The sequence below is a fragment of the Psychrobacter jeotgali genome (genome assembly GCF_904846315.1).
Taxonomy (GTDB): Bacteria; Pseudomonadota; Gammaproteobacteria; order Pseudomonadales; family Moraxellaceae; genus Psychrobacter; species Psychrobacter jeotgali.
The window spans coordinates 1-57,671 of record NZ_CAJHAF010000001.1; the positions used below are offsets into that span (position 1 = coordinate 1).

Annotated in this window: 36 protein-coding genes, 4 tRNA genes and 3 rRNA genes (1 of these 43 running past the window's edge); 23 read left to right on the forward strand and 20 right to left on the reverse strand. The window is 44.1% G+C overall.

Going from position 1 to position 57,671, the window contains the following annotated elements; genetic code table 11:
* The 10 genes from JMX18_RS00005 to JMX18_RS00050 form a co-directional block, all read left to right on the forward strand.
* Positions 1-2,314: Calx-beta domain-containing protein (locus JMX18_RS00005; RefSeq protein ID WP_227674504.1), on the forward strand; the 2,314-nt coding region annotated here is incomplete at its 5' end.
* Between the two features lie 807 nt (positions 2,315-3,121).
* A 16S ribosomal RNA gene (locus JMX18_RS00010) occupies positions 3,122-4,660 on the forward strand.
* Positions 4,661-4,818: 158 nt separating this feature from the next.
* Positions 4,819-4,895, forward strand: a tRNA-Ile gene (locus tag JMX18_RS00015).
* Between the two features lie 134 nt (positions 4,896-5,029).
* Positions 5,030-5,105 (forward strand) — tRNA-Ala (locus JMX18_RS00020).
* A gap of 307 nt (positions 5,106-5,412) precedes the next feature.
* Positions 5,413-8,268 (forward strand): 23S ribosomal RNA (locus JMX18_RS00025).
* A 124-nt stretch (positions 8,269-8,392) separates the two neighbouring features.
* Positions 8,393-8,507 (forward strand): 5S ribosomal RNA (rrf, locus tag JMX18_RS00030).
* Together the 16S, 23S and 5S rRNA genes with 2 tRNA genes alongside form the textbook arrangement of a ribosomal RNA operon.
* Positions 8,508-8,737: 230 nt before the next feature.
* On the forward strand, positions 8,738-9,418 hold the full coding sequence (locus tag JMX18_RS00035) for a hypothetical protein (RefSeq protein ID WP_201582506.1): 681 nt from the start codon (positions 8,738-8,740) through the stop codon (positions 9,416-9,418).
* Between the two features lie 17 nt (positions 9,419-9,435).
* Positions 9,436-9,837, forward strand: a complete 402-nt coding sequence (locus JMX18_RS00040; protein WP_201582507.1) for an OsmC family protein — start codon at positions 9,436-9,438, stop codon at positions 9,835-9,837.
* 30 nt (positions 9,838-9,867) lie between these two features.
* The gene (locus tag JMX18_RS00045) at positions 9,868-10,332 is read left to right on the forward strand and encodes a flavodoxin family protein (RefSeq protein ID WP_201582508.1); all 465 of its coding nucleotides are present in this window, start codon (positions 9,868-9,870) and stop codon (positions 10,330-10,332) included.
* 48 nt (positions 10,333-10,380) lie between these two features.
* The gene (locus JMX18_RS00050; protein ID WP_201582509.1) at positions 10,381-11,025 is read left to right on the forward strand and encodes a DUF938 domain-containing protein; all 645 of its coding nucleotides are present in this window, start codon (positions 10,381-10,383) and stop codon (positions 11,023-11,025) included.
* A gap of 41 nt (positions 11,026-11,066) precedes the next feature.
* Here the strand turns inward: JMX18_RS00050 and ppc are convergent, their stop codons facing one another.
* Positions 11,067-13,835 (reverse strand): phosphoenolpyruvate carboxylase, encoded by a 2,769-nt coding sequence (gene ppc / locus JMX18_RS00055; protein ID WP_201582510.1) that lies wholly within the window; start codon positions 13,833-13,835, stop codon positions 11,067-11,069.
* A gap of 69 nt (positions 13,836-13,904) precedes the next feature.
* Positions 13,905-14,699 carry a dienelactone hydrolase family protein gene (locus JMX18_RS00060; RefSeq protein WP_201582511.1) on the reverse strand — a complete coding sequence of 265 codons (795 nt, stop codon included), beginning with the start codon at positions 14,697-14,699 and terminating at the stop codon, positions 13,905-13,907.
* Positions 14,700-15,106: 407 nt separating this feature from the next.
* Between JMX18_RS00060 and JMX18_RS00065 the strand changes: the two genes are divergently transcribed.
* Both JMX18_RS00065 and JMX18_RS00070 read left to right on the forward strand, forming a co-directional pair.
* The gene (locus JMX18_RS00065; protein ID WP_201582512.1) at positions 15,107-17,194 is read left to right on the forward strand and encodes a catalase; all 2,088 of its coding nucleotides are present in this window, start codon (positions 15,107-15,109) and stop codon (positions 17,192-17,194) included.
* 234 nt (positions 17,195-17,428) lie between these two features.
* Positions 17,429-18,196, forward strand: coding sequence for an MBL fold metallo-hydrolase (locus JMX18_RS00070; RefSeq protein ID WP_201582514.1), 768 nt, complete (start codon positions 17,429-17,431; stop codon positions 18,194-18,196).
* Positions 18,197-18,291: 95 nt separating this feature from the next.
* On the opposite strand, the gene JMX18_RS00075 is transcribed toward JMX18_RS00070, so the two are convergent.
* The 7 genes from JMX18_RS00075 to leuS all read right to left on the reverse strand — a co-directional run bounded on the left by JMX18_RS00075 (position 18,292) and on the right by leuS (position 27,377).
* A tRNA-Lys gene (locus JMX18_RS00075) sits at positions 18,292-18,367 on the reverse strand.
* Between the two features lie 227 nt (positions 18,368-18,594).
* Positions 18,595-18,670: transfer RNA gene (locus tag JMX18_RS00080), tRNA-Lys, on the reverse strand.
* A gap of 464 nt (positions 18,671-19,134) precedes the next feature.
* Positions 19,135-21,144: a MacB family efflux pump subunit gene (locus tag JMX18_RS00085; RefSeq protein ID WP_201582516.1), complete on the reverse strand. Its 2,010-nt coding sequence runs from the start codon at positions 21,142-21,144 to the stop codon at positions 19,135-19,137.
* A gap of 191 nt (positions 21,145-21,335) precedes the next feature.
* Positions 21,336-22,682 carry an efflux RND transporter periplasmic adaptor subunit gene (locus JMX18_RS00090; RefSeq protein ID WP_201582518.1) on the reverse strand — a complete coding sequence of 449 codons (1,347 nt, stop codon included), beginning with the start codon at positions 22,680-22,682 and terminating at the stop codon, positions 21,336-21,338.
* Between the two features lie 114 nt (positions 22,683-22,796).
* Entirely contained in the window at positions 22,797-23,846 is a 1,050-nt protein-coding gene (gene holA, locus JMX18_RS00095; RefSeq protein ID WP_201582520.1) for a DNA polymerase III subunit delta, read from the reverse strand.
* 66 nt (positions 23,847-23,912) lie between these two features.
* Positions 23,913-24,599, reverse strand: coding sequence for an LPS-assembly lipoprotein LptE (locus tag JMX18_RS00100; protein WP_201582522.1), 687 nt, complete (start codon positions 24,597-24,599; stop codon positions 23,913-23,915).
* A 51-nt stretch (positions 24,600-24,650) separates the two neighbouring features.
* Entirely contained in the window at positions 24,651-27,377 is a 2,727-nt protein-coding gene (gene leuS, locus JMX18_RS00105) for a leucine--tRNA ligase (protein WP_201582530.1), read from the reverse strand.
* A gap of 189 nt (positions 27,378-27,566) precedes the next feature.
* On the opposite strand from leuS, the gene JMX18_RS00110 reads away from it, so the two are divergent.
* Complete coding sequence (locus tag JMX18_RS00110) at positions 27,567-27,932, forward strand: Spx/MgsR family RNA polymerase-binding regulatory protein (protein ID WP_201582531.1); 366 nt, start codon at positions 27,567-27,569, stop codon at positions 27,930-27,932.
* Positions 27,933-27,958: 26 nt separating this feature from the next.
* On the opposite strand, the gene JMX18_RS00115 is transcribed toward JMX18_RS00110, so the two are convergent.
* From JMX18_RS00115 to JMX18_RS00165, 11 genes are all read right to left on the reverse strand, one after another.
* Positions 27,959-28,189, reverse strand: a complete 231-nt coding sequence (locus JMX18_RS00115) for a hypothetical protein (protein WP_201582532.1) — start codon at positions 28,187-28,189, stop codon at positions 27,959-27,961.
* A gap of 9 nt (positions 28,190-28,198) precedes the next feature.
* Positions 28,199-29,110: an acetylglutamate kinase gene (gene argB / locus JMX18_RS00120; protein WP_201582533.1), complete on the reverse strand. Its 912-nt coding sequence runs from the start codon at positions 29,108-29,110 to the stop codon at positions 28,199-28,201.
* Positions 29,111-29,229: 119 nt separating this feature from the next.
* Positions 29,230-31,161: a phosphohexomutase domain-containing protein gene (locus tag JMX18_RS13170; protein ID WP_227674505.1), complete on the reverse strand. Its 1,932-nt coding sequence runs from the start codon at positions 31,159-31,161 to the stop codon at positions 29,230-29,232.
* A gap of 106 nt (positions 31,162-31,267) precedes the next feature.
* The gene (gene dut / locus JMX18_RS00130) at positions 31,268-31,732 is read right to left on the reverse strand and encodes a dUTP diphosphatase (RefSeq protein WP_201582534.1); all 465 of its coding nucleotides are present in this window, start codon (positions 31,730-31,732) and stop codon (positions 31,268-31,270) included.
* A 78-nt stretch (positions 31,733-31,810) separates the two neighbouring features.
* On the reverse strand, positions 31,811-33,214 hold the full coding sequence (gene mgtE / locus JMX18_RS00135; protein WP_201582535.1) for a magnesium transporter: 1,404 nt from the start codon (positions 33,212-33,214) through the stop codon (positions 31,811-31,813).
* A 159-nt stretch (positions 33,215-33,373) separates the two neighbouring features.
* On the reverse strand, positions 33,374-35,407 hold the full coding sequence (locus JMX18_RS00140; RefSeq protein ID WP_201582536.1) for a UvrD-helicase domain-containing protein: 2,034 nt from the start codon (positions 35,405-35,407) through the stop codon (positions 33,374-33,376).
* A 386-nt stretch (positions 35,408-35,793) separates the two neighbouring features.
* Positions 35,794-36,801, reverse strand: coding sequence for a porphobilinogen synthase (hemB, locus tag JMX18_RS00145; RefSeq protein ID WP_201582538.1), 1,008 nt, complete (start codon positions 36,799-36,801; stop codon positions 35,794-35,796).
* 174 nt (positions 36,802-36,975) lie between these two features.
* Positions 36,976-38,847, reverse strand: a complete 1,872-nt coding sequence (locus JMX18_RS00150; RefSeq protein ID WP_201582540.1) for an efflux transporter outer membrane subunit — start codon at positions 38,845-38,847, stop codon at positions 36,976-36,978.
* Positions 38,844-42,137 carry an efflux RND transporter permease subunit gene (locus tag JMX18_RS00155; protein WP_201582546.1) on the reverse strand — a complete coding sequence of 1,098 codons (3,294 nt, stop codon included), beginning with the start codon at positions 42,135-42,137 and terminating at the stop codon, positions 38,844-38,846. Before JMX18_RS00155 ends, JMX18_RS00150 begins: the two co-directional genes overlap by 4 nt.
* Positions 42,138-42,172: 35 nt before the next feature.
* The gene (locus JMX18_RS00160; RefSeq protein ID WP_201582547.1) at positions 42,173-43,588 is read right to left on the reverse strand and encodes an efflux RND transporter periplasmic adaptor subunit; all 1,416 of its coding nucleotides are present in this window, start codon (positions 43,586-43,588) and stop codon (positions 42,173-42,175) included.
* Between the two features lie 676 nt (positions 43,589-44,264).
* Positions 44,265-45,194, reverse strand: coding sequence for a polyprenyl synthetase family protein (locus JMX18_RS00165; protein WP_201588152.1), 930 nt, complete (start codon positions 45,192-45,194; stop codon positions 44,265-44,267).
* Positions 45,195-45,844: 650 nt separating this feature from the next.
* Between JMX18_RS00165 and rplU the strand changes: the two genes are divergently transcribed.
* The 10 genes from rplU to nuoH form a co-directional block, all read left to right on the forward strand.
* Positions 45,845-46,156, forward strand: coding sequence for a 50S ribosomal protein L21 (rplU, locus tag JMX18_RS00170; RefSeq protein ID WP_201582548.1), 312 nt, complete (start codon positions 45,845-45,847; stop codon positions 46,154-46,156).
* Between the two features lie 107 nt (positions 46,157-46,263).
* Entirely contained in the window at positions 46,264-46,521 is a 258-nt protein-coding gene (rpmA, locus tag JMX18_RS00175; protein WP_201582549.1) for a 50S ribosomal protein L27, read from the forward strand.
* Between the two features lie 486 nt (positions 46,522-47,007).
* A complete protein-coding gene (gene lolA / locus JMX18_RS00180; RefSeq protein ID WP_201582552.1) occupies positions 47,008-47,715 on the forward strand; it encodes an outer membrane lipoprotein chaperone LolA in 708 nt (235 codons plus the stop codon).
* Positions 47,716-48,578: 863 nt separating this feature from the next.
* Entirely contained in the window at positions 48,579-49,211 is a 633-nt protein-coding gene (gene ndhC / locus JMX18_RS00185; protein WP_201582554.1) for an NADH-quinone oxidoreductase subunit A, read from the forward strand.
* 98 nt (positions 49,212-49,309) lie between these two features.
* Positions 49,310-49,978, forward strand: a complete 669-nt coding sequence (locus JMX18_RS00190) for a NuoB/complex I 20 kDa subunit family protein (protein ID WP_201582556.1) — start codon at positions 49,310-49,312, stop codon at positions 49,976-49,978.
* A gap of 111 nt (positions 49,979-50,089) precedes the next feature.
* Positions 50,090-51,865, forward strand: a complete 1,776-nt coding sequence (gene nuoC, locus JMX18_RS00195; protein ID WP_201582558.1) for an NADH-quinone oxidoreductase subunit C/D — start codon at positions 50,090-50,092, stop codon at positions 51,863-51,865.
* 129 nt (positions 51,866-51,994) lie between these two features.
* On the forward strand, positions 51,995-52,504 hold the full coding sequence (gene nuoE / locus JMX18_RS00200; RefSeq protein ID WP_201582560.1) for an NADH-quinone oxidoreductase subunit NuoE: 510 nt from the start codon (positions 51,995-51,997) through the stop codon (positions 52,502-52,504).
* Positions 52,501-53,925, forward strand: a complete 1,425-nt coding sequence (nuoF, locus tag JMX18_RS00205; protein WP_201582562.1) for an NADH-quinone oxidoreductase subunit NuoF — start codon at positions 52,501-52,503, stop codon at positions 53,923-53,925. Before nuoE ends, nuoF begins: the two co-directional genes overlap by 4 nt.
* 10 nt (positions 53,926-53,935) lie before the next feature.
* Complete coding sequence (gene nuoG / locus JMX18_RS00210) at positions 53,936-57,034, forward strand: NADH-quinone oxidoreductase subunit NuoG (protein WP_201582564.1); 3,099 nt, start codon at positions 53,936-53,938, stop codon at positions 57,032-57,034.
* 49 nt (positions 57,035-57,083) lie between these two features.
* Positions 57,084-57,671 carry the 5' portion of an NADH-quinone oxidoreductase subunit NuoH gene (nuoH, locus tag JMX18_RS00215; RefSeq protein WP_201588153.1) on the forward strand. Its footprint extends 408 nt past the window's final position, so the window shows 588 of its 996 coding nt (coding positions 1-588); the start codon lies at positions 57,084-57,086; its stop codon lies beyond the right edge, outside the window.

The following is a 57,671-nucleotide window of genomic DNA, read 5'->3' on the forward strand; positions in this document are numbered from 1 at the left end:
GAGCATTACAGGCCCAATTATTGTGGATGAAAGCGCTGGTACAGTGACCTACAACATAACGCTTACTAACCCTTCTGTTGATACGGTTACCGTCGATTACACCACAGCCGATGGCTCTGCCAATGCTGGCTTAGATTATGCAGCGACCGCAGGAACTGTAACTTTTGCACCGAACGAGATCAGCAAAACGGTCACCGTTGCCATCATCGATGACAATGTAGCGGAGAATAATGAAGACTACTCAATTACCTTGTCAAATCCAAGCAATGCTGGTATTGATGCTACGCAAAATAGTGTAATTACAACTATCGTCGATAATGATACGGCACCGATGATCGATAGCATCACCTCTACTACCGTTTCTGAAGAAGGTTTGCCAGGAGGCTTAGCTGATAATGACGCGCTTGCAGGGTTTGATGATACTACCAATGTAACAGTACAAACGGGTGTTATTACTGTATTCGACCCAGATTCGATGTCTGCTAGCGATTTTAGTGTGATATTGAATGGACCTGCTGGAATTACTACTAGTGGCGCTCTGGTCTCGTGGACACCTTCTGCTAATGGCTTAATAGGCTCAGCGATTATTGAGGGCAATTTAGTAGAAGTTATCACCATGACCGTTGATGCCTTTACTGATAACGGTAATGGTAATTACTCAGCTAACTATACTGCAACTTTACTACAGCCAATAGACCATCCTGATATGAGAGGGGAGGATCATCTTGACTTAAGCTTTACAGCTACCGTTAGCGATGGCACTAATATCTCAAATTCACAATCATTTGATCTCAGAGTTGAAGATGATGCGCCAGTAGCTATCGATGTCGATGTTGATGTCGTAGTACAGCCGGTGAATACCAACTTACTATTAGTGGTTGATGTTTCTGGAAGTATGAATGGTAGTGTCAACAGTACAACGAGATTGGCGTTGGCAAAACAAGCCTTGATAGAAGCTATTAATAAGTATGATGAGTATGGTGAAGTTAAGGTAAGACTAGTGACGTTCGATGGCGGTAACGATATTATTGGACCGAACTGGGTATCCGCTGCCGATGCTCTCGTTCAGATTAATAGCCTGACAGCAGGGGGACAGACTAACTATGACGCTGCGTTGGCTGGAGCTATGTCCGCCTTTGGTGATCCTGGCAAAATCGTTACTACCATCGGCCAAGATGGTCAAGGCAACCCAGTTAATAATGTGCCTTTAAACAAAGCAATCTTTATTACTGATGGTGAGCCTACGGTTGGTTCTGGAGGCCCTGGTATCTTAACAGGTGGTACAACCACTGGTAGCGCTGATAGAGGTATTCAACCAGCAGAAGAAGCCATTTGGACCAACTTCTTATCCACTAACAAAATAGATATGACTGCGTTTTCAATCGTTACTTTAGGATCAAATACCGAGCTTGACCCTATCGCTTTCGACGGTAGCACAGGTATAGATACAGATGGTCTAACAGTCACCCCTCAAACCTTAGAGCAGAGCATCTTAGATAGTATAGATATTAGTACTACCACAGGTAACCTGATTAACTCAAGTGGTGGGCCTGCTGTAGAGTTTGGTGCAGATGGCAATAGGTTTAATGTTACTAAAATCAACATTGATGGTGGACTCTATACCTTTGATAAGTCGAATAATCAACTTACTACAACTGTTAGCAGCTCTGTCTTTAGTTATGATCAAGCAACGACTACCGTTACCGTGAATACTACCGCTGGTGGTGTAATCGCTGTAGACTTTGTTAGTGCTGATTATAGTTATCAGGCCCCGCAGCAAGTACAGCCAGATTATCTAGAGACCATATCTTATACTGCTGTCGATAGTGATGGTGACGAAGATACTACTACCTTAACTCTAGATATCACTTATCTTGCCACTAGTAATAGTAATATAGTTGCTAGCTCAATGAGTAGAGTGGCCGACTCTGACGATATGTTAGAAGCATCGGATGCATCAATAGCCGCTGGATTAAGTGTTCAAGCCTACACTATTGAAGATGTGCATACCCTGTATCTCGATAGTGATTCGATTGACTTAGCGACTGCTAGTAATATTGGGGTTATAGAGATGACCAACGGACACTCACAGAGTCTAAATATCTCATTGCAGGATGTTATCGATATTACCGATGATAATAATACTTTATTTATCAATGGTGACAGTGCTAATGACACAGGAGGAGATGCCGATACCGTAGTATTAGCGAACTTTGCTAAGGCACCAGCTTCTAATGAGATGGGTTATGATCTTTATCAAAACCATTCAAGCAACACCGAGCTGTATATAGATACAGACATCACAGTTCTATAGTGATCTAATTATAACTTCAACTATAAACGTCTCTTAGTTAGAGGCGTTTTTTAGTTTAAAGGTTTAAATGAAATAGCATAAGAATGCTAACCCCTTGAAAACACGCAACAAATCAGAACAGCTTATATAAATTCGAAATAAACCCCAATAACCGCTTGACGCCCAATTAAAACCACGTATAATGCCACCCAGTCGAGAGGGAAGGCGGTATGGAAAGTGGTTTTACCACTGACTAATTATTAAATAGCGAAGCTATTGATAACCAGCCACAGTTTGAGTTCAAATCTTTTAAGATAAAAACTTTCAAACTAACTTAAAATACTTCTTGACTTCATAAATAAAGCGTCTATAATACGCACCTCATTAAGGGATAGGACGAGATACAGGCTAACATTATTAGCCAAATCAACTTCTTAACTTACTGAAACAAATTATAAAAAAGCTTGACAAACCAAATCGTTATGATATGATAGTCGGCTCGCTAGATAGAACAACCCGCAAGGGATTAAGACTATCTTAGCAAACAGAATACAGTATTACTTACTTACTGGACGACAGAAGTAAGACACTATTTAAAAGCGAAACTAAAGAACAACTTGTGTGGATTTTTGCTGACACAGAATGCTAAAAATAAAGTTGGTTTTCTTCTCTTTTCGGGAGGAACTCTAACTATAAAAATTATCATTTAATCAGCAAGAAAACTCAAAGTTAATTCATTACGAACATAATTTAGAGCGACATGCCAGATTAGATGAGCCAAGATTAGAAGTCATCTTACTATTTATAGTGAAGACTTCAAGCAAGATTAAACTGAAGAGTTTGATCATGGCTCAGATTGAACGCTGGCGGCAGGCTTAACACATGCAAGTCGAGCGGTAACAGATCTAGCTTGCTAGATGCTGACGAGCGGCGGACGGGTGAGTAATACTTAGGAATCTACCTAGTAGTGGGGGATAGCTCGGGGAAACTCGAATTAATACCGCATACGACCTACGGGAGAAAGGGGGCTGTTTACAGCTCTCGCTATTAGATGAGCCTAAGTCGGATTAGCTAGTTGGTGGGGTAAAGGCCTACCAAGGCGACGATCTGTAGCTGGTCTGAGAGGATGATCAGCCACACCGGGACTGAGACACGGCCCGGACTCCTACGGGAGGCAGCAGTGGGGAATATTGGACAATGGGGGCAACCCTGATCCAGCCATGCCGCGTGTGTGAAGAAGGCCTTTTGGTTGTAAAGCACTTTAAGCAGTGAAGAAGACCATACGGTTAATACCCGTATGCGATGACATTAGCTGCAGAATAAGCACCGGCTAACTCTGTGCCAGCAGCCGCGGTAATACAGAGGGTGCAAGCGTTAATCGGAATTACTGGGCGTAAAGCGAGCGTAGGTGGCTTGATAAGTCAGATGTGAAATCCCCGGGCTTAACCTGGGAACTGCATCTGATACTGTTGAGCTAGAATAGGTGAGAGGAAGGTAGAATTCCAGGTGTAGCGGTGAAATGCGTAGAGATCTGGAGGAATACCGATGGCGAAGGCAGCCTTCTGGCATCATATTGACACTGAGGTTCGAAAGCGTGGGTAGCAAACAGGATTAGATACCCTGGTAGTCCACGCCGTAAACGATGTCTACTAGTCGTTGGGTCCCTTGAGGACTTAGTGACGCAGCTAACGCAATAAGTAGACCGCCTGGGGAGTACGGCCGCAAGGTTAAAACTCAAATGAATTGACGGGGGCCCGCACAAGCGGTGGAGCATGTGGTTTAATTCGATGCAACGCGAAGAACCTTACCTGGTCTTGACATATCTAGAATCCTGCAGAGATGCGGGAGTGCCTTCGGGAATTAGAATACAGGTGCTGCATGGCTGTCGTCAGCTCGTGTCGTGAGATGTTGGGTTAAGTCCCGCAACGAGCGCAACCCCTATCCTTAGTTACCAGCGGTTTGGCCGGGAACTCTAGGGACACTGCCAGTGACAAACTGGAGGAAGGCGGGGACGACGTCAAGTCATCATGGCCCTTACGACCAGGGCTACACACGTGCTACAATGGTAGGTACAGAGGGCAGCTACACAGCGATGTGATGCGAATCTCTCAAAGCCTATCGTAGTCCAGATTGGAGTCTGCAACTCGACTCCATGAAGTAGGAATCGCTAGTAATCGCGGATCAGAATGCCGCGGTGAATACGTTCCCGGGCCTTGTACACACCGCCCGTCACACCATGGGAGTTGATTGCACCAGAAGTGGATAGCCTAACCTTTTAGGGAGGCGTTCACCACGGTGTGGTTGATAACTGGGGTGAAGTCGTAACAAGGTAGCCGTAGGGGAACCTGCGGCTGGATCACCTCCTTATAGACGGCATTCGGTCAGCAAGAATTCACAACAAGTTGTTCTTTAGTTTAAGCTAGTTTATTAAAGCTTAGTCGTAGTAGGCATAGAGCAGTAAATTCCCTTTAAGGAATTTACTCTTGCGAGCCTAACAGAGCAGTGCTCTGTTTATACGGCTCTCAGGGTCTGTAGCTCAGCTGGTTAGAGCACCGTGTTGATAACGCGGGGGTCATAAGTTCAAGTCTTATCAGACCCACCATACATCTGAGTAAAATGAAGCTTAGAGTTTAAAAGGCTTTCAAGCTTAAGTAGGACTAGAGTTATTGAAAATTCTATTTAAAGAATTTTCCTTGCGCTCGGATCAAAGCAGTGCTTTGATTGTATCCTCGCTCAGGGGCCATAGCTCAGTTGGTAGAGCGCCTGCCTTGCACGCAGGAGGTCAACGGTTCGACTCCGTTTGGCTCCACCATAATAAACAGCAAGCTTTAAATATAATAATACAGAATTAAGTAATCCAATTTTAAGAAGATTATTTACTTCTGTTTTATACAGAACCTAATACCTGACGAAGGATTAGGAACTATTTAAAAACATAGATATGAGTCTGGGTTAGGAATGACGTGTTCACGCGTCGCTCCTAACCTTAATAACTTACCTCTTAACGACATCCGTTGTTATCCCAGGGGTAAGTTATTAAAAAAGTAAAGAGAACTGAATCAAGCGTAAACATAGGTGATATCGTTATAATTGCTGACAAAGACCCTTTGGGGTTGTATGGTCAAGTAATTAAGCGCACATGGTGGATGCCTTGGCAGTCAGAGGCGATGAAAGACGTGACAGCCTGCGATAAGCTTCGGGGAGGCGGCAATATCCTGTGATCCGGAGATTTCTGAATGGGGAAACCCACTTAGCATAAGCTAGGTATCTTGTACTTGTACAAGAAGCGAACGAGGGGAAGTGAAACATCTCAGTACCCTCAGGAAAATACATCAATTGAGATTCCCCTAGTAGCGGCGAGCGAACGGGGAGGAGCCGATTAACTTTAGAATAGAAGAACAGCGTGGGAAAGCTGACCATAGTAGGTGATAGTCCTGTATTTTAAATTCTAGAGTTAACATATTAAGTAGAGCGGGGCACGAGAAATCCTGTTTGAAGATGGGGGGACCATCCTCCAAGGCTAAATACTCCTGACTGACCGATAGTGAACCAGTACCGTGAGGGAAAGGCGAAAAGAACCCCTGTGAGGGGAGTGAAATAGAACCTGAAACCGTGTGCGTACAAGCAGTGGGAGCCACCTTGCGTGGTGACCGCGTACCTTTTGTATAATGGGTCAGCGACTTATATTCTGTAGCAAGGTTAACCGTTAGGGGAGCCGTAGGGAAACCGAGTCTTAATAGGGCGTCTAGTTGCAGGGTATAGACCCGAAACCGAGTGATCTATCCATGAGCAGGTTGAAAGTGCCGTAACAGGCACCGGAGGACCGAACCCACTGTCGTTGAAAAGCCAGGGGATGACTTGTGGATAGGGGTGAAAGGCTAATCAAACTCGGTGATAGCTGGTTCTCCCCGAAAGCTATTTAGGTAGCGCCTCGGACGAACACCATTGGGGGTAGAGCACTGTTTCGGCTAGGGGGTCATACCGACTTACCAAACCGATGCAAACTCCGAATACCGATGAGTGATATCCGGGAGACACACAGTGGGTGCTAACGTCCATTGTGGAGAGGGAAACAACCCAGACCGCCAGCTAAGGCCCCAAATTCCTAGTTAAGTGGGAAACGAGGTGGGAAGGCATAGACAGCTAGGAGGTTGGCTTAGAAGCAGCCATCCTTTAAAGAAAGCGTAATAGCTCACTAGTCGAGTCGGCCCGCGCGGAAGATGTAACGGGGCTCAAACTAGGAGCCGAAGCTGCGGATTTGAATTTGTTTTCAAGTGGTAGGGGAGCGTTGTGTAAGCCTGTGAAGGTGTGTTGTAAAGCATGCTGGAGGTATCACAAGAGCGAATGCTGACGTGAGTAACGATAATGCGAGTGAAAAGCTCGCACGCCGGAAGATCAAGGGTTCCAGTCCAACGTTAATCGGGGCTGGGTGAGTCGACCCCTAAGGCGAGGCCGAAAGGCGTAGTCGATGGGAAATCGGTTAATATTCCGATACTTGTTTATGATGCGATGGAGGGACGGAGAAGGTTATGCCAGCCTGGCGATGGTTGTCCAGGTGGAAGGATGTAGGTAGACGGCTTAGGTAAATCCGGGCTGTTAATACCGAGATCTGATAGCAAGCCGTACTTGTACGGTGAAGTGGCAAATACCATGCTTCCAGGAAAAGCTTCTAAGCAATAGTCATAAACGAATCGTACCCTAAACCGACACAGGTGATCAGGTAGAGAATACCAAGGCGCTTGAGAGAACTCTGCTGAAGGAACTAGGCAAAATGGTACCGTAACTTCGGGAGAAGGTACGCTGTTGATGGTGATAGGACTTGCTCCTTGAGCTGTTGGCAGTCGCAGATACCAGGCTGCTGCAACTGTTTATTAAAAACACAGCACTCTGCAAACACGAAAGTGGACGTATAGGGTGTGATGTCTGCCCGGTGCTGGAAGGTTAATTGATGGGCTTAGCGTAAGCGAAGGTCTTGATCGAAGCCCCAGTAAACGGCGGCCGTAACTATAACGGTCCTAAGGTAGCGAAATTCCTTGTCGGGTAAGTTCCGACCTGCACGAATGACATAATGATGGCAGCGCTGTCTCCAGCAGAGACTCAGTGAAATCGAAATCGCAGTGAAGATGCTGTGTACCCGCGGCTAGACGGAAAGACCCCGTGAACCTTTACTACAGCTTTACATTGAACTTTGACCTGACTTGTGCAGGATAGGTGGGAGGCTTTGAAGCCGAGACGCTAGTCTTGGTGGAGCCAATCTTGAAATACCACCCTGGTCATGTTGGGGTTCTAACTCAGGTATTACAATACCGAGGACAATGTATGGTGGGTAGTTTGACTGGGGCGGTCTCCTCCTAAAGAGTAACGGAGGAGTACGAAGGTGCGCTCAGAACGGTCGGAAATCGTTCAAAGAGTATAAAGGCAAAAGCGCGCTTAACTGCGAGACCCACAAGTCGAGCAGGTACGAAAGTAGGTCTTAGTGATCCGGTGGTTCTGTATGGAAGGGCCATCGCTCAACGGATAAAAGGTACTCTGGGGATAACAGGCTGATACCGCCCAAGAGTTCATATCGACGGCGGTGTTTGGCACCTCGATGTCGGCTCATCTCATCCTAGGGCTGAAGCAGGTCCTAAGGGTATGGCTGTTCGCCATTTAAAGAGGTACGCGAGCTGGGTTTAGAACGTCGTGAGACAGTTCGGTCCCTATCTACCGTGGGCGTTGGAAATTTGAGAGGAGCTGCTCCTAGTACGAGAGGACCAGAGTGGACGAACCACTGGTGTTCGGGTTGTCATGCCAATGGCATTGCCCGGTAGCTACGTTCGGATGGGATAACCGCTGAAAGCATCTAAGCGGGAAGCCCACCTCAAGATAAGATTTCCCTAAAGAGCCGTTCAAGACTAGGACGTTGATAGGCAGGGTGTGGAAGCGCAGCGATGCGTGTAGCTAACCTGTACTAATTGCTCGTTTGGCTTGACCATACAACACCCAAGTGGTTTGTATCAAGCATTATATCGATATCACCTTTATCCTTGATTCAGTTAGGATAAGTGATACTTAGTCAATTAAGTAAAACAAACAACAGACTCATATCTAACCCCCTTTGCTGACGACAATAGCACGATGGCACCACCTGATCCCTTCCCGAACTCAGCAGTGAAACATCGTAGCGCCGATGGTAGTGTGGCTCCGGCCATGTGAGAGTAGGTCATCGTCAGCTCTCTATACCCTAAAAAGCCCCTTAACTTAATTGTTAAGGGGGCTTTTTTTGTTTAAAATAACTAATTACTCATTCTTTTGAGAAGGTATCTTTCAATATCTCAAACAGATATAAGATTTATGGATGAGAAAAATATATGACGTAATTTTATTGCTATATTACTGTAAGATAGCTACCCTGCATCTAAGAAAGAGGAGAGTTTCTAAGAAAAAATATTAAAGGAGTAAATTATGAGAGATGCTTATATAAGGTTTTTTGATAAAGGATATATAACTAAAAAAGAGTTTTTTGAATTTGGTCTGAGTGAAACTATTCACTCTCCTTACAATAAAGCCGAGGTTGAATGGAATCTTTTAAAAAGACGTATCTATAATAACGAGACAGTGTTTATTCGTGGATTTGGTCGTGATGCAAATGGCACTCATTTATTCCAAGAATTTTATAAGAAGTTATTTAGTAATTATAACGTTGAAAAAGATCCTACGAACAATGCAGAGCCAGCTAAGATAATTAGGTCTTTAACTAGATACTCTAAAACTCAAAGTTCGAAATTTGAATTAATTAGAAATTACCAAATTTCACATATTTTTGGTCGTACTAAGAATGTTTTTGCTTTTACTGCACCATGGAATATTGTCTATATGCCTAAAATGCTTGACCCATTTACAGGCCATGAGGCAAAAGGAGACATGATAGATGAGTATATTTTTTTATTTCAAAAACAAGCATATGATATATTTGAAAAACTGATAGACGACTTCAATGAGATAATGATTAGTTCTATCTTTAAGGAAAGAATAGGTGAGAGTTTAAATACTTTGAGTTTAGATATTTCTTATACTGGCGAAGAAATTGAAAAGTTAAAGAAGGCAGTTGATAATGAGTTTCGTCCAATTGAAATACAATTATAATAATTAAAGGATAAAATATGACCACTTCAAAAATAACCTACCAAGGCGATCTACGTACCACTGCCGTTCACTTGCAATCAAATAATGAAATCATTACTGATGCGCCGACTGACAATCAGGGCAAAGGCGAAGCTTTTTCACCAACTGATCTATTAGCGACCAGCTTAGCCAGTTGTATGCTAACCATTATCGGTATCAAAGCTCGTGATATGGAGCTTGATATTGCAGGCACTAGCGCTGAGGTGACCAAAATCATGGCAGCTGACCCAAGAAGGGTTAGCGAGGTACATGTCGTTATTACTTTTCAATCTAAACTAGATGAGAGAACACAAAAGATATTCTATAACACTGCGCTGACTTGTCCGGTTGCTAAAAGTATTCATCCTGATATCATGCAAAAGGTGACTATTTATTCCTAAGAACTAATATACCTTATAATGGTGACTAATATGGCCTCCAAAACCCTACTTATCGTCGCTCATGCGCCATCACCGAATACCGAAAAATTAGCGCAAGCGGCACTCAAAGGCGCTAATCATCCTGACCTAGATGTCAATGTTATTCTAAAATCACCACAAGACACGCAGCCTGAAGACGTGCTGGCAGCTGATGCTTTGCTTTTAGGTACGACTGAGAATTTAGCTTATATGGCAGGTTTGACCAAGGATTTCTTTGATCGCTGTTATTATCCGGTGCTAGAGCATAAGCAAGGTATGCCATTTGCGTTATATATCCGTGCTGGTCATGATGGTACGGGAACTAAACTTGCTATGAAAACCATCATTACGGGTTTGCGCTGGAATCAGATTCAAGACACCCTTATTTTACAAGGCAAATGGCAAGATGAGTTTACCGAGCAAGTAGAAGAGCTGGCGATGACGCTTGCAGCAGGAGTTGAGGCAGGTATTTATTAATATATCAGCTTTGGATAGATAATTTATATCTAAGAGAGCAAGGCAGTTATGAATAAAGACAATCTGGGTAATACTGACATTAGTAGTGCGGATAGACTACCATTTTCACAAGCCTGTGAGAATAATAAACAGCCTATCTTAAACGTGCTACAAAAAGAATTGCAAGATTATACTCATGTATTAGAAATAGGTTCAGGCACCGGCCAGCACAGCGTTTATTTTGCCCCAAGATTGCCGCATTTACAGTGGCAAACCAGCGATGTTATTAATAATCATCAGGTCATTCAAGCTTGGCATAATAGTTATCCTGCGCCGAATTTGCATGCGCCGTTAGCGCTCGATTTAATGAAAGACGCCATACCCATCTCGAAAGACAATAACCCTTATGATGCCGTATTTACCGCAAATACTTTGCATATTATCGCTTGGTCTTTGGTTGAGCGTTTGTTTGAGTTGGTCGGGGAAGCATTACCTTTAGGTGGTAAGCTGATTGTCTACGGACCATTTAATGAAAATGGTTTATACACTAGCGCCAGCAATCAAAGTTTTGATATATCGTTAAGACAGCGCGATCCCAATAGCGGGATTCGCCATAAAGAAGATATTGTTGCCTTGGCAAAGCAGCATCAGTTAACTTTAGAGAATGAATATCAGATGCCAGCAAACAATCAGATATTGGTCTTTAAAAAATAACCGCTACCTTGTTTGGTAAGCGGTTATTTTAAGCTAAAACCTTAGCCTGTATTGCGTAGCCCTGCTGCTAAGGCATTGATACTGCGAATTAATGGATCCGCTACATCAAGTTTATCATCTGCTGTGCTTTTTTGGCGCATGCGCTTTAACAACTCAATTTGAATATAGTTAATTGGATCCAAATAAGCATTACGCCACTCAAGCGAGGCTGCCAATTCTTGCTGACCAGATAACAGCGACTCTTGACTCAGTAACGAGTTAAGACCAGAGTGGGTAAGCTGGTGTTCTTCAATCACCGCTTGCATTATTTGCTCACGTAAACTTTCATCCTCACATAGCTGACTGTAAGCACGGGCGATATCCATCTCAGATTTCGTAAACGCCATTTCAATATTGCTAATAAAAGCGCTGAAAAATGGCCAGTTTTCATTCATCTCCTGCATTAATGTCTCATCTGATTTGACGCTTTTTAAAGCACTGCCCACACCATACCAAGCGGGTAGAGTGAAGCGTGCTAACGACCAGCCAAATACCCAAGGTATCGCTCGAATCGTAGATTTACTTGGTAAGCCTTTTTTGCGGTGAGCGGGACGTGAGCCAATATTAAGTAAGGAGATCTCTTGTACAGGCGTGGCTTCAGAATAAAATTGATAAAAGCCCTCGGTGTTATCCGTTAGGGCGCGATACTGCTGTTCGCCCGCATCCGCCAAGCGCGCAAACAGCGCTTCGTATTCTTCTAACTGTTTTGGTTGTTCAACGAACCTAGAAGAGCTGGCTTTTAGCGCACCCGTGATTCCCATCGTCAATTCAAACACCGCCGTGTCTGGATTGGCATACTTAGCGTACAGCACTTCACCTTGTTCGGTAAACTTAATTTGTCCATTTAACGTACCGGCAGGCTGCGCGGCAATAGCCTGATGGGTCGAGCCGCCACCACGGCTTACTGAGCCGCCACGTCCATGGAATAGGCGGGTTTTTATACCATATTTATTGGCAATATTAGTGATAGTTTGCTGCGCACTATACAACTGCCACGCGGAAGTGATTATGCCGCCATCTTTGGAAGAATCTGAATAGCCAAGCATAATCTCTTGCATATTTCCTGATTGCTCGAGCAGGTTGCGGTATAACGGATTATCTAAAACCGTTGGCATAATCTTATCAATGTTTTTAAGATCTTCGATGGTTTCAAACAGCGGCGCAACCGGCAGCGCTGCAAATAAATGTCCCTCGTCATTAACTCCAGATAAGCCTGCAAAGCGCATTAGCAATAATACTTCTAACAGCTGACTGGCATTATTGGTCATAGAGATGACGTAACTACCAAAAGTATCCACGCCTACTAGTTGACGTAATTTAGCCACGGATTGCATCAAGGCTAGCTGCTCACGGGTTTTGTCACCTAGATTATCAGCATAAATGAGTGGTACGCCAGGCTTTTCTAATAAGCGAGTCAGCCACTGTTGTCGCTCTATCTCATTGAGCGCGTTATAATCAGGCAAGTTGGGAGCATGGGCAAAAATATCGGCAATGACCTCACCGTGATAGCCTGAATCTTGACGAATATCGAGAGACGCTAAATGAAAGCCGCAAGTTTTTACTAAGCGAATGGTATCGAGCAGCAACCCCTCGGCGTGAGCGTTATCATGAGTGTTGACGCTCTTACGAATAAGGCGCAAATCATCTAGCAACTCATGCGGCGATGTATAGGCATCTTTTGCCGCTTTAGGATCCGTGCCTTGGCTTTGAATATGGCGATTGGTCGCTTTGATTTTGGCAATGATTACTGAGAGCAATCTACGATAAGGCTCGTTATTATAATCATCGAGGTTGTAAGAAAATACCTTTTTATCAAGCTCGCTATAATCAGCTATGCGAGCATAGACATCTGCGGCGATATCAACAATGCTATCGCTGTGCACCAGCTCGCGCCGTAATTTTTTTAGCAATACTTGATAGTGACGCAGCACGGTGTTGGCATGCATCAGTACCGCCATTTCTGTGGTCTCAAAGGTTACGAATGGATTACCATCTCTATCGCCGCCAATCCAAGAGCCAAAGTTGACAAAGGCAGGTAAGGGATAATCGGTTAATTCGGGATAAACCTCGATAATAGCGTCTTTGATATTACGATAAACCTTAGGAATAGCGGTAAAAAGACTAGCATCAAAATAGTGCAAACCATTATTTATCTCATCATAAACCAAAGGCTTACGCGTACGTACCTCGTCTGAAGACCATAATAAATCAATAGTTTCAGCGGTTTTTTGTTGAGCCTTATCAAAAGCTTGGCTGCCTTCAGGATAGGCGCTCATAGCCTCCGTATGCTCGTAAAGGGTTTGCAGTATATTCATTGTTGTGCGTCTACGCGCTTCAGTAGGATGAGCGGTAAAGACGGGAATAAATTTCAATTGATCAATGAGCTCTTGTATTTGGGCAGGTTCGATATTGCGCTCACGACACTCTAATAAAGTATGACGAAATGAGCCTTCCCAGCTTTGGTTAGATTGTTCACGCCTAGTGCGGCGCTGCTCACGGAGGTAGTTTTCTTCGGTTAAGTTAGCTAAGAAAAAATAGATAGAAAACGCACGGATGACGTTTTTTAGAGTTTGATTATCTAAAGAAGCGATAAGATCAATGAGTTGTTGTTTATGCTCTTCGCTGTGCTGGCGGCGCTCTTGAATAAAGCCTTTACGTAATTTTTCGATGGTGCGTACCGTCTCTTCTCCAGACTGCCGAGAAATCGCCTTCCCTAAAAATGACCCTAATAACCTAACACGTGTACGTAGTACATCGTTGTTTAATAACATAGCTGGTATCCCTACCGTTAGTTGCTCTACCTATAGAGTGAAAGCGAAAATTAAAGCGAGTGTTAAATCTTATTTATACTCATCTGCCAAAAAACCTAAGAAACGTTTCCAAGAGCGCTCATCGGCGCGGGCATCGTATCTATCAGGATTATTAAAGTCGGTAAAAGCGTGCACGGCACCGCTATAAGTAATCATCTCATGGGGGACTTGACTGGCTTCTAGAGTTTTACCAAGAGCGGTAAAGTCCTCGAATGGCACCGCTTCATCGGCGCTACCATGGAAGACTAATATCTCTCCTTTAGTATTATCGTAGTTCTGGAAGGAGGGAAGCTCGAGTCCACCATGAAAGGGTACAAAAGCTTTTTGCTCAAATCCTGAGCGTGCCAGCTCTAACGCCACGCTACCACCGAAACAGTAACCCATCGTTACCCCTTCGTGGACATTGTTACCTTGCGCTTGTGCGGTATTTAACGCCTCTGCCAGCAGCCGGCGCATCTTGTTACGGTCTTCATAGAGCTCACCCGTAAGGCGCTTTTTGTCCTTTAGTGCAGTAGGACGCACACCAGCGCCAAACATATCAGCCGCTAGTACGTTGTAACCTTCTTTAGCTAACATATCCGCACGCTGACGTTCATAATCGGTCAAGCCATCCCAATCATGAATCAGCAATATAAAAGGCGCATTAGGGCGATCTGCTTTGGCATAGTAGCCTTGGTAGGGCTTATTATCGACGGTATAAATGATGTCTGTAGTAGTGATTGCAGAAGCGGTTTGGCTGGCGGTCAATGTCATTATTGCTAATGAGGCTGCTAATAAAAATGAGCGATAGACGTTTTTTGGGGCTTGAGCACTAGTAGGTAACATAAATATCCTTATAATTTGTTAAAAAATGACTGCTGTCGGCAATTGATAATGAGCTAGAGTCCTCGTTGCTGTTAGCCATTTGTCGGGTCTATTTATTGATGGTCTTCGTTAACATTAGGGTTAGTGGTCTTGATTACTAATTTAGCGAGCTAATAAAATCATATATTAAATAATAGCTACATTACAAGATTTGATTATTAAAAATAAAAGAAGCCAAATAAATATAAGTAAAATAAAAAGTTGATATGAGCTTAGCAAAATGAATGCAAACGTTAACTAAACCTCTACAACGTTAAAGTTTTATTTGTTTACCATTAATTAGGATGTGCTAAAAGCTAAATAGCCGTGCACAAACTCAAATAATAAGTTTAATTAAACCACTATAAAACAATAACATAGGATATGCTATGAAAGATAAAATTGACCATACTGACCCTGCAAAAGATGTTAAAACTGAGCGTGGACACGGCGGTGAAACTCATCAACGTGCAAGCGATGAAGGTAAAGTTTTAACAACTCAACAAGGCGTTGCTATCTCCGATAACCAAAACTCTTTAAAGTCTAGTGAACGTGGGCCAACGTTATTAGAAGATTTTGTATTACGTGAAAAAATTACTCATTTCGACCATGAGCGTATTCCAGAGCGGGTGGTTCATGCTCGTGGTAGTGCTGCCCATGGTTATTTTGAGTTAACCGAGTCGTTAGAAGAATACACCACCGCCAAGATTTTGACTGAAACTGGCAAGCAAACCCCACTATTCACTCGTTTCTCAACCGTCGCTGGTAACAAAGGCTCGAAAGATACCCCACGTGATGTACGTGGTTTTGCCGTCAAGATTTATACCGAAGAAGGCAACTGGGACATCGTTGGTAATAACATGCCGATTTTCTTTATTCAAGATGCCATGAAGTTTCCAGACTTTGTCCATGCGGTCAAACCTGAACCTGATCGCGGTTTTCCACAAGCGGCTTCTGCTCATGATACCTTGTGGGATTTTGTTTCCTTAGCTCCGGAGACTATGCATAACCTGATTTGGCTGATGAGTGACCGTGCTTTACCACGTAGCTTTGGCATGATGGAAGGCTTTGGTATTCATACTTTCCGTCTGATTAACGCTGAGGGCAAAAGCACCTTTGTACGTTTCCACTGGAAGCCGGTATTGGGCGTGCAGTCACTCACTTGGGATGAGGCGGTCAAGATATCGGGCGCTGATCCTGACTATAACCGTCGTGATTTATTTGAAAAGATTAACAACGGCGATTATCCAGAATGGGAGTTTGGCGTACAGCTGTTTACCGAAGAGGAAGCGGCTGAGTTTCCGTTTGATCATCTAGACGCTACTAAACTGATTCCAGAAGAAATGGTACCCGTGAGAACGGTGGGTAAAATGGTATTGAACCGTAACCCAGATAATTTCTTCGCCGAAACTGAGCAAGTGGCGTTCTGTCTGTCGCATGTCCCACCAGGTATCGACTTTAGTAATGACCCCTTATTACAAGGTCGTCTATTTAGCTATTTAGATACCCAGCTTAAGCGTTTGGGCTCACCAAACTTTGTGCAAATTCCAATTAACGCACCAAAGTGCCCGTTTGCTAACAATCAGCAAGATGGACACATGCAAATGCAAGTACCGAAGACTCGCGTGCTTTATGACCCACAAAGTCTTGATCCAGCAAGACCCAGTGAGAGTGATAAAAAAGGCTTTAAATCCTTCCCTGAAAAGCTAGATGATGGGGTAAAAGGCCGTATTCGTGCAGAAGGCTTTGCCGATCATTATAGCCAGCCGCGCATGTTCTATCGTAGCCAGAGCGCAACTGAGCAATCACATATTGCTTCAGCCTTTGCGTTTGAGCTGGGTAAAGTAGACACGCCATACATACGTACCCGGATGTTAGGTCACCTGCTTAACATTGATGAAGAGTTGGCAAATCGGGTAGCAAATGCACTGGGTATGGAGCTACCAGAGCCCGCTGAAGCTGCTGCGCCAGTATTAGATATGGCGACCTCTAAAGCGGTACAAACTATTGGTATTTCACCTAAGACTCTGAAGGGTCGCGTGGTCGGTATGCTCATTGCTAAAGGCTCCAAACATAGCGAGATCAAGAAGTTTGAAGACGCCATTAACAAGCAAGGCGGTACGGTTAAAATTGTGGCACCAAGCAAAGAAGTAGAGCTTGATGATGGTACTCGTGTACAAGCCGATGAGCGTTTAGCTGGTGGTCCATCAGTACTTTTTGATGCGGTAGTTAGTATTATTATGCCCGACCAAGCTAAGAAATTGGCAGAGGCTAGTGCGGCGCTGGATTGGTTCAACGATGCTTATGCTCACTGTAAAGCCATTGCTTATTGCGGCGCCACCGATGAGTTTATCTTGAGTAAATTACCGATTGAAAAAGATGAGTTTGTCACGCCGCTGGCTGAGCTTGATAGCTTTGTTGAAAATGCTAAGTCGCGTCTATGGGAGCGTGAGCCTAAGGTTCGTGATTTGGCTTAATTAATATAAAAAAGTTAGCAAAAGCTAATACTGCTAACGTAAAACGATTATTGAAAAAAGACTCGGCCTAAGTGCTGGGTCTTTTTTATATAGACTGCTATTTATAATTATTTATAGTCACAAGCGTTCACTCAAAGTTATTTATTAGCAGGCTATCAACGTTATAATTTAGGGTCTGTTGAACACTCAAATGTGCTGCTGAGATGTCTTAACTATATCAATCAGAGAAGGTTTATGAGTTTAAGTGAAATTGTACATTTAGAAGGCTATATTCAAAGCATTTATCTCGCTGTATATCCAGATAAGCTAATGCTGCTTGACGGTTGTTGCCGTCCTGATGTGGAGCTAGTCATAGATTACATTACCAATACACTCCAGCGGCCGCTTAGTGATCTAAAAGTGGTGATGGTAACTCATATGCATCCCGATCATGCTGGTGGAGCGGTCAAATTTAAAAAGCTCGTCGGTTGCCAGATTATATCTGCTAATAAAAATAAGCAGTGGTATAGCGGAGTAGGTGGTCGTTTGATGCACCTTATTGATAACAGTTTGGCGCACTATGTGGCACGGCGTAAAGGAAATCCTTCCAAGAATCTGTGGTACCCAGCGCATTTGCACCCCGATAAAACAGTTAAAGATGGCGATACTATCCCAGGGTTTGAGGAATGGCAGGTGCTTGAGACGCCCGGGCATACAGATCGAGATTTATCCTTATTTCATACGCCTAGTCGGCAAGTTTATACTGCTGATTTAATTATCAAGCTGCGACATAAATTTGTGGCACCGTTCCCTATTTACGATCCGAAGGTTTATATAAAGTCTTTACAAAAAGTCAAAGATTTAAAGCCCTCTAAGGTAATGATGGCGCATGGCTACGAATTGGCTATTGATGCCGCTACTTTTGATCAGCTCATTAAGCAAGCGCCGAAAAGACCACGTACAGTAAAAGATACCATTAAGCATAAGCTGATGGGTAGAAAAGAAAGTGTTAAGGATTATTAAAATACAATAGCCTTGAACAAAGCGATATGGAGAATTTAAATTGAAGCCATAAAAAAATCCCAGCCATTAGTTATAATGGCTGGGATTTTGGAATATGGTGGACCGACCGCGACTCGAACGCGGGACCAATTGATTAAAAGTCAACTGCTCTACCAACTGAGCTATCGGTCCTGAGAAGCGTATAAAAAAAGCACTGCTTTTTTAGCTTCGCAAGAGAAAATCCCTTAAAGGGGATTTTCTAAAAACTTCGTATCCAAACGATTACTTGACTGAATACTAGAATAACTTCCTTAAAGGGAAATTATGTGAAACTTAACACCTTGACGATGTTTTTAAAACTATTATTATTAAATCACTACCGAATAGGGTAGAGCACCTAACAACAATCTTACTAAATATGGTGGACCGACCGCGACTCGAACGCGGGACCAATTGATTAAAAGTCAACTGCTCTACCAACTGAGCTATCGGTCCTGAGAAGCGTATAAAAAAAGCACTGCTTTTTTAGCTTCGCAAGAATAATTTCCTTAAAGGGAAATTATGTAAAAACTAATAGTTCGGAAGTGTTCATTTACATTTTCGTAAATTCTAAAAGCTACGCATCCAAACTAAGGGTTGCAATTATTTGCAAGAATAATTTCCTTAAAGGGAAATTATGTAAAACTTAACACCTTACGATGTTTATTAAAAAAGAAAAATTCTTTAAACAGAATTTTCCTATTCAGGTTTAGATAATTTGTATCCCTAAACGTGAGAGCACATTATATATAGTATTGAAATAAATACAACCCCGCAGGAAGAAAAAAGTGCAAATCCTGCATAAAATTTAATATTTTTTTGAAATTAGTGTTTTACCCATTAATACTTAAATCTCATATCACCATACAAGAATGGCTTATAGAGCCTTTCTCGTAGTGGTAATTAGTGGCAAGCTAAAGTTAATCTCTAGAAAGCGCTTCTACAGGATCAAGTTTAGCGGCATTACGTGCTGGTAAAAAGCCAAAAACCACACCGATAAGTGTTGAGCAAACGAAAGCGGCAATAATCGATGTTGAGGAATAGATGACCTGAAAGCTCTCTCCGGCCACATTATTGATAAGCTCGCCAATAGCGAACGCCAGACCAATTCCTAGCAGACCGCCCAAGATACAGACTAAAATAGCCTCAATCAAGAATTGCTGCATGATATCATTTTGACGAGCGCCGACCGCCATGCGTACGCCAATCTCATTGGTACGTTCGGTGACTGATACCAGCATGATATTCATGACTCCAATACCGCCCACAATCAAGGAAATAATCGCAATTGATGATATGAGCAAGGTCATAGTGCCCGTTGTAGATTCGATAGTTTGCCGAATAGAATCTGAGTTGCGAATACGAAAGTCATCGGTACCGTGGCGACCTTCTATAAGCGTAGAGATGGCTGACTCTGCGGCTGACGATGAGATACTATCATCAATTAAAGCGACGAAACGCTGGATATTTGGGCTACCTACTAAACGTGACATCATGGTAGTGTAGGGCATGTAGAGGGTAGGCGAATCCACTTGCCCACCGAAACCGCCATCATTGGGCTCAAGGACACCAATAACTCTGCCTGGCACGCTACCGATGAGCACCACTTCACCGATAGGATTGGCATTGTCAGCAAAAAAAGTCTGCTTGGCATTGTCATCGATAATGATATCTTGGGTGCGGCGTAAGATACTTTGTTCATCAAAGCCTTGTCCTTGCGCTAGGGTCTCACCACTCACTGTCAGATAATCTTTACCCACGCCGCTGATGCTTGCCGCTTCTTGAACGTTGCGATAACGCACATTCATATTGGTATCGAGTTGGGGACTGACGCTAACCACATAAGGCTGATCGGCGACTGCCTGCGCATCTTGCGGGGTTAGATTGTCATCGTTATAGCGCCTTCTAGGATCGCCCCACGGATAGCCGTCAATAACGGTGATGGTATTAGTACCCAGCGAGCTGATATTAGCCAATATTTGCTCTTGTGAGCCTTTACCCAGTCCTACAACCGAGACTACTGAGGCGATCCCTATAATGATACCTAGCATAGTCAGTAAAGTACGCATTTTGTGGGCACGCATGGCGAGCAACGACATTTTAAAAGCTTCAAATAAGCGATCTACGAAGCTGCTTAGTTTGCCTTTACGATGCTTAGCAAGAATAGGCTCTGGTAGAACCTTTTCCTGATCTTGGGTTTTCGGATAATGCTCAGTTCGGTAGTCTTCGATGACATAACCATCTTTGAGCTCAATCACACGTTCGGCTTGCTGGGCTAGATTAGGGTCGTGAGTGACCATGATGATAGTATGACCTTGCGCCTTTAGATCGTGCAAGATTTTCATCACATCTTCGCCGGACTTACTATCGAGTGCACCAGTTGGCTCATCAGCTAAGATAACATCGCCACCATTCATCAGCGCCCGTGCAATAGAAACTCGTTGTTGCTGACCGCCTGATAGCTGATTGGGACGGTTGTTAACCTTATCTGCCAATCCTAAATCTGCTAATAATTGCTCTGCACGGGCGCTACGTGCCTGTCCATCCATACCAGCATAGACGGCAGGAACGGCGACGTTATCGCGGGCATTGATATCGCCTAATAGATGGTAACGCTGAAAAATAAAGCCAAAATGCTCGCGGCGTAGCTCTGCTAGCTCATCAGCATCAAGGCGATTTACTGGTTGCCCAAATATCTTATATTCACCCGCTGTAGCTTGATCCAGGCACCCTAAGATATTCATCAAAGTCGACTTACCAGAGCCTGATTGTCCTATGATAGCTACCATCTCGCCTTGATTGATGGTTAGGTCAATATCATGGAGCACACGAATGGTCTGCTCACCAGCCTTAAACTCTTTAATCAAGCCCTTAACTTGCATTAAGGGCACGTCTGCGCTGTTATTAGAAATGGGGTTATTGCTATCCATGAATTCGTGCCTATATCAATATCAAAAGCTTATAGTCAGGTCAATATAAAAAAGATACAGCTAGACTGGGACGAATTTTGCGCAGCCTCTGTGAGCGTAGACACAGCACGCAAGTGAAATTTGTTCCAGTCTGGCGCTATAGTTTAGTGTACCTATTTAATTTAGTATCAACTATACTTAAAAGTTAGCGGTTAAAACGGGCGTCTACCTCTACCACCTTGTCCTTGATTTGACTGCTCTTCACCTAGGATAACTTCATCGCCTGCGCTTAGACCACTTAAAATCTGCGCATTAACACGGTTATTAATACCAACTTCTACGGGTTGCTCAACGATCTGTCCAGCATCGTTTAATACCCTTACCATAGCTTTGGTACGGTTTTGCTCCTCGTTAGTAGCATTAGCCGTTTGTTTGCTACCTTGCCGAGCATTGGTAGCAGGTTGTAAGGCCGCTGAAGGAATGAGTAAGGCGTTTTTAGCTTGATCGACGACAATATAAACTTGTGCGGTCATATCGATACGAAAGCGGCGCTCGGTATTGGGCACCTCAATATAGCCGATATAATAAATGGCCGAATCAGTTGAGCTGGTATCACTGATATTCTCGGGAGCAGGCTCGATAGCTTTAAGGGTAGCATCATACTTTTGATCAGGATTCCCAATAATATTAAAATAAACCGGCATCCCTGCTTCGACATTGATTACATCGGCCTCAGAGATTTGCGCATTGATACGTGCGGTCGATAAGTCCGCTAAAGTAACGATGGTTGGTGCGGTTTGATTGGCGTTTACTGTGGTGCCTTGTTCGGTAGTGATAGAGACTACTGTACCTGCCATCGGTGCACGGATAGTGGTGTAGCTCAAGTCTTCCTCGGCGGTGCTAACGTTAGTTTGCGCTTTACGTAATTCTGCACGTTGGCTATTAATATTGGCCCGAGTAGTGACAATGGCGGCTTTGGCGGTATCGATGGCGGCGCGGGCATTATCAACCGCTGCTCTGGCGGTCTCAACACGAGTGGCCTGCGTATCGTACTCTTGCTGGGAGATGGCATCTATAGCTACCAAGTCTTGTAGTCGATTAAAATCAGCTTGGGCTTGTTTAAGCTCAGATTGGCGACTAGCCAGATCGGCCTGTGCGCTCTTCAAACTGGCTTGGCGACTTAATAGTTCAGCTTCGGCGCTTTGGATAGCGGCCTGACTTTGCTCAAGGCTAGCTTGCTGATTGCTTAGATTATTCTTTTGGGTGACTTGGTCAATTTGGGCGATTAAATCACCTTTTTGCACCTCATCGCCCACTTCTACGTACAGCCGCGTCACTTCACCCGAGACCTGCGCCCCTACATCGACGGTGTTTAGCGCTTTGACTTTACCTGAAGCCATAACGTTATTTTCGATATCACCAATCTCAGCAGTGGCGGTGATGTAGTTGGGAGTCTCATCGGTAGGTTTGAAGAAGTTGTAGGCGAGGGCAGCGAGCACCACGACGACTAGGGCAATGACACCCCATTTGATAGCAGATTTTCTGCTTATTTTGCGCATGACAACAATCCAATCACAGTTATATCAAGTGTAGTTATAATAGAGAGTTTGTGGGTAAAAGGGAATGGGCGTTAGTTTAAGAAAGGTTAAGGAGTAATAATGTAGCAAGATAGTTTATGCAAACAAGCGTCGCCCAGATAATTCAAGTGCGGCTAGCAACAGCAGCTCCCATGCTGGCTGGCGAATAAGTCCTTTGATCGCTTGATCGCAGCGATAGAGCAGTTCAGGCCACTTAGTCGTTTGAGCTGTTGATTGGCGACGACAGGCTTGCTGATATAAACCTTGTTTACTACGCCAAATACCAAGTGCTTGCGGATCCTGACCATCCATCAAGGCTAAAACCAGCCGCATATCTTTACTGATCGCCCATAGTACTAAAGTGGTGGGTTCATCAGTAGCTTTTAGCTGAAATATAATCTTTGCTACTTGGGCGCTATTACCCGCCAGCATCGCATCTGATAAATCAAACACGCTAAATTGGGCGTCACTGACTAAAGCGGCCTGTAGATCACCAATATCTAATGCTAGGTTCTGGTTACTAACTAAGCTATTATCGCTATCGGTCGCTAACTGCGGTGCAAATAAATAGGACAGTCGCCAAAGCGTTTGATAGGCGCTGAGCAGATGATGCTCGGTGTGTGACATGAGTAGCTGCCAAGCATCCTGCGATAGCTTTAAGCCAAATTGCTGCGCTTGAATTTGTAGCAGTTGTTGGCGCTGGCGTTCGTCATAAAAATTGCAATCAATGACCTGACCATATTGTGCAAAGGGCGCAAACCATTTACCACTTTGGGCACGCTTATCTTGTTTGGGTGTTAGCCATAATAGACTATGACTGTGCGCGCCAGTCTGTGCGTCCACTGCAAAACGCTCAAGCTCAGCGATGACGGCTTTATCCGGCTTATGATTACCCGTGACAATCAAGGCGCTGGCATCGTCAAATAAGGACTGACTGCCCAATTCAGACAACACTTCTTGCCAACTCTTAGTTGATATCAGCTCAATACGTTTGATGGCATAATTTTGCGTGCGCCAATGCGGGCGTAGCGCATCAATCAACCACTGTTGTAATAACGGTTCATCACCATGCGCCAGCCACAAGCCCGCTACTGCAACCTTAGGCTGCAGTAGTTTTGGATAGGCTTGTATAAAGGACGTTTGCATAGACGTTGATAGATCATCTTATATGATGGATATCTGCTATAACTTTATAATAAATCATAGTCGATATTAAGGAGTGGGCGTAGTCACAGTAGGCAGCTTTACTGAATCTAGAATGGTGTTATCGGTATTGGTCGGCGCAACTTTTGGGAGCTCAAGCGCAACGTATTGATTGGTAATACGTTTGGCTAAGCTATCGTATAACCAGTCTCGAATTTGACCGCCTTGCTGATCATCGGTACTAACGGAAGCTTCGTTATATTGGTAGCTACGCTCAACTTGGATAGGATTAGTTAAGGTAGCCGGCTTACCATTTTTGACAGTGCTATAAGTGACATCTGCTGATAGCACCAAACGTATCTCGGTCAAAACCCCTACCAGCTCATAGCGCTTAAAGCGCACATTAGTGACCGTAATAGTAGCGATATCTTCGGCGCTATTATTAACACTATTAGCATTTTCAATCAGCGCCATGCCATCGACAACGTCAACGCCTATCGCTTGCAAACGACGAGTTAGCGGTAGCTTTAACGGGAATGAGATACGATTATCTTCTATAATTACCGCTGTCTTGGCAGTATCAAAGTGTAAAGGCGCATCATAACCGCGTAAATGAAAACCGCAGCCACTTAGCGTCGCCGTCGCCCCTAATACGGTAATTAAAGGCAAAGCAGCCAGCAACATCGTGGCCAGTTTCTGACTACGCTGGGTTTTGTTAATCGGACTTTGCTGTGCAACTTGCTGCTTATACCACATAATCGCTATCCTTATTTTGTTAAATAAGCTTTAACTCTGAAGCTAACAAACTCAGCCTACTACTACAATATTGACCAGCTTATTGGGCACCACGATTTCTTTTTTGATCTCGCCGGTGAGGAATTTGGCGACGCTATCAATAGCGCGCGCTTGTGCTTTTAGCTCCTCAGGATCAGCGTTTGGCGCTACCTCCATTTTCCCGCGTACCTTACCATTAACTTGGACAACCATAGTAACCGTATCTTGGACTAAAGCTGTGCTATCAACAGCGGGATACTCTAAAGTTTTAGTATCAAGTCCTAATTGCTCAAGCAAGTACTCACCAACATGCGGAGCATAGGCTGAGAGCATGATAAGTAAGTCAGTTAAGGCTTCATGCTTAACTTGCAAGTCTTGGTCATTATTAGCGGTAAAATTAGCCAATTCATTGGAGAGCTCCATAAGACTTGATACTGGGGTGTTTAGCGCCAAACGTTCACCCAAATCTTTATCAATCTTGGCGATAGTTTCGTGAGTCTTACGGCGTAAGTTTTTAGCAGCTTTACTTAAGTCAGCACTAGCTAAAGAGTCATTATTTAGCTTATTAAGATCTAAGTCGCTAGCTGATACCGCTTGGATATGCTCATTAGCAATACGCCAGATCTTTTTGACAAAGTTATAAGGGCCTTTTAGCGCATCATCCGACCATTCAAGCGTTTGGTCGGCAGGCGCAGTAAATAGCGTATATAAACGCACGGTATCGGCACCATACTGATCGATAGTGGTTTGTGGATCGACGCCGTTGTTCTTAGACTTTGACATTTTTTCGGTCTTGCCAATAGTGACGGGTAGGCCATCCGCTTTTAGAGTTGCTTTAGTCGGTTGGCCACGTTCGTTATAATCGATATCGATATCATTTGGGAAGTAGTAGGTGGTACTGCCGTCTGGGTTAGTACGGTAAAAAGTACCGGCCAATACCATCCCTTGGGTCATCAAGTTAGCAAAAGGCTCATCACCCGAGACCAATGATTCATCACGCATGAGCTTATGGAAAAAACGTGCGTACAGCAAATGCATAACGGCGTGTTCAACACCGCCGACATATTGATCTACGGGTAACCATTTATTAGCGGCAGACTTATTAACCATATTCTGCGTATCATGCGGGCTAGCAAAACGAGCGTAGTACCAGCTGGATTCGACAAAAGTATCGAAAGTATCGGTCTCGCGCTCAGCTGGGTTGCCGCATTTAGGACAGCTGGTATTAACAAATTCTGGTATATTTTTCAGCGGATTGCCACGGCCATCAGGGACGACATTAGTGGGAAGTACTACAGGTAAATCTTGCTCTTCAACCGGGACGGTGCCGCAGTGCTCACAATTGACCATAGGGATAGGGCAGCCCCAATAGCGCTGGCGGGAAACACCCCAATCACGCAAACGGTATTGGATCTTTTTATTAGCTAAACCAAGCGGTTCAAGCTTGGCAAGCATCGCCTCAAAGGACTGCTCAAAGTCCATACCATCGAACTCGTCTGAGTTAACCAAAGTGTTGCGCTCGGTATAAGCCAAATTTATCTCAGAAGACTCACTATCAGCGCTATTCGCTACTGCTTGTGCTTTTACACTATCGAAATAACCATCAGGGATATTAATGACCTGTTTAATCGGTAGATTGTATTTGGTTGCAAACTCATAATCGCGCTCGTCATGCGCTGGTACCGCCATCACTGCGCCTGAGCCGTAGCTCATTAACACATAGTTGGCGACCCAAACGGGTAGCTTCTCACCGGTTAAGGGATGAATAACCGTGAGTCCGGTGTCCATACCAATCTTTTCAGCTTTGGCCAGATCTGCTTCGGCCACTGAGCCTTTTTTGCAAAGCGCACAGAATTGAGCAATAACGTCATCACGCTCAGCGGCGTATTGCGCTAGAGGATGTTCGGCGGCAACCGCAACATAAGTAACGCCCATCAAGGTATCGGGACGAGTGGTAAACACATCTAAAGTATTGTCTTCACCAGCGAGCTCATAAGGGAAATGCACTTCCATACCGGCACTACGGCCGATCCAATTGCGCTGCATGGTCAAGACTTCTGCTGGCCAATGACCTTCTAATTGGTCTAAATCATCCAGCAGCTCATCGGCATAATCAGTGATATTAAAGTAATACATGGGGATATCGCGCTTCTCAACCGGAGCGCCGCTACGCCAGCCTTTGCCGTCGATAACTTGCTCATTGGCGAGTACGGTATTATCTACCGGATCCCAATTGACGGTCGCTAGCTTTTTATAGACCAAACCCTTTTTGTATAGCTGCAAAAACAACCACTGCTCCCACTGATAATATTCTGGGCTACAAGTGGCAAATTCGCGTGACCAATCAACTGACAAACCAAGCAGTTTTAACTGGGCGCGCATGCTATCGATATTGGCAAAGGTCCACTCGGCAGGTGGCATTTGGTTGGCAATCGCTGCGTTTTCAGCGGGCAGACCAAAACCATCCCAGCCCATAGGCTGCATGACATCAAAGCCTTTGAGGCGATAATAGCGGCTGAGTACATCAGAGATGGTATAGTTACGCACATGGCCCATGTGCAGCTTGCCACTTGGATAAGGGAACATCGATAGCATATAGCGACTGGGCTTAGCGCTGGTCTCATTATCGACCTCATAACGCTTATCGGTTGCCCATTTGGCTTGCTGCTCAGCTTCTATAAGCTGCGGCTGATATTGGTCATTGATGCTGGTATTAGTATTATTGCTATTAGCTTGATCTGCTGTCACGGCGTTGCTCATAGTTGGCTCGAGATTAGAATTTGATAAAAAGAATAAGGATTCATTTAGATAGGGTAGAATAGCGCAAATCGGGAAAAATTGCGATGGGGCGATATAATAATAGGGCAGTATTCAATAGGATTGATACTAAATTAAATGAATACATTAGATTATAACCCATTAACCTATAGTATAAATCAAGGAGTTCAAATGACCATCACTATCTACGGTATCAAATCGTGCAGCACCATGAAAAAGGCTTGCACTAAGCTTGACGAGCTAGGCGTTGATTACACTTTTCATGATTATAAAAAACACGGCATCGATAAAGCCAGCGTACAGCGTTGGGTAAATGAATTAAGGATTGATAAAGTGCTCAATAAGCGTGGTACCACCTGGCGCAAATTAAGCGATGACCAAAAAGCAGCAGCGGATGCAAATATAGACCAAGCTATAGACTTGCTAATAGAGCATACCAGTATGATTAAACGGCCAATTATCGAAGGGCGTTATCAAGATCAGCCGGTCTTACTGTGCGGTTATGATCAAGCAGCGCTGGATAATACTTTTGGCTAAAGTTATCAGCGCCTGAGCTTGAGCGACTAAAGCCTAAGCTCAGGCTTAAATAAACCAACGATAAACCAAATCACACTAAAGCCCCAAATAATCAGCACATATAGGCGAATCTGCTCAGCGCTCCAATCAAGGGCAAACCATTCAATTAAGAAAAATGATTTCCAGCCTTCAATCCAGCGTGCGCCGCCATAGCCGATAATCCACCAGCAGTAAAGGCTTTGTAATATAAATAGCAGACACCATAGCCATAATGCCATCCGTTCATCCTAAGGTAGCGCCGCCTCTAAATTACGGCTAATGAGCGTGCCCACGCCTTCATTGGTAAAGATCTCCAGCAATGTCGCATGCGGCACCCGGCCATCGACGATAACTGCACTTTTGACGCCGCTTCTAACCGCATCAAGCGCACACTGAATCTTAGGAATCATGCCTCCTGAAATCGTGCCGTCTTCGATTAAAGCATCTACTTTTTTGGGAGTTAAACCGGTGACGACCTTGCCGTCGCGTCCTAATACGCCTTTGATATTAGTCAGTAGCATCAGCTTCTCAGCTTGCAAGAATTCAGCGACCTTACCAGCGACCAAGTCAGCGTTGATGTTATAAGTATTGCCTTCTTCATCTACACCTAGGGGAGCAATAACAGGGATAAAATTGGACGCAATAAGCATGTTAATAACATCCTTATTGACACTCACCACATCACCGACGAATCCTAAATCAATCGGGACAGCTACGCCATCATCACCAATTTTTTCCATCAGCATTTTTTTTGCTTGGATAAGATTAGCATCTTTACCGGTGAGACCAATAGCGCTGCCGCCATGCTTATTGATTAAGCTGACGATGGACTTGTTAACCCCGCCGCCCAGTACCATCTCTACGATATCCATGGTGCTTTTATCAGTTACCCGCATACCATCAATACGCTCAGACTGCCGGCCCAGCTCTTTTAATAAGTTATCAACTTGCGGGCCACCGCCATGCACCACTACAGGGTGCATACCTACCGTTTTTAGCAGGACAATATCACGTGCAAACGAGCTTTCAAGCTTAGGATCGGTCATGGCATTACCGCCATATTTGACCACAATCAACTTATCAACGAAGCGCTGAATATAAGGTAGGGCAGTGGTTAATACTTCGGCAGTGGTTTTGGCATCGTCAAAATTAAGTGACATCGTAGTCTCCTAAAACAGAGGTCTAAAGTACCTGTCTAAACAGGGACTTGAAATAAATATAGCGAATCTGAAGAGTGTGAAAGTGTAGATTAATATTAATAGTTTAAAGCCAATAACCATTACTCGGCGCGAATAGCGGCTACTTTCTCAGCCAACCCTTGATCAAATGCATTGCATAAGGCCACAAAGCGAGCTTGCACGTCTTTTAGGTCATCTAAACTATCGCCTGCGAAACGCACTGTCAGCGCATTACTGGTGTTAGATTGTCTTACCACTCCAAAACCATGAGTAAAGTCTAAGCGCACCCCATCAATAGAGGATAGCTTTGTCCCTACGGGTAATAGGCTTTGGGCTTGTTCGCTGGTCATATAATGTCTAATGTCTAAGCAGTCACAGCAGGATATAAGCTTATCCATAGCTGTTAAATTGCTACTGAACAGACCGTTGGTTGATGCCTGAAACTTATCAGGCTGATACTCTGCAACCAAACCTTGTAAGTAATGACAAAACTCCGTTAAATGAGTAATGACGCTACAGCTTTCAGAACCATTATCAGAAGCACTATCAGCCAACGGTATATAGTGATCAGCGGTGCTGACTAGCAAAGGCAGATCTTTGGTAATATCGGTCAATTGATAAGGGGCAGATGCTGACACTTGCTCACCCCATAAATTAACGCTAGAAGTGCGAGTGTTGCTGTCTACAGGTGCCGTAGCGGTATACGCCAGCCAGTTCAATAAGCGTAGCCCAGCGTACATGGCATCATCATAGACGGTAAAATAACCATCATTAAAAATAAAATGACCGGACAACTCGCCTGCAAATATTGCAAAGCTCTCCTGCGCGCGCAGCTGTCGGCGCATCATACTACTTCCGGTTTTGCTAAGTACAGGTAGCGCACCCAGCTTGCGTAATAATACTGGCAGATGATGCGAGCACTTAATATCGAATAAAACTTGTGGAGGCGATAAGAGTCCATCTGGGTCATTAGACTTAGCCAAAACTTTCGATTCATTTTCGTTATCTGATCTGGTTAAGCTACTGCATCTATCTAAACTGCAGTTATCTAGACTACTTGAGTGACCTAAAGAGTTAGGATGTTCGGTGATAGCCACTTTTGCTAGTAGATATAATAAATGATCGGCTGTGACCACCTTGCCACTATTATCAACAATCATCAAGCGGTCGCCATCACCATCGAACGCTAAGCCAATATCTGCCGAATGTACAATAACGGTCTGTTGTAATTCTGCCAATCTATTGGGCTCGGTAGGGTCGGGGTTGCCAGTGGGGAAACTGCCGTCGGGAGAGTCGTTAAGTATGATTACCCGCTGACAAAATTGGCTAAATAACGGCTCAGCAATTCTACTAGTCGCACCATTCAGGCAGTCAATAACTACAGTTAGCTCCAGCTTTTTTATAACTCGTCTATTGTTGATGGCGGACAAATTATGCTTGGGATAGATAGCCGTAAATACCTCTTCAATCGCTTGAATATAAGGCGCCGCTACTGCGCTAGTAGGTAAGTTGATCACCGCCACGTCAGAGTTTGACAGGGTGTTATTAATAAGGGGATTGATTTTATTATTAGCGCTAAGGGGGGTGGAGGTCAAATCTTGATAGAGTTGTTGGATAGACTTAGCGCTAGGCGAGGCGTTATTAACTAACCATTTAATCCCCAAGATACCTTTTGCAGAATGACTGGCAGTAACCATGATGCCATGACCGTCATATTGCTCACTCCAAAATGCCATCATAGGCGTAGTAATAAGTCCCAAACTAATGACTTGTAAGCCTTGCTGCTGCAATACTGTAGCTAATAGCTTGGCGATATCAGCACTACCGTGACGCACATCATAGCCAATAATAACAGTGGGGGTTTTAGGGGTGACGCTAGTCTGACCATTCAGCTTATTGTGGTTTTGAGTTTTAAAAAGCCTAACGAACGCTGCACCTAATGCATGAACGAACTTAGCACTAAAGTAATACTCTGCACCGCGAATATCGTAAGCACGAAATAAGGATTGCTGGGCAGCAAAAGGGTGCGGCATTGCAGTACTCTCCTTATATCGTTACTTATGTATAGTCGATTTTAAATAAAACAGATACGCTATGTTTCGACGCAGAATCGGTATAACTTTTTTAATAAAATTGAAATTATTGGCGACCTGAATGCCCAAATCCACCCGCACCGCGGATGCTTTCATCGCTAAAATCCTTAACGATTTCAAACTCAGGTCGAGCAATAGGTACGACGATATATTGCGCCATGCGCTCCGCTGGACTCAGTACAAAGTCCTCTTCACTGCGATTCCAAATACTAACCATGAGCTCGCCTTGATAATCGGCATCGATAAGGCCCACCAAGTTGCCTAGTACAATACCGTGTTTATGACCTAAGCCTGAACGTGGCAAAATCATCCCCGCATAACTAGGGTCTTGGATATAAACGGCTAATCCGGTACCAATCAAGTGAGTAGAGCCGGCTTTTATGGTCAAAGGCTCATCAATACAAGCACGCAGATCAATCCCTGCAGAGCCATCAGTAGCCCGGGTCGGCAATGTAAACGCCTCGTCTTGCATAACTTTGTCATTGAGGACTTTTACTTGAACTGCTTGCATAACCTACTCACTTAAATATCTAATAGTTTTATATATTTGACGAAATTATTTATGGCTCTGATAGTCTTTTAATACAGCTTAAAGGATCATCACGCTTGCCAATCCCAAGAACGACATAAAGCCGACAATATCGGTTACTGTGGTCAAAATAACTGACGCTGATAACGCCGGATCAATGTCCATACGTTTGAGTATTAAAGGGATACTGATACCTGAAACATTGGCAGCGGTCATATTGATAGCGATGGCGAAACCGATAACCGCACTGATTTTAACATCATGGAACCACATTTGGGCAATTATTGCCATGATTATCGCCCAAATGATACCGTTTATCGCCCCGACCCATAGCTCTTTATTCAGTAGCCATAGCCGGTTAGAGCCGCCGATTTGACCCATAGCCATACCGCGAATAACCACCGTCAAAGTCTGGGAGCCCGCAATACCGCCCATACTAGCAACCACTGGCATCAGTATCGCTAGGGCTACTACTTTAGCTAAAACTGCTTCGAATTGACCAATTACCGCCGCGGCTAAAAGTGCAGTACCTAAATTAATCCCCAGCCAAATACTGCGGCTCTTGGCACTGGTCAAAATAGGCGCAAACAGCTCTTCATCTTGGCTAACACCGGCAAGGCTTTTCATAGTGCTATCGACATCATCTTGGATAATCTCCATAATGTCCTCGCCATTTAACTGGCCAACCAGCTCACCATAATCATTGATGACCGGCGCATAACGGATGTCTTCTGAACGAAAAATAGCTGCAGCATCTTGAATATCTAGGCGATCATTCACGGTCACCGCAGGATCTATATAATCAGCGACTAAATCGTTTTGATCATGTTTAATTAAATCAACCAAACTTAGCAGCCCTAGTAATTGCTGACTTTCATCGACAACCAATAACTCTTGGCTTTGATCATCAAGCAAGTCAATATTATCACGTAGCCAAGTTTGTACTTGTGCCAGACTGATATCGTCTTGCACCTGAATGATATCCGGATCCATATAGCTGCCGACTTCCCAGTCCTCATAAGTATCGAGCTTATTAACCTGAACCCGAACCTCTTCATCCAGCGTCGCCATTACCGAAGTACGGACGGTATCGGTAACGGTATCTAGAATCTCCGAGATATCTTGTGCATCAAGGTCTTGAGTGAAGACAGAGATTTGTTTGGGAGAGATATTCTCCAGTAACGGCTGGCGGGTTTCGTCCTCTAGTTCAGCAAGCACTTCACCTTTGAGCGATTCAGGTACTTGCTCCCAAATCAGTAATCGAGTTTGACTTGGAAAGGATTCTAAAAGGTTGGCAATCTCATACTCTGACTGCTTGGCTAAAAATTCACTAATAGCATTATATGACTTATCGGCTACCAACTCTTGCAAGTAGAGTAGCTTATATTCGGCACTATACTCCGACGGATTAAAGTCTGCCTGCAAGGTCGGCTGACGATCAGGAGTAGGCGTAATATCGGGCATAAATGTTCCAAAGCTATGTGTGAGTATCTATTTATAAAGTATTCATTTATACAACAGCTAGTTAAGAGAGCTATCAAATCAAAAATAACAAATTAACAGGGCAGGGCGTTCGATACGCCCTAAGCTCAAAATTAACGATTACTAATTAACGATCATCAATTAACGATTACCCAGTAGCGCCCGAATATTAGCTAAGTATTCATCAGCAACCGCTTCGGGATTCTTGGTGGCTTTTTTCTTCTTAGCTTTGGCAGGCCAGTCGATATGATCTTCTGGGAGCTCTTCCAAGAATCTTGATTCGGAGGTCACCCGCATCTGACCACCAGCACGGCGCTGGGTGGCTAAGGTTAAGGTCAACTCACGGCGAGCACGCGTAATGCCGACGTACATTAATCGGCGCTCTTCCTCAACCGTTTCACTGAGAATAGAGTTGCGATGCGGCAGCATTTCTTCCTCAAGACCCATAATATAGACGTAATCAAACTCTAGTCCTTTGGCGGCATGCAAAGTCATTAGATTGACCTTATTGGTATTCTCTTCTTCTTGCTGCTGCTCAAGCATATCAAGGAGTACTAGCTTACGAATAATGGTATCAATGGTACGATCTTCATCTTCTTCGGCACGGTTAATCAGCGACTGAATACTGGTGTAGAGCATATCGATATTATCGATGCGGTTCTTTTCTTGCTGCGGGGTTTTTGAGTCGCTACGCACAAAGTCGATATAGCCAGTTTCATCAATCATCTGCCGGACAATAGGTACCGGATCAGGATGCTGATCGAGCTCACGAGTATAATGCTCAATAAAATCACCAAACTCCTTCAGCGTGCCATAAGCCTTACTCGGCAATACATGACTAAGACCACCATGGGTACAAGAAGCTAATAAGGAGATACTATGCTCTTGCGAGAACAGACCAAGTTTCTCTAGGGTCGCCGGCCCCATACCACGCTTAGGGGTATTGATAATGCGCAAAAAGGCACTGTCATCTTCAGGGTTTAAGATCAGGCGCAGATAGCCCATGATATCTTTGATTTCACTGCGGGCGAAAAAAGATTGACCACCTGATAACTTATACGGCACTTGTAATTGGCGCAGCTGCGCCTCTAACATCCGCGCCTGAAAGTTACTACGATAGAGTACCGCATACTGCTCCCATTCATTACCAAAACGCAGTTTATGGGTGACAATCTCTTTGGCTACCCGTTCCGCCTCATCATCGTCATTACGACAATTAATAATACGGATTTTTTCGCCATGACCTTTATCAGACCAAAGCTTTTTTTCAAATAAATGCTCGTTGTTAGTAATAACAGCGTTAGCAGAGGTCAAAATACGCGTGGTTGAACGATAGTTTTGCTCAAGCATGACAATTTTTAATTTGGGAAAATCCTCTTTGAGCAGCGCCATATTTTCAGGCTTAGCGCCGCGCCACGCATAGATAGATTGGTCATCGTCACCCACCACCGTAAAACGTCCTTGCGGCCCAACCAAGTATTTGATCATCTCATACTGTGCGGTATTGGTATCTTGATATTCATCGACCAATAAATAGCGAATACGGTTTTGCCATTTATCACGCAAATCTCTGTTTTCACGCAATATCTTGGTCGGCAACACAATCAAGTCATCAAAATCGACCGCATTATAAGCCCGCAGATTACGCTCGTACAAGGCATATAAAGTCGCAAAGATCATATCTTCTGGATCTTCTAGAGTCTCCATTGCTTGATCGGGCTCAATCAGATCATTTTTCCAATCGGAGATCATTTTTATCGCCTTGCCGACCAGCTCACGACTTTCAGCGCCGCTTAAGTTGTCACGCATCATCAGCTCCATCAACAGGCGCTTGCTATCATCGCTATCCATGATGGAAAAATTACCCTTAAGCGGGGTATGAATGAGCTCATAACGCAAAAACTGTAAGCCAAACTGGTGAAAGGTGGATACGGTCAGTCCACGCATTTTTTCACTAGGTAAGAGCTTACTAACCCGCGCTTTCATCTCCCGCGCCGCCTTGTTAGTAAAAGTCACGGCGGTGATGCGCTCGGCTGGCATGTTGCACTCTTCTATAAGGTAAGCAATCTTACGGGTAATGACCGAAGTCTTACCTGAACCGGCTCCAGCCAATACTAATAAGGGGCCTGATACATAAAGCATAGCTTCTTGTTGTCTAGGATTAAGTTGACTCATAAAGTGACCTGTAGGGCAAATAGAACAAAAGCAAAATTGGGGCTAAAACTGGCGATAACAAAATGAACGCCGCGCGTTTTAATATAAAATGATAAAAAGTTGAGTTAAATTAGGTTAAAAGAGTAGAGGGTCGAACGCAGTAGAATTATTCACACGTCCTATTATAGACTACATCATGTCGCTGTAATTAATAAAAATTACCTGGAAAAATCTGTACTTAGTGTAGATCGATACTCAAAATCGCTGAGTTATTATAAAGTAAAAGCAACAGCTTTGGGGAGCGTTTAATTAGAATGAGAAGGAGGTTTAATTAAAAATGCGCCAACTGCCCAAAGCAATTGACGCAAAGTTTATATTGTGCAAAATCTGTATTATTCGAGATTTTATTAGCTATTATTCAGCTGACGTGCGGCTTCTAACGCAAAATAAGTCAAAATACCGTCGGCACCGGCACGGCGAAAGCCAATGAGTGATTCTAGGATAACTGCTTCACTGAGCCAGCCATTTTCAATAGCGGCCATGTGCATAGCGTATTCACCAGAAACTTGGTAGGCAAAGGTGGGTACCCCAAAGGTATCCTTGACCTCACGAATCAGATCAAGGTAGGGCTGACCGGGTTTGATCATCACCATATCAGCGCCTTCATTGATATCCATAGCGACTTCATGCAAAGCTTCGGCGCGGTTACCAAAGTCCATTTGATACTGTTTTTTATGCCCACCCTTTAGATTGCCCGCACTGCCGACCGCATCACGGAACGGGCCATAATAAGCAGAGGCATACTTGGCAGAGTAGGCCATAATAGCGGTATTGACAAAACCTTCACCTTCAAAAGCATCGCGCATAGCTTTGATACGGCCGTCCATCATATCACTTGGTGAGATGATATCAGCGCCAGCACGAGCATGTACTAAGGCTTGTTTGACCAAGACTTCCACCGTAGCGTCATTGACCACATAACCGCTATCATCGAGCAAGCCGTCCTGACCGTGTGAAGTATAAGGGTCTAATGCTACATCAGTCATAACCACCATTTCAGGTACGGCATCTTTTACAGCGGCTACGGCACGGGCAGTTAGACCATTGGCATCATAAGCGGCTTTACCATCAGGCGTCTTTAATGAATTATCAATGACTGGGAAGATATCGATAGTAGTGACGCCCTCGCTCAACAACTCTTTGGCGTAATCAATCAATAGATCAATAGATAAACGCTCAACGCCTGGCATACTGGCAATTTTTTCGCGCTGGTTTTTACCTTCTAACACAAATACAGGAGCAATAAAGTGTTTGGGGTGCAGCTCAACTTCACGAATCATAGCACGCACATTGTCGTTATAACGCAAGCGACGTAAGCGAGTTTCAGGAAATTGACGATTAAAGGTATAAGACATAATGAATCCTTATTATAGTTTTTGACAGGTAGTAATTTTTAAATACGGGGCGGTGGTCATTAATGACCCTACTATAACCAAAAGCCGCCTATAAAAGCAAAAGGGTGTAAAACAATTAACCCCACCAAGGCGGTAGGGTTAGTTGCAGAAGTCCAATAGCATTTAGCCAAACACTTAAGGCTCAATGATTTGAGTAGAGGGAACTTGCTCTACCGGGGTTTCTTCAGTCAGTACGCCAACGGCGGCATCAGCTTTACCATCGTTATTTAGATCAACGACCGCTTTGGGTTCAAAGGTAGCTGTTGCTGGTGCTTTGGATTGTTTGATGTCCGTAGCTTCTTGAGGTGAAGTAACGCGTGCTGAGCTCGCAGCGTCAACAGCATAAGCTGCTTTTGCCTCTGGACTGTTAGCAGAGACATTGGCAATCCGTGCTAAGTTGGTGTATTGAGGTACAGGGATGATACTCGGCACATCAAGGTTGGCACCGCCGCCAAGCGCTTGATAAAGCTCGACTTGGCTAATGAGCTTCTGTAGCTCTAAATCCAGGATGCCTTGTTGAGTAGCGAATAGTGAACGCTGTGCATCAAGAACGTCTAGATAGTTTGAGATACCAGCTCTAAAGCGCGCGTCAGCAATCTGATAAGTCTGATCAAAGTTATCTTGCAAACGATACTGGGTTCTGAGCTGCTCACCTAAAGTTGCTCGGGTCGCTAACACATCAGAGACTTCACGGAATGCCGTTTGGATAGAGTCTTCATAGTTGGTGAGCGATTGTTCACGTTCAATCTTGGCAACGTCATAGTTGGCATCTAAGCGGCCTGCATCAAAAATAGGCACGCTAATATTAGGGCCAAATGACCAACCGAATGAATCACTTTCAAATAAATTGCTTAGACTATCGCTACGCACACCAACGCTACTGGCCAAGCTAATGGTTGGGAAGTAGGCGGCACGTGCAACCGCAATATTGGCTCCTGCTGCTTTTAGGTTATACTCCGCCTGCAATACATCTGGGCGATAGCGTAACAGCTCGCTTGGTAGTCCAGTACTGAATATCTCCTGAGAGGTGATATTACTAACAGCAGGTGCCGGAATAAGCTCACCAGGAATAGGAGCGCCTATCAGATACTGGAGCGCATTACGTGCGGTCAAAATACTACTTTGAGCACGTAGTACCGCAAGTCTGGCATCTTCAAGAGAAGCGCTTGCCTGTAAAGAAGGAAGCTTGGGATCAATACCCGCTTCAAAACGCTTGTCAGCAATAAATAATGAGCGCTCACGACTCTCAACCGTCGCTTCTGCTAGTTTTAATTGGGCTAAGCTATAACTTAAGTTGGCATAGCTTTGCGCAATATTACTGATAAGGCTGATTTGAGTAGAATCTTTGGCAGCCGTTGTTGCCAAAAAGTTCTGCAGCGCCTGATCTTTCAGGCTATCAATTCTACCCCAAAAGTCCAGCTCATAGCTGGCAAGGCCTAAATTGACGTTATAGCTGTCAGTGGTTTGTCTACTGCCAGAGCGTACGCCTGGAATACCTTGAGAATACTGACTTTGCCTCGAATAATCGGCTTGACCATTAATCGTCGGTAAGTCATTAATATCAGTAATTCGATATTGTGCGCGCGCTTTTTCAATAGCGAGACGAGCATTTTCAAAGCTTTTGTTGTTCTCAAGGCCTAGGGCAATCAAACCTTTTAAGCGCTCATCGCTATAAAAGTTTTGCCAACGTTGATTGGCGATACTCGGCTGCTCGGCTGAGCTGACCGTTTCCTGATCAAGCGTACTAGAATCATATGCTTGATTGATAGGAATGTTAGGCTCAGCAAGCACCGGACGAGTATCTGCTTTTGGAATAGTGTTACAAGCAGCCATACTGATTGCTAATACACTCAAGCTCAAAAGGCGTCCAGACTTACGGGCCTTTGACGAATTAGCGCTAATAAGGGTGGAAGGTGTTAACAACTGACCTGTAGTAATACGTGGGGCAGTAGAAGAATCTACTGCCGCACCTACTGAGTTGCGGATGAAAAAGGATCGAAAGCTCATTGTATGTTATCTCCAAGACTTACAGGCTGATAGCTATTAGACGAAGTTGAGCGTTGAGTATCGTCAGTTGGGGTTGCTGGGGTAGGGCTACCACCACCACCATTATCATCGTTACCATTGCCACCATCATTATGGTTATCACCATTATCATCTACGTCATGAGCTTCGTTACCTTTATAAGGGAACATGCTACGGACCCAAACGTAGAACATTGGGATAAAGAAGATACCTAAGAAGGTAGCGGTGATAACACCACCAACAACACTAGTACCAATAGCGTTCTGGCTACCTGAACCTGGGCCTGTCGCTATAAATAATGGCACAACACCCAAGCCAAAGGCAAGTGAAGTCATAATAATCGGACGCAAACGTTGACGTGCTGCAATCATGACCGCATCTTTGAGGCTGTTTCCTTCCTCTTGGTGCTCTTTGGCGAATTCAATAATCAAAATGGCGTTCTTAGCTGATAGTCCGACCACCGTCAGTAAACCAACTTGCAAATAAATATCGTTATCAAAGTTTCGTAACCAAGTAAAGATTACCGCTCCTAACACCCCAAGCGGAATAACTAACAATACTGAGAAGGGTACAGACCAGCTTTCATACAAGGCAGCCAAACATAAGAATACTACCAATATTGAAAGAGCATAGAGCATGGGTGCTTGCGCGCCGGACTTTTGCTCTTCTAACGATAGGCCTGTCCACTCATAACCAATACCTTCAGGAAGCTGACCTACCAATTCTTCCATCGTATCCATCGCTTCACCGGTACTCAAACCAGGCGCCGCATTACCTTGAATATTCATAGAAGGTAAACTGTTATAGCGAGTTAGACGCGGAGAGCCCAATTGCCATTCGCTGCTTGAGAAGGCATCAAAGGAAACCATACCGCCACCTTCGCCACGAACATACCACTTACCAATGTCACTAGGACTGGTACGGCTACTAGGTTCCCCTTGGATAAACACCCGTTTAATACGGCCACGATCAATAAAGTCATTAATGTAGCTTGATCCCCAAGCGGTAGAAATAACACTGTTAATACTACCCATGGACAAGCCATAAGCAGCGGCTTGTTCTTGGTTGACATTGACTTTTAATTGCGGCGCATCTTCTTGACCATTGGGACGAACGCCAGAGACATTTTCATTTTGTCCGGCCATGCCAAGTAACATGTTGCGGGCTTCAAGTAGGCCATCGTGACCAACGTTACCCACATCTTGCAGCATAAGGTCAAAACCACTGGAGTTACCGAGGCCACTAATTGCTGGCGGTACAATGGCAAATACTTGAGCTTCGTTAAGCTGAGTAAAGAAGTAACCATTGGCACGCTCAACAATAGCTTGAACCTCGTTTTCTTCGCCTTCGCGCTCACCCCAATCATTTAAAAGAATGAAAGCTAGACCAACGTTCTGCCCTTGTCCTGCAAAACTAAATCCTGCAATACTAAAAATCGATTCAATATTGTTTTCTTCTTGGGAGCCATAATAATCAGATACTTTATCAAGCACTCCTCGGGTCTCATCGAGAGTAGCACCAGCTGGCAGTTGCACAATGGTGAACATGATCCCCTGATCTTCTTCAGGTAAAAATGAACCAGGAATTCGTAGGAAGACCAAAGCCATAACTGCGATAATAGCTACGTAACCTACTAAATAAAGCCATTTGAAACGGACGCTTTTACCCACAACCTTTTCATAACTGCGACTTAGCTTAAAGAAGCCGCGGTTGAACCAACCAAAGAAACCTTTTTGCTCTTCGTCGCTACCTTTTTCGTGACTCTTACTACGTTTCAGTAAGGTAACACATAGGGCAGGGGTGAAGATAAGTGCTACCAGCGCAGACAATACCATGGCGGTGATTAGGGTAATAGAGAACTGACGATAAATAACCCCAGTCGAACCACCAAAGAAAGCCATAGGTACGAATACTGCCGATAGAATAAGCGCAATACCGATAACGATCTTACTAATCTCTCCCATGGACTGTATCGTGGCGTCCTTAATGGAGATATCAGGATTCTCCTCCAATATTCGTTCAACGTTCTCTACAACTACGATAGCATCATCGACCAAGAGACCGATGGACAATACTAACGCAAACATAGTTAGTACGTTAATACTGAAGCCTGCTGCAAAAAGTACGGCAAAAGTACCCAATATAACGACCGGTACCGCCAGTGTAGGAATAATAGTAGCCCGCCAGTTCTGTAAGAACAGGTACATGACGATGAATACTAGAGCAATAGCTTCCAATAAGGTATATACCACTTGTTCAATAGACAAGCGTACAAATGGGGTAGTGTCATAAGGAACAACGGTTGCAAGACCTTCTGGGAAGTTTTCTTCCAATTCAGAAATTCGATCTTCAATAGCTTCACGAACCTCCAAGGCGTTAGCGCCGGTAGCGAGTGAAATACCAAGACCAGCGGCTTCTTGACCATTAAACAAGGCCGTAACACCGTAGCTTTCACTACCAATTTCAACATCGGCTACATCACCCAAACGTACTTGCGCACCTGTACTATCGGTTTTTAGTAGAATATTTTTAAATTCTTCAGGGGTTTGCAAATAGCTTTGAATAGTAACAGTGGCACTAATAACCTGCTCATCAGAATCTGCTGGTCTTTGTCCTAACTGACCCGCTGATACTTGCGCGTTTTGCGCGCGTACCGCATTGACCACATCGGTTGGCACCATATTGAAGCTACGCAGCTTAGAAGGGTCAAGCCATATACGCATAGCATAAGAAGAACCAAATGATTGTACTTCACCAACCCCATCCACACGGCTTAATTGATCGACCACGTTGGCGTTAATATAGTCACCAATATCCGCTTCATCCATACTACCATCGGTAGATATAAAGCCTTGTACCATTAAAAAGCTACTGGAGGATTTGTTAACGTTAACGCCTTGGCGCTGAACAGATTCAGGTAAAGAGCTGATAGCGGCTTGGAGCTTGTTTTGGACTTGTACCTGTGCAATATCTGGATCAGTACCGTTTTCAAAAGTCAGCGTCACGGATGCCCCACCGTTTGAAGAGCTTGATGAGGACATATACATCAGTCCGTCAAGTCCTTTCATACGTTGTTCGACAATCTGCACTACTGAGTTTTCAACCGTTTCTGCATCAGCACCAGGATAGGTTGCGCTAACCGTAATAGTTGGCGGCGCAATAGGAGGGTACTGCTCAATCGGTAAGCTAATAACCGATATGATCCCCACAAGCATGACTAGAATAGACAACACCCATGCAAAAATAGGGCGGTTAATGAAAAAAAGTGACATAGTATATCCCTAGGTCTTCCTATCTTTGAATGGAATTAGTTAGTGGTTGCTGCTGAACTATTAGCATCTGCATTATTATCAGCGTTATTAGCATTTTCACTAGCTGGCTTGTCCATCGTTTTAGCAGCTTGCTGTGGAGTTTTGCCGGTAGGCGGAGCTCCTGCTGCAGCTGATTCTGGATTAGGGTTGTCTAGTGGTTTTACGACGACTTCTTGTTCAGGTTGGACTTTACCACCGCCAATGACGACGACCTTATCTCCTGACTCTAAGCCATCAGTGACCACCCATTGCCCCTCGTAAGTACCGCTAATAGTAACGGGACGGACCTGGATTTTGTTATTTCCATCTACGATGTATACTTGAGTATCACCTTTAGGAGTACGGGTAACGGCACTTTGCGGGATTAAAGCGGCATTAGGAATGACACTTTGAGTTAAGCGTGCGGAGACATACATACCCGGCAATAAAACATTATTAGGGTTCGGGAATATAGCTCGCAGAGTCACGGCGCCCGTTGATTCATCAACTCTAGCCTCTGATAGCGCAATTTGACCGCGTACGGGATAAACTGAACCATCCTCTAACACCAGCTCAACAGAGTTGATGCCCGCTTGAGCTTTACCTTCAGCGAGTTGTTGACGTAGTTTGAGTAGATCAGAGGAGGACTGACTGATATCCACATAAATAGGATCTAAACGTGAAACCGTAACCAAAGGTTCAGGTTGGCCTGAGCTCACTAAGGTGCCAGCAGTAACGTTTGAGCGATCGGTACGTCCGGTGATTGGAGAACGTACAATCGTACGATTGAGGTCTAGAGTACTAGCGTCCAAGTTAGCTTTGGCTGTTTGAATATTGGCCTTAGCACTTTCTATGCCTGCTTGGGTTTGACCGACCGCTGCTTGTGCGCTTTCGACCGCAGCCTGTGCCGTACGGACCTGGGTCTGTGCTTGGTCATATTGCTGTTTAGAGATGGCGTCGATATCCACTAGGCCTTTAAGACGCTGAAAGTCGTTTACTGCTTGTGCTAACGATGCTTGACGACTCGCAAGCTCAGCTTTAGCATTGGCATTATTGGCTAGTGCAGTCTGGTAGTTAGCCTGAGCCTGCTGTACTGCTGCCTGACCGCTAGCAACCGAAGTAGTATAGTTATCGGTATTGATACGATAAAGAGGCTGATCCTTTTTGACATTGCTGCCTTCACGGAACAGTACTTCATTAATAATACCGTTTACCTGAGGCCGGACACCTGCTACTTCAAAAGCAGCGGTGCGACCAGAAAAAGTCTGTACTTGGGGGATAGTATCAAAGCTGACGGTCTGGACGTTGACGACGGCAGGTGGCATCTGCTGCTGAGCGGCTTCACCAGCGGCGTCCTCGTTTTTGTCACAGCCAACCAGTACAGCTCCAGATAGTACAGATGCTATTACAAGCGCAAGATATGAGTGCTTCATCAAGGTCCTCGTTAATAATATAAGTGCGATACAAGTAAAGTCGCAAGTAAAATCTTAGTGATTAGTCTTAAGGTAATAGCTATAGTAGCTGACTGGTAGAGAGTATTATCAGCAGCTTTTTAATGCAATAAACCGGTAAGTTAAGTTTTAGGGTCTGATTAATATCTAATGATTAACACCTAAATGTTATTAGTATTTAAACGGTTAACTCTTTAACCCTTAACCTTTAAATTTTAACGTCAAGCAAACAACCAAGACATAAAGTTGGTCAAGTCGTTCGTTTGGATTAATGGTGTTAGTTATTATAAACTATCGGGTATACCCCACAGTCAAGCAATGAAAACCAATATCTATCAAAAGATATATTATTCAAAGCTGGTTTAAGGAGCTAAAAGTCTTGGTAGCGCTGCTACAGTAACCAATAAACCTTATCTTGCATCCCAACTAACGACTCATTTATACATTGTTACTTTTTGTTATAAAATATGATTTTATTATCGATTTTGGACTTAAAGCTATGCAACAGCCCGATGTACATTTAAATAGTATAAAGTCAATATTTTAGCAATGTTTGCTAATTAAGGTCAAAACCTCATTGTTAATCGGAGCTTTTAAACTACCTATCATCGAGTAGAGCCCGTTAATAATGCTATATAAAGTGATTTTTGAAATAGACTTATAATAAGCGTGCACTAGCAAGTTCAGTTAATTGATGTAAGCCTTTACGGTAACGATTATCAGGAAGCTTGGTTAATGCTTGCTGGGCAAGTCTAGTTTCTTCTAAAGCGCGCTCAGTACAATAGGTAAGTGATCCAGAGCTGCGTACTAGCTCGATTAACTGCTCAGCGTTAGGAGTTTTGCCGGTTTGCACGGCAATACGTAGCTGCTCATAGCCATCAGGGTTACTGTCTTTGAGTAACTCAAGCGCTTTAATAGTTGGTAATGTAGGTTTACCTTCGGCTAAATCGTCGCCTAAGTTTTTACCCATTAGCTCACTATCACCGCTATAGTCGAGTACATCATCAATGATCTGAAAGGCATTACCAAAATGCTGACCAAAGTCTGCTAATGCTGGTAGATACTGCTCTTGCCTCTGCAATATAGCTGCACCTTGGGTGGCCATCATAAATAGACGTGAGGTTTTACCATCGATGATCCGCAAGTAATCATCCTCAGTGGCGCTAGGATTATGCTGGTGCTGTAATTGCAGCACTTCACCTTCAGCGATATCACAGGTGCCATCGGAGAATAATTGCAACAACGGTAAGCTTTGAAAACCAACTAATAAGTTAAAGGCGCGGGCGATCAAATAGTCGCCTACTAACACGGCAGTAGCGTTGTCCCAAGTAGCATTGGCAGTGGGTTTACCGCGGCGCTGTCCAGACTCGTCAATCACATCATCGTGGACTAAAGTAGCGGTATGCAGCATCTCGGTAATTGCTGCTAGATGCATCGCTTGCTGTGATGGGCTGTCATTGAACATACGGGCGCATAGAAGCGTGATCAGCGGGCGCATTCGTTTACCACCCGCACTAATGACATGTTGAGAGACACTCATAACCAGTTGGACTTTTGAGTCAAGACTACCAAAGACTTGCTGGTCCATAATTTCAAAGTCATCAGCAACGATGCTTTGGATATCAGCGTAACTTGGAATATCGTTAGAGCCTGAAGTAGGCGAGAGGATAGTCGATGATTGAGATGAAGAAATACTGGTCATAATAAATAGTCATACCAATTAATAAAAAAGAAGAATAGCGAAGTGTTATAGCTATTTGTGAGCATATAATAACATAGCTACTTATGTAAATCGGTTATTAAAGTGCAATAGAGACATAACAGCGGTAACAATATAGTGATAGCTGCTATCGTGAGGCAGTGGTAAAGAGCTGCAGCTGCCTAATCTAAACCTCCATTTAGCGCTGCTTTTAATTGAGGCTGCTTTTAATATAGTTGGTTATACTAGGTAGGGTGTTATCTTTATAAGTCCTTTTAATTACCTTTAAGCGATAAATACAGAAATAATTGTAAGTTACTGATTATATAAGCTATAATAGCCGGCGTTAGGCTAAAAGCTATGATTGGTTTTGTTACAGCGTGACCACCTTAAAAAACAAACGACACAAGTAAGCTAGATGACTTGCTTTTAAAGCTAAAAGTAAGTAAAATCTTGCCTTTAATTTTTCCCTGTCGTGTTCGTTATCGAAGCGTTGATATTATGTCAGCCACGGCACACGGGTTAAACGGAGTCAGACAATGTACGCAGTAATTAAAAGTGGTGGTAAGCAGCACCGTGTAGTCGTCGATGAATTGCTTAAAGTTGAATTACTAAAAGCAGAAACCGGCGAAACGATTAAGTTTGAAGATGTTTTGATGGTTGTTGATGGTGATAACGTCAAAATTGGTCAACCAGTCGTTGAAGGTGCTAGTGTAGAGGTTGAAGTGGTTGAACATGGTCGCGGCGAAAAAATCCGTATCATCAAGCACAACCGTCGTAAGCATTATCACAAAGAGCAAGGTCACCGCCAATGGTACACCTTGTTAAAAATCAAAGCGATTAATGCTTAATTATCAATATTTAGTTATTACTGAATAGTTATTACTGATAAATAACGCACTAAAAGCTCAAGATATATCACATAAGTGATAAATCAAATTAACAAGGAGATTTTCTCATGGCACATAAAAAAGCTGCCGGTTCGACCCGTAACGGTCGTGATTCAAACCCAAAAATGCTTGGCGTAAAGATCTTTGGTGGTCAAGCTATCACTGCTGGTAACATCATCGTTCGCCAACGTGGTACAGAATTTCATGCTGGCGAAGGTGTTGGCATGGGTCGTGATCATACTTTATTCGCACTAAATGATGGTGTAGTGAAGTTTACGACTAAAGGTAAATTTAACCGTCGCTATGTGATGGTTGAAAGCGCATAATTGTTATGTGCACAGGATGTACAGCTACTAGACGGCTGACTAATCTTCTTTAAAGTAACACTAAATTGTTATGTTAATGAAGACTTAAAGTATATAAGTAGCGAAATCCCCATTACTGATTTATCGGTAATGGGGATTTTTTATGGGCTACTGTTCTTTAATAACTTCAGTATTCACTTGATGAAAGGCTGTCATGAAGTCATGAAAGGCTAACTATATAAGCTCAAGAGATAAGACCAAAAGTAGTTAATATTAATAACGGTCCTATGCAATATAGCGTAATATAGCCCGTTACAAGCGTGTATGGCAGGCGTAGTATTGATTGCAATTCATGACTAGGCGTGTGATAAAAAAACTGGCACACTGTTTTTATAATTTAACAGTGCAAGGTATGAAGGTAAGGTATGAAAACTAATAACTAGGATAAACCTATCAAGACAACCCCTATTTTACTTTGAAGCTAATATTTTTATGAGAGGATAAAGAATGACTTTTTTAACCAAGCAAGCTAATTCAACTAAGCAAACAATGACCCTAAAGCAAAAATTGATGAGTGGTGTGTTAACGGGAGCTTTAGTCTCTACTCTAGGCGTAGCAGCGCCTATGATCGCTTTGACTCAGTCAGCTACCGCCGCACCTGCTGACAGCTTAGTAGCGGCTAAACGTCTGAATAAGCTATTAACCAATACCAAAAGCATGACTGCTAACTTTTCTCAAACTACCAAAGGGGCAAGCAGTGGCACCTTTACCGGAACGATGAGTGTTCAGCGTCCTAATAATTTTCGCTGGGAAACCAAATCACCATCAGAGCAAATAATCGTAGCTAATGGTAATTCCATGTGGATATACGATAAGGATTTGGAGCAAGCAACCAAACAAGCGGTTGATACCCAAGTAGGTAATACACCGGCACTATTACTATCAGGTGATCCGAGCAAAATTGATAAAAACTTTAGGGTTACCCAGCCTTATAGTAGCAAAAACTACTACGTGCTCTATCCTAAATCAGGCGATGCAAGCTTTAAAAATCTATCCGTAAGCTTTAGTGGTGGTAAGCCAGTCATGATGGTACTCAATGATAGCCTAGGTCAGACGACATCGATCAAATTTAGTAATATCAAACTCAACCCCAGTATCAATAGCAGTCAATTTAAATTTACTCCGCCAGCAGGAGTGGATGTTATTAACCAGTAGGTGCACCATTAAGGTTTAAAAGTGTTCAGGCAAGATAAAAGGTTGTTATCGAACATAATCACAGGGCAAGCCATCTATCGGGCTTGTCTTTTTTTTATATCTGCCTCTATATATGTTGGTTGCAATTAAGCTTATTTGGTTTACAATGTTTTTAAATTCAGCCTTGCTCGCTTTGGTTTTTATGGAGCAAGTATGGCAGGGCCGTTTAAGCCTTAACTCAGATTTTTTTTGTGTTGCTGCAAGCTTATAAGTATGGGCAGCTTTTGTTCATCAGACCGCTATCAAGTCTTTGTAATAAATATTGCCTAGTTTAAAATACATATTTTGTAGCATATAAAATGACTGAACAATATTGTCAAAAACTGGCTTTTGAAGCGCTATAAGCGTATAGTAAGCAAATAATTTATGCCAATTGTCACGCCATTTTGACTACGTATAACGAGTTATTAAATCAATTAAATGACTTAGTATGATATTGATTTAATAAGTTTGTCTTGCGTTATTATAAGGGTTTGACGACCAGCCTTTATCTGCTTAGTTGCCAGATATTTTTCAGGGTGGTTTTCGATAAGCCCACCGTCAATAATCTTGATAATTGGTCGTTACCAACACCGTTTGGTCTGTTTAGTGCTGATAGTTAAATAGTACTGATGCTTAGTTATTGATAATCAGCTATTGATAAAGCTATCCATTAACAGTCATTTGTGTTTTCGTCTGCGTTAAGGCTCAGCTTAGTGCTATAGGAAGTGAGTATCCTTAGTAGTTAGTATTTACTAGTTTAGTAGGTACTGTTTTTAGGTTATTCATTCTCATAGTTATTCAGTTGTACCTAACACTCGAATGGGTGAGGAGCACGTATTATCATGTCTGCCTATAATTGGTCAGCAGTTGCTTTTATTTTAGCCGCTATCGGTTTGGTTGTCTTTATGCTGGCCGTTCCGCGTCTCCTCGGTGGACGCTCTCATGGCTCACAAAAAGAAGAAACATTTGAAGCAGGTGTTGTCGGAGCTGGCAATGCCCGTATTCGCTTGTCTGCAAAATTCTATTTGGTGGCTATTTTCTTTGTCATCTTCGATTTAGAAGCTTTATATCTGTATGCCTATGCGATTTCGGTCCGTGATGTGGGTTGGCTTGGCTTTGCTGCTGCTGCCGTATTTATCGGGGTATTAATCATTGGTTTGATATATGAGCTGGGCTTGGGTGCCATGAACTGGTCGCCATCCGATAGACGTCAAAAACAACCACGTTTGACCGCCGCACCTGCTGGGTTTAATTTAGCCAGTATTACTAAGTTCGATGGGGTCGAAGAACTTATGGTAGACCCGACTGGTAAAATACCGGCACAGTCTTCAGGACAGATTAACGTCTCGAACAACATTGAAGCCAATCGTCGCCATCTAAAAAACATTGATCATAATATTAACACTACCGGCAATATTACTTCAGTGGACTTTGCAGCTGCTGCTCAAAGTACTGATGTTGAGCCTAAATCTTAATCACTAGCTCATAATGAACTATTGATTATTATACTAACAGTATTATTTTTGGTAACGCTATTATTACCGTTCAGCGCTTAATCTAAAGGTTAGATGTTATGAAATACACCTTAACAAAAGCCAATCCTGATGCAGATGAATATCCTGCACAGTCTCGTCAAACAGTCACTGACCCTATCGAAGATGAAGTCAATAAAAATGTATTTATGGGCCGTTTAGAAGACCTAGTACATTCAACGGCCAACTGGGGTCGTAAGCACTCATTATGGCCATTTAACTTTGGTACTTCTTGCTGTTATGTCGAATACGCCACCACTTTGACTGCGGTGCATGATTTATCGCGCTTCGGGGCAGAGGTTATTCGTGCCTCGCCGCGGCAGGCTGATGTGATGATTGTAGCGGGCACCTGTTTTGTGAAAATGGCACCAGTTATCCAGCGCCTTTATGAGCAAATGCTAGAGCCGAAATGGGTGATATCCATGGGCGCTTGTGCCAACTCAGGCGGTATGTATGATATCTACTCAGTAGTACAAGGGGTGGATAAGATCATTCCGGTTGATGTTTATGTTCCTGGCTGTCCACCGCGCCCAGAAGCTCTGATTCAGGGTCTGATGCTTCTACAAGAGTCTATTACCAAAGAGCGCCGTCCGCTAGGTATCCACGTCAACGATAAAGGCGTATATCAGCCGCAAATGACGCCTGAGCGTGATCGTAAACAGGCGGATCGTATTGCAGTAAAAAATCTACGCAGTCCTGACAGTATTTAGATTGGCATAGAATTTAACTGAAGAGCAAAGCTTAATTTTTATACTTATATCAATTTCTCCTCACAGTCAGTGGCGGTTGTTAGTTACGGTTAATGAAGGAATACATCATTCATGGTCACGGTAGTCGAAAATACAGATCCTAAGATTAAGCCCGTACCAGCAGTAATCAGAGAGCTGGGTCATAAATATGCTGGAAAATTTGTAGTTCAGCATACCATTGATGAGATTCCTACGGTCTGGGTTGCACGTGCTGATTTATTAGAAATCCTAATGTTTTTACGTAAACTGCCTAAGCCTTATGTCATGTTATATGACTTATCGGCTATAGATGAGCGCCTACGTAAGCATCGTCAGGGTTTGCCTGATAGCGATTTTACGGTGTTTTATCACCTGATGTCGCTTGAGCGTAATAGTGATGTGCGCATTAAGGTTGCGCTTAGTGAAGATGACTTGAATGTGCCTAGTGCGACCAATATTTGGCCCAATGCCAACTGGTATGAGCGTGAAGTGTGGGATATGTTCGGGATCGTCTTTAGCGGTCACCCACATTTGACCCGTATTTTATTACCTAAATACTGGGAGGGGCATCCGCTACGTAAAGAGTATCATGCGCGTGCGACTGAATTTACCCCGTACTTCTTAAATGCTGCCAAACAGCAATATGAGCAAGAAAACCTGCGTTTTGTCCCCGAAGAGTGGGGCATGAAACGCTCAGGACGTGATGAAGACTTTATGTTCTTGAACATCGGTCCTAACCACCCTTCAGCGCATGGAGCTTTTAGATTAGTACTGCAACTTGATGGCGAAGAAGTGGTCGATTGTATCCCAGATATTGGTTATCACCACCGTGGCGCTGAAAAGATGGCAGAGCGCCAAACTTGGCACTCCTACATTCCTTATACCGACCGTATTGATTATCTAGGCGGGGTGATGAATGAGCTGCCTTATATTATGTCAGTTGAAAAACTAGCGGGTATAACCGTCCCTGATCGCGCTCAGACCATTCGTATTATGATGAGTGAGTTTTTCCGCATTACTAATAACTTGCTCTATGTCGGCACCTTTATTCAAGATGCCGGTGGTATGACCCCGGTATTCTATATGTTTACTGACCGCCAAAAAGCTTATGATGTGATTGAAGCGGTAACCGGTTATCGTATGCACCCGGCTTGGTTCCGTATTGGCGGCACCGCAGCCGATTTACCGCGCGGCTGGCAGCGTTTGGTACGAGAGTTCTTAGATTGGATGCCCAAACGCTTGGATGAATACGTCAAAGCGGCGCTACAGAATAGTGTACTAAAAGGCCGTACCCAAGGCGTGGCGCAATATAACGCCAAGCAAGCATTGGCTTGGGGCGTAACCGGCGTTGGCCTAAGAGCTACGGGTGTCGATTACGATTTACGTAAAGCCCGTCCTTACATGGGCTACGAAAACTTTGATTTTGAAGTGCCCATTGGTTACAACGGTGATGCTTATGATCGCTGTATGCTGAAAATAGAAGAGATTCGCCAATCAATGCGCATCATCCGTCAATGTATGGACAATATGCCGCAAGGCCCTTATAAAGCCGATCATCCACTGACGGTACCACCGCCCAAAGATCGCACTTTAAACGATATCGAAACTTTGATTAACCACTTTATCTCGGTATCGTGGGGACCAGTTATGCCTGCAGGTGAATGCGCCACTTTGGTAGAAGCGACCAAGGGAATTAATAGTTATTATATTACCTCGGACCGTGCCACCATGAGCTATCGTACGCGGATTCGCACCCCAACATTTGCACATCTGCAACAGATGCCATCGGTGATTAATGGCTCTTTGGTTTCAGATGCCATCATGTATTTGGCCTCTATCGATATTGTTATGGCAGATTGTGATCGTTAAGCCTTACCGAAGAAAAGTAGTGAAGCAAAGTAATTTGAAAGTAAAAAGTTATATAATGAATTATCGCCAACAGGCACACCAAACGCTTTTGAATTGTAGAGCGTGATGAGTGAGGATAAGAAAAACACTATGAAAATTGTTTCTGACAAAGCGCCAAGAGTAGATGTAGCTAGTATCTTAACCAGCGAGGAGATTGCGGCGATTCACGAGTTTATGCATCATTATCCGCATGCTCGAGCCGCCTCGTTAGATGCGCTAAAAATTGTACAAAAGCGCAATGGCTGGGTCGATGATGCCCAAGTTAACGCTATTGCTAACATTTTAGATATCCCAGTGACAGATATGGAAGGAGTGGCGACCTTTTTTAACCGTATCTACCGTCAACCGGTTGGCCGTCACGTCATTTTAATTTGTGATTCAGTGGCCTGTTACTTGACTGGTTATGAAGCGCTATCTGCTGAACTAAAATCGCAACTGGGTATCGATTATGGACAGACTACTACTGACGGCCGTTTTACGCTATTACCGATTTGCTGTCTAGGCAACTGTGATAAGGGTCCGGCGGTACTGATTGATGAAGATACTTATGGTCCTGTCCAGCCGGAAGAAGTCGCTCAATTGTTGGAGCTATACGCATGAGATTAACTGTTGCAGAGCAAATCGCTCGTCGTAATCAAGGTAAAGCGCCAAGCCAGCTTAATGACCAACGCATTGCCGTTTATGGTGACAAAGCGACCGCTACTAGTGAGACCAAACCGCTAACTTGGCGTCTGGCTCATCATGATGCGGTATTAGATTTGGCCACTTATGAGTCACTGCGTGGTTTTGAGGCTTTAAAAATAGCTTTAAACCAATCACCTGAGACTACCCTCAATACTATTAAAGAAGCAGTAGTAAAAGGTCGGGGCGGAGCAGGCTTCCCGGCTGGTATCAAGTGGTCACTAATGGCACCGCTCGATGGCGGGCCACGCTATTTAATATGCAATGCTGATGAGATGGAACCGGGTACTTTTAAAGATCGATTACTAATGGAGCGCCTACCATTTCAGCTGATCGAAGGCATGATTATCTCGGCTTATGCGATTGGAGCTACAGCAGGATATATCTTTATTCGCGGCGAGTATATTTTGGCTGCTGAGCGCTTGAATGCTGCCCTTGACGAGATGCGAGCTAACAATCTAATTGGCGATGATATCTTAGGTTCAGGCTATAGTTTTGATTTGCATGTGCATACCGGTGCTGGACGCTATATCTGCGGTGAAGAAACGGCTTTATTGAACGCTTTAGAGGGTCGCCGTGCTAACCCACGTACCAAGCCGCCATTTCCGCAAGTCGCTGGCGCATGGGGTCGACCTACTATCGTCAATAACGTTGAGACTTTGCATAACGTCTCAGCGATTATTTTGCATGGTAGTAAATGGTATCAGGATTTGGCGAAGATTAAAGGGGTAGTCGAAACCCCGGGCACCAAGTTATTTGGCTGTTCAGGATTAGTCAACGATCCTGGTCTATGGGAGCTGCCTTTTGGTTATACGGCACGTGAGATTATTGAAGATTTCGCTGGTGGTATGATCGAGGGTAAGAAGCTTAAAGCGTGGCTACCCGGCGGCGCCTCCACCGACTTCTTAACCGCTGATCATTTAGACACTGTTGTTGACTTTGATACCATTCAAAAAGCTGGTAGCCGTATGGGTACAGGTCTGCTTATGGTGGTGGATGAAGAGCAAGATATGGTGGCTTTATTACGCAACCTTGAGATCTTCTTTCAGCGTGAGTCTTGCGGCTTTTGTACCCCATGCCGCGATGGCCTGCCGTGGGGAGTCAAACTGCTTACCGCCATTAATGATGGCGAAGGGCAAGTGGGTGATGTCGAAAAGTTAGAAGGCTTAACCCGCGACTTATGGATCGGTAAAACCTTTTGCGCCCATGCCCCCGGTGCTATGGAGCCTCTTATGAGTGCCATTAAATACTTCCGCCCCGAGTTCGATCAAAAAATCGCTCGAGCGGTCGGTGAAAATGTTATTGAGGCTGCAGCCAATCAACAGCCTGTAGTGAAATAAGGAGAACGGCATGGCAGTCATACATATTGATGGAACCACTGTCGAAGTAGATAGCTCAGACAACTTGCTACAAGCTTGTTTGTCACTTGGCATTGATGTTCCTTATTTTTGTTATCATCCGGCTTTGGGCTCGGTAGGCTCGTGCCGTCAGTGCGCAGTCAAACAGTATCAAAACCTCGATGACATGGAAGCAGGTAAAGGCAAACTGGTGATGTCTTGTATGGTCGCACCCGCTGATGATATGTATATCTCAGTTACCGATGAGGAAGCCAAAGCCTTTCGTAAGTCTATGGTTGAGCTGCTAATGACCAACCACCCCCATGACTGTCCTACTTGTGAAGAGGGCGGTCATTGTCATTTGCAAGATATGACCTATATGTCAGGTCATACCAATCGCCGTTATCGCTTTACCAAACGTACCCACCATAATCAAGAGCTTGGGCCTTTTATTGCTCATGAGATGAACCGCTGTATCGCCTGTTACCGCTGTGTGCGCTTTTATAAAGACTATGCCGGTGGAGAGGACTTAGGCGTTTATGCATCGAACAATCGAGTGTATTTTGGCCGTGATAAAGATGGTCAGCTCGAAAGTGAGTTTTCAGGTAATTTAACTGAAGTATGTCCAACCGGGGTGTTCACCGACAAGACCCATTCTGAGCGCTATAACCGCAAGTGGGATATGCAGTATGCACCAAGCATCTGCCACGGCTGTTCAGCAGGTTGTAACATCTCACCAGGTGAGCGTTATGGCGAACTGCGCCGTATTGAGAACCGTTATAATGGCGAGGTAAACCGTTATTTCCTATGTGATCGGGGCCGCTTTGGTTATGGCTACGTCAATCGTGATGATCGCCCCACCCAAGCGCTAGAACTTATCAATGAAAAACACGTCAAAATCAATATCGACTACGCACTTGATGAAACTATTAAGCGTATAAAAGATAAAAAAGTTATCGGTATTGGTTCACCGCGTGCCAGTCTTGAGACTAACTTTGCACTAAAAAACATGGTAGGTTTTGATAACTTCTCAACCGGCTTGAATCATCAGCAGCAAGCTTTAGTTAATAAATGTATCGAAGTATTGAGCACAGAAGGGATCCATAATCCCGGTATGACTGAAATTGAAAGTCATGATGCGGTACTGATTCTGGGTGAAGATATTACCCAAACCTCATCGAGAGTAGCGCTATCTGTACGCCAAGCTGCAAAGAATGAAGGTATTAAAATGGCTGCTGCTGCCAAGACTCAAGCTTGGTTAGCAGAGCCGGTACAGCGTATTGCTCAAGGTGTAAATAGTCCAGTATATGTTATTGATGTCACTCAAACTAAGCTTGATGATATTAGTAAAGTCAGTGTGGTAGCAACGCCTGAAGATATTACTAGGCTAGGCTTTAAGGTTGCGGATGAGATTGCTAATTTAGCGGATGATTTGAGCCAAATATCAGATCCTCAACAAAATAATCAGCCGCAAAATGCTCATGAAACTAGCACTGATGCTATGCAAGCGCTAGCGCAGCAAATCGCTTATGATCTAATACAAGCTGATAGACCGCTGGTCGTATCAGGAAGCAGCTTGTCCTCGACGGCACTGATAGAAGCAGCGGCGCAAATCACCCAAGCATTGACCCAAAAACGTACTGCTATCAAAGCTACCGAGCAAAGTCAGGTTGATGCGCATAATGCTAAAGTCCGTGGTGGACAGCTTGATGATGAACAAATTAGTGCTGCCAAGACTCGTGCGCAAACCGAGCAGCCCGAAGAGAATAAAGAGCTAGCTGCCAAGCCTGCTAAACCTGAAACCGGTACTAATAAAGAAGCGCAAGATGATATCGATCGTGAGCCTGCCGATAAGCTTGAGTTAAAAGAAGTTAATAAGGCTTACCATGCGCAAGCGGGTATTTATCTAACCGTTCCTGATGCTAATAGCATGGGCGTGTGTTTATTGGGTGGTCAGTCCGTTGAAGAGCTATTGGCCACGGATTTTGATGTATTAATAGTGGCCGAAAATCAGCTGACCGAAGCTATTGATGCTCGAAAACTTTCGCAGTTGTTAGTAGACAAGACTGTTATTGCTTTAGATCATCAACTGCTGGACTGGCATAAAGATGTGGATATCATATTGCCAGCAGCGAGCTTCGCTGAAGCCGATGGCACCTTGATATCAGCCGAAGGTCGTGCGCAGCGTTTCTTCCAAGTTTATGATAACAGCTACTACCATCCGCTCAGCAGTATTAAAGAGGGTTGGCGCTGGCTGCATGCCGTCCATAGCAGTCTCATGGATAAAACAGTGGACTGGACCCAGCTCGATGATGTCATTAATGCTTTGATAGCGACTCATCCTAAATTAGCGGCTATTAAAGAGGCGGCTCCTGATGCTGATTACCGGATTAGTGGACTGAAAGTTGCCCGTGAGCCACGCCGTTATTCTGGCCGTACTGCCATGCGTGCGCCAATATCGGTACACGAGCCTATGCAGCCAAAAGACTTGGATACCGGTTTGACCTTTTCAATGGAAGGTTACAGCGGTAATAAAACTGCCAGCTCCATGATCCCTTTCGCTAACGCTCCGGGTTGGAACTCACCGCAAGCGTGGAATAAATATCAAGATAAAGTAGGCGGCAGTCTAAAGAAAGGCGATCCAGGGGTACGTATATTTGATCGCTTAGAGCGTTTAGCTATGCGCCAATATATAGCGCCAGAAGTCAGCACCATGAGCAGTACCAATATGCAGCAAGGTCAAGCCAAATTAGTGCCTATCTATAATATTTATGCCAGCTCCATGATGGCCTCTCGTAGTCCAGTAGTGGCAGAGCAGTTGCCTATCGCTACTTGGCGCGTGGGTATAGACGATGCGCAAGACTGGAATATAGCTACAGGTGATTATTTAGCGATTGAGATTGATCAGCAGCAGATTACCTTACCAGTACAAGTGGTTCCTTATTTAGCAGAAGGCTGTATTGGTTATCCAGTAGGGCAGGTAAACATTGTGCATCCATCAATGCCAGCATCGGTAAAGCAGGTAGATGCGCCGGTAACTTTGAGCAGTACTATGGCCGATGATCATTCAACGTCTGTAACTACAGCGCCGACCACTACGCAGGAGGTGTAATATGCAAGTGACTCGTATTATCCCTGATGTGCCTAGCTTTTTGGCCGGCATGATGACTTATGAGAGCTGGTCGATCTTTTTTATGGTCGTTCAGTCTATTATGATCTTTTTAGTGGTAGTTATTACCGCAGCGTTGATGATTGTTTATGAACGCCGGATGCTAGCACTTTGGCAAGATCGTTATGGACCCAACCGTGTGGGGCCTTTTGGCTCTTTGCAGCTGGTTGCCGATATGCTCAAAATCTTCTTTAAAGAAGATTGGACGCCAAACTTTACTGATAAGTTTATGTTTACCTTGGCGCCGGCAGTTGCTATGTTTACTGCGCTGGCGTCTTTTGCCATTATCCCCATATCACCCACACTTGGGGTTGCTGATTGGGATATTGGTATTCTGTTTTTCTTAGCTATGGGCGGTATTGCGGTTTATGCAGTGATGTTCGGTGGCTGGGCTTCGGCGAACAAGTTCTCGCTATTAGGTGGCCTGCGCTCAGCGGCACAAACCATTAGTTATGAGGTGTTCTTAGGTTTATCACTGATGGGTGTAGTGGCATTGACCGGCTCGTTTAATCTACGTGAAATTGTCGAGTCACAAATTGATGGCTGGTATATCATTCCGCAGTTCTTTGGCTTTTTGACC

Coding starts and splice junctions, on each gene's coding strand:
- JMX18_RS00035 (WP_201582506.1), top strand. CDS start 8,738: ATGAGAGATGCTTATATAAGGTTTTTTGATAAAGGATATATAACTAAA.
- JMX18_RS00040 (WP_201582507.1), top strand. CDS start 9,436: ATGACCACTTCAAAAATAACCTACCAAGGCGATCTACGTACCACTGCC.
- JMX18_RS00045 (WP_201582508.1), top strand. CDS start 9,868: ATGGCCTCCAAAACCCTACTTATCGTCGCTCATGCGCCATCACCGAAT.
- JMX18_RS00050 (WP_201582509.1), top strand. CDS start 10,381: ATGAATAAAGACAATCTGGGTAATACTGACATTAGTAGTGCGGATAGA.
- ppc (WP_201582510.1), bottom strand. CDS start 13,835: ATGTTATTAAACAACGATGTACTACGTACACGTGTTAGGTTATTAGGG.
- JMX18_RS00060 (WP_201582511.1), bottom strand. CDS start 14,699: ATGTTACCTACTAGTGCTCAAGCCCCAAAAAACGTCTATCGCTCATTT.
- JMX18_RS00065 (WP_201582512.1), top strand. CDS start 15,107: ATGAAAGATAAAATTGACCATACTGACCCTGCAAAAGATGTTAAAACT.
- JMX18_RS00070 (WP_201582514.1), top strand. CDS start 17,429: ATGAGTTTAAGTGAAATTGTACATTTAGAAGGCTATATTCAAAGCATT.
- JMX18_RS00085 (WP_201582516.1), bottom strand. CDS start 21,144: ATGGATAGCAATAACCCCATTTCTAATAACAGCGCAGACGTGCCCTTA.
- JMX18_RS00090 (WP_201582518.1), bottom strand. CDS start 22,682: ATGCGCAAAATAAGCAGAAAATCTGCTATCAAATGGGGTGTCATTGCC.
- holA (WP_201582520.1), bottom strand. CDS start 23,846: ATGCAAACGTCCTTTATACAAGCCTATCCAAAACTACTGCAGCCTAAG.
- JMX18_RS00100 (WP_201582522.1), bottom strand. CDS start 24,599: ATGTGGTATAAGCAGCAAGTTGCACAGCAAAGTCCGATTAACAAAACC.
- leuS (WP_201582530.1), bottom strand. CDS start 27,377: ATGAGCAACGCCGTGACAGCAGATCAAGCTAATAGCAATAATACTAAT.
- JMX18_RS00110 (WP_201582531.1), top strand. CDS start 27,567: ATGACCATCACTATCTACGGTATCAAATCGTGCAGCACCATGAAAAAG.
- JMX18_RS00115 (WP_201582532.1), bottom strand. CDS start 28,189: ATGGCATTATGGCTATGGTGTCTGCTATTTATATTACAAAGCCTTTAC.
- argB (WP_201582533.1), bottom strand. CDS start 29,110: ATGTCACTTAATTTTGACGATGCCAAAACCACTGCCGAAGTATTAACC.
- JMX18_RS13170 (WP_227674505.1), bottom strand. CDS start 31,161: ATGCCGCACCCTTTTGCTGCCCAGCAATCCTTATTTCGTGCTTACGAT.
- dut (WP_201582534.1), bottom strand. CDS start 31,732: ATGCAAGCAGTTCAAGTAAAAGTCCTCAATGACAAAGTTATGCAAGAC.
- mgtE (WP_201582535.1), bottom strand. CDS start 33,214: ATGCCCGATATTACGCCTACTCCTGATCGTCAGCCGACCTTGCAGGCA.
- JMX18_RS00140 (WP_201582536.1), bottom strand. CDS start 35,407: ATGAGTCAACTTAATCCTAGACAACAAGAAGCTATGCTTTATGTATCA.
- hemB (WP_201582538.1), bottom strand. CDS start 36,801: ATGTCTTATACCTTTAATCGTCAATTTCCTGAAACTCGCTTACGTCGC.
- JMX18_RS00150 (WP_201582540.1), bottom strand. CDS start 38,847: ATGAGCTTTCGATCCTTTTTCATCCGCAACTCAGTAGGTGCGGCAGTA.
- JMX18_RS00155 (WP_201582546.1), bottom strand. CDS start 42,137: ATGTCACTTTTTTTCATTAACCGCCCTATTTTTGCATGGGTGTTGTCT.
- JMX18_RS00160 (WP_201582547.1), bottom strand. CDS start 43,588: ATGAAGCACTCATATCTTGCGCTTGTAATAGCATCTGTACTATCTGGA.
- JMX18_RS00165 (WP_201588152.1), bottom strand. CDS start 45,194: ATGGACCAGCAAGTCTTTGGTAGTCTTGACTCAAAAGTCCAACTGGTT.
- rplU (WP_201582548.1), top strand. CDS start 45,845: ATGTACGCAGTAATTAAAAGTGGTGGTAAGCAGCACCGTGTAGTCGTC.
- rpmA (WP_201582549.1), top strand. CDS start 46,264: ATGGCACATAAAAAAGCTGCCGGTTCGACCCGTAACGGTCGTGATTCA.
- lolA (WP_201582552.1), top strand. CDS start 47,008: ATGACTTTTTTAACCAAGCAAGCTAATTCAACTAAGCAAACAATGACC.
- ndhC (WP_201582554.1), top strand. CDS start 48,579: ATGTCTGCCTATAATTGGTCAGCAGTTGCTTTTATTTTAGCCGCTATC.
- JMX18_RS00190 (WP_201582556.1), top strand. CDS start 49,310: ATGAAATACACCTTAACAAAAGCCAATCCTGATGCAGATGAATATCCT.
- nuoC (WP_201582558.1), top strand. CDS start 50,090: ATGGTCACGGTAGTCGAAAATACAGATCCTAAGATTAAGCCCGTACCA.
- nuoE (WP_201582560.1), top strand. CDS start 51,995: ATGAAAATTGTTTCTGACAAAGCGCCAAGAGTAGATGTAGCTAGTATC.
- nuoF (WP_201582562.1), top strand. CDS start 52,501: ATGAGATTAACTGTTGCAGAGCAAATCGCTCGTCGTAATCAAGGTAAA.
- nuoG (WP_201582564.1), top strand. CDS start 53,936: ATGGCAGTCATACATATTGATGGAACCACTGTCGAAGTAGATAGCTCA.